This is a genomic window from Azospirillum doebereinerae (genome assembly GCF_003989665.1).
Lineage (GTDB): Bacteria > Pseudomonadota > Alphaproteobacteria > Azospirillales > Azospirillaceae > Azospirillum > Azospirillum doebereinerae.
In genome coordinates this window covers 168,388-224,848 of sequence record NZ_RZIJ01000008.1, presented here as the reverse complement: position 1 = coordinate 224,848, position 56,461 = coordinate 168,388, and the positions used below count along the sequence as shown (strand labels likewise).

Below are 56,461 nucleotides of genomic sequence, written 5' to 3'. Positions count from 1 at the left end.
AACGGCGGCTTCAGCCCGCCGCCTGCTGCGACACGCGGGGCGGCGGCGGGGGGGCGGCCTCGGTGATCTCTTCATGCGGGTCGCGCAGGACGTAGCCGCGCCCCCACACCGTCTCGATGTAGTTGTCGCCCTGGGTGGCGGCCGCCAGCTTCTTGCGCAGCTTGCAGACGAAGACGTCGATGATCTTCAGTTCCGGCTCGTCCATCCCGCCGTAGAGATGGTTCAGGAACATCTCCTTGGTCAGCGTCGTGCCCTTGCGCAGGCTCAGCAGCTCCAGGATGCCGTATTCCTTGCCGGTCAGGTGCAGCGGCTGGGTGTCGACCTCCACCGTGCGGGTGTCGAGGTTGACGGTCAGGCGGCCGGTGCGGATGACGCTGTCGGAATGGCCCTTGGACCGGCGGACGATCGCCTGGATGCGGGCGATCAGCTCGCGCTTGTCGAAGGGCTTGGTCAGGTAATCGTCGGCGCCGAAGCCGAGGCCCTTGATCTTGTTGTCCATCTCGGTCAGGCCGGAGAGGATCAGGATCGGCGTGGTGACGCGGGCGGCGCGCAGGCGGCGCAGCACCTCGTAACCGTCGATGTCCGGCAGCATCAGATCGAGGATGATGATGTCGTAATCGTAGAGCTTGCCGATCTCCAGCCCGTCTTCACCCAGGTCGGTAGAGTCGACGATGAACCCTTCCGTGTTCAGCATCAATTCGATGCTTTTGGCGACGGAGGAGTCGTCTTCAACCAGCAGAACCCTCATGGCGATATCCCGACGTTTGATGGCGCGCTTTCGCAACCGGAACCTCGGCGCGGTACCCGCTCCTTCATGAACGGTTCACCATCCGCCGTTTACACAAGTTAACAGACGATTCAGCTTAACGCCAGTGCGATGCGCTTCATCCAACGTTAATGCTTCCATCGGAAGATGCGAGAATGGTGGTTAACAAAGGTAACGCCCACCGCTCTACCTCCGAATTGCCGCCGTTTTTCGTCCCGCCTGCCTGGACATCGACCATGCCAGCCGACATTCCCCAACTGATCCGCGACATCGACGCCATTCCCGGCACCAGCCGGTTTGGGCGCGTGACCGCCGTACTCGGCCTGATGGTCGAGGTCGGCGGCATCGAGAAGGAGCTGTCCGTCGGCGGGCGCTGCATCGTCGAGACGCGCGACGGCCGCCCGGTTCCCTGCGAGGTGGTGGGCTTCCGCCAGAGCCGCGCGCTGCTGATGCCGTTCGGCGGGCTGGACGGGGTGGGGCTGGGCTGCCGCGCCCTGGTGGCGGGCGACCAGCCCAGCATCTTCCCGACCGACGCGTGGCTCGGCCGCGTGGTCAACGCGCTGGGCGAGCCGGTGGACGGCAAGGGACCGCTGCCCAAGGGGCCGCGCCCGACCCCGATCCGCAACGCGCCGCCCAACGCCCACGCCCGCGCGCGGGTGGGGGAGAAGCTGGATCTGGGCATCCGCGCCATCAACGCCTTCCTGACCTGCTGCCAGGGGCAGCGCATGGGCATCTTCGCCGGGTCGGGCGTCGGCAAATCCTCGGTCATGTCGATGCTGGCGCGGTTCTCCGGCGCCGAGATGGCGGTGATCGGGCTGATCGGCGAGCGCGGCCGCGAGTTGCAGGAGTTCATCACCGAGGATCTGGGCGAGGAGGGGCTGGCCCGCAGCATCGTGGTCTGCGCGACGTCGGACGAGGCGCCGCTGATGCGCCGGCAGGCCGCCTACATGACGCTGGCGGTGGCCGAGCATTTCCGCGACGAGGGCCGCAACGTGCTGTGCATGATGGACAGCGTGACCCGCTTCGCCATGGCCCAGCGCGAGATCGGCCTGTCGGCCGGCGAGCCGCCGACGACCAAGGGCTACCCGCCGACCGTCTTCGCCGAGTTGCCGCGACTGCTGGAGCGCGCCGGTCCGGGGCTGGCCGGATCGGGGTCGATCACCGGGCTGTTCACCGTGCTGGTCGAGGGCGACGACCACAACGAGCCGATCGCCGACGCGGTGCGCGGCATCCTGGACGGCCACATCGTGCTGGAGCGCCAGATCGGCGAACGTGGGCGCTACCCGGCCATCAACATCCTGCGCAGCGTGTCGCGCACCATGCCGGGCTGCAACTCGCGCAACGAGAACGAGCTGGTGGGGCACGCCCGCCGGCTGCTGTCCTCCTACGACAACATGGCCGAGATGATCCGGCTGGGCGCCTACCGCAAGGGGTCCGACCCGCAAGTCGACGAGGCCATCCATTACCAGCCGGCGCTGGAGGCGTTCTTGAAGCAGGGCAAGCGGGAGTCGACCGATCTGGCGACCAGCTACGCGCTGTTGGCTGAAATCTTCGGGGTGCAGTGGCCGCAATGAGTCTCAAGACCATCATCCGCCTGCAAAAGCTGCAACTCGACGAGAAGCGCCGGGTCCTGGCGGAGCTTCAGAACCTGGGCGACCGCCTAAAGGCCGAGATCGAACGCCTGAAGGAGGAGATCGCCCATGAACAGGCGACCGCGCGCGAGGATTTCGCCGTGTCCTTCACCTACGCCAGTTTCGCCCAGGCGGCGCTGGAGCGTGGGCGGCGGCTGGGGCAATCGCTGGCGCAGGTCGAGGCGCAGATCTCCGTGGCGACCGACCAGATGGCCGAGGCCTTCCAGGAGCTGAAGCGCTTCGAGCTGGCCGAGGAGGAACGGCTGAAGCGCGAACGCGAAAAGCAGAAGCGCAAGGACGCCATCATGCTGGACGAGACCGCGTTGGTCGGCTTCCGGCGGCGTCAGGCGGAAGAAGAGGCGGCCGGCGGCTAGGGCACGATCTGGCCCCCAATTCCAAACCGCGCGATGGAGGATTCAGGGAGAAAAGACCCAGACCCTTGGTTTCCGTCCCTCATCGGGGCGCAGATACCCATTGGACGCGGATGGCACAAGCGGTGTCGTCGCGGAGGATTGGGCGGTGCCCGGCTCGGCAAGCTTACCCAGTCCAATCAGGATCGCTTCCCGCTTCTCCTTGAACTCCGCTTGCGTGATATAGCCGGCGTCGCGAAGGCGCCCCAACGTATCGAGGCTGGTCTCGACATCATCTTTCTTTGTCGCTTCCGGCGTTGCCTTGCAGGATGACGCCGCTTTGTGCGCCGCATGCGCGCTTTTTAGGGCGTCATACATCATCCGAGACAATTGCCTTTTCTCCCTGACCCGGAAATCGATCGTCTTTCCGCTGGCAAAAAGCTTCACGCCATCTCTAATCAAATAAGAACAATATTCAATCGACGCGAAATCACTCATGGAAATTTTAACAAAAAACTCCCGCCTCAATCCAGTCGCATAAAACCGAATCCCTTTGCTCGTCAATATCAGAACGCAGGGAATTTCCTTCGCCTCCTCAGGAAAATTCCCATTGTTCACAATAAATCCATTGACGAATATGATGATTTTTTCGTCAGAATCGGCCTTGTTTTTCTTGAAGAAGACCGTATAGAGGTTTTTATCTTCTTTCACTTAACGGTCTCCAAGAAAAAGATCATTTTCAAGATTTGACCAAAGACGGCATCAAAGAAGCGTTATCGATACTGGACCGCAGGGGGCGATCCGCCGCCCATGAAATCCTTCGCGATCGGGTCGAGTGAGCCGATGGCACGATCCATTGGGAGGGCGGGCATGGAACCGCGCGTCACTGCATCTGGATTTCCATTCGACAAGTTCGCCTTTAACGTGCACGATCCCGCTGACGAGCGCAAGCTGGAAGGCTGGGAATGGAACTCCTGTCAATCGTCATGAGCGGTGCGCTGTGCGCGCTGATCGCCCGCAAGCGCGGGCGCAGAGCGTGGCTATGGTTTCTGCTGGGGCTGTTTCCGCCGATGCTGCTCGTTGTTCCGATGCTTCGCCGCATCAATCAAATCATCCCCGATCAGGCCGGTGCTTCACCGCGCACTTCCACCTCATCCCCTTACGACATGAAGCCGGCGCCGGGTTTGCCATCCCGCAGCCTGACCGACACGAGGCCTTGCCCGCGCTGCGCAGAAACCATCAAACGGGCGGCTCTGGTCTGCCGGTTTTGCAACGCCAATCTCGAAGCGGAAAGTCCGGGCCCGCACGGCGCCACGGTGGGCGACACCGTCATCCACCCCATCATGGGCACCGGCATCATCGCCAGGATCGAGGCCGACGGGGTGGCCCTCGTCCAGTTCGGCCGGGAGGAAAGCCGAATAGCGCTTCGGCACTTGAAACCAAAGGAAACCGCAGAGGCGAAGTCCGAAGACGCCCTGTCGTGAGGACAGCCGGTCTTCGGACCGGACGCCCCACCCCGCAAAGTTTCGCTTGGTCCATCCGCGCCGAGGTGGTTTAAAACGGGGCGTTTTTCCCGTCCGCAACCCGCCTCCGGTGGAGATCATGAGCGACACCGCCCCCCTGTTCGACCGCGTTGCCATCATCGGCATCGGCCTGATCGGTTCCTCCCTGGCGCGGGCCATCGCGGAGTATGGAATCGCGCGGGAGGTCGTCTGCGCCGACCGCAGCAAGGACGCCTGCGTCGTCGCCATGGAACTGGGCATCGTCGAGATGGCGACGACCGAGGTCGAGGTGGCGCTCGACGGCGCCGATCTGGTCGTGCTGGCGACCCCCGTCGGCAGCTTCGCCGAGGTGGGCGAGCGCATCGGCCCGCTGCTGGCCCCCGGCACCATCGTCACCGACGTCGGCTCGGTGAAGGAGGCGGTGCTGCGCGACGTCGGTCCCAACCTGCCCGACGGCGTGCATCTGGTTCCCGGCCACCCGGTGGCGGGCACCGAGCATTCCGGCCCGGCGGCCGGCTTCGCCAGCCTGTTCCAGGGCCGCTGGTGCATCCTGACCCCGCCGTCGGGCGCCGACGCGGCGGCGGTGGAGAAGGTCACGGAACTGTGGCGCCGTGTCGGATCGAACGTCGAGATCATGGACGCCGCCCACCACGACCGGGTGCTGGCCATCACCTCGCATCTGCCGCACCTGATCGCCTACACCATCGTCGGCACCGCCTCGGATCTGGAGGACGACACCAAGTCCGAGGTCATCAAATTTTCGGCCGGCGGTTTCCGCGACTTCACCCGCATCGCCGCCAGCGACCCGGTGATGTGGCGCGACGTGTTCCTCAACAACCGGGAAGCCGTTCTGGAGATCCTCCAGCGCTTCACCGAGGATCTGACCGCCTTGCAGCGCGCGATCCGCTGGGGCGAGGGGCAGCAGTTGCAGGACCAGTTCACCAAGACCCGCGCGATCCGCCGGGGCATCATCGACGCCAAGCAGGCCTGATCGCCCCTGCATCCCAAGCGCCGTCCAACAACGACTGCCCAAAACAAAAAGCCCCCCGCTCCGGAAGGAGCGGGGGGCTTTTCACATCACGAGACGAGATGTTACGGCAGTTCGACGCGCTGCGCTTCCGGACCCTTGGCGCCCTGGCGGATGGTGACACGCACCTGCTCGCCGTCGGACAGACCCTGGATGCCCGAACGCTCCAGTGCGCGGATGTGGACGAAGATGTCCTTGCCGCCGCTGGCCGGGGCGATGAAGCCGAAGCCCTTGGTCACGTTGAACCACTTGACCGTGCCGTCGACGGTCTCGCCGTCGCCCGAATCGGCCTCGTAGCCGCCACGACCGCCGCCGTAGCTGTTGCCGCCGCCGTAGCCGCCGTCGTTGCCCCAACCGCTGTCACGGTCGCGCGACGGACGGGCCGACGGACGGCTCGGGGCCGCCGTCGACAGGTCGACGGAGTGGATGGTGGCGACCTGCGGGCCCTTCGGGCCGCGCGACAGATCACACACGATGGTCGCGCCTTCGTCGAGGCTGTCGTGTCCGCAGAACTGCAGAACCGTGGAGTGGAGGAAGGCATCCGGCGAACCGTCTTCGGGCGTGACGAAGCCGAAGCCCTTGGTGGCGTTGAACCACTTGACGGTGGCGCGGATGTCGCGCTGGGTGATCTCGGGAGCGCGGAAGGAGTTGTTGTTGCGCTGCGGACGGTCGAACATCAGTGTAGTCTCATCTGTCGTGATAGGCCGCGATCCAAACGCCGGAACTCGGCACGCGCAAGATGATCCGTTCCCGACCACATTTCAATCGGGATCGCATCGAAGCGCGAGAAAGACTCGATAAAGTCTCGACCGCGCCCATTTTGCTGGGCGCGCCGGGAAACAAGACCGGTCCGGAACCGCATCGGGACAAGAAAAAACGGCCGAATCAGACCGAAGCCCCGTGGCATTTCTTGTACTTCTTGCCGCTGCCGCAGGGGCAGGGCTCGTTGCGGCCGGTCTTCGGGCCGCTGCGCGGGCGGGCGCCCAGCGTGCCGTCCACGTAGTACCAGCGGCCGTCCTGGTGGGCGAAGCGGCTGGTCTCGTGGTGGGTCATCGGCTTGCCGTTCATCGAAAAGCGGGCGACGAACTCGACCACGCCCTCGCTGTCGCCCGGCTGGCCGGCCTCGGTGCCACGGATCTCAAGCCCGGTCCAAGTGCTGTTCTTGGCCCAAGCCTCGACCTCCTCGCGGTTGAAGTCGTCGCGGGTGCTCGGCAGCAGGGTCTCGCGCAGGTAGTCGATGTCGCCGGTCGAGAAGGCCGAGTAGCGCGACCGCATCAACGCTTCGGCCGTCGGCGCCGGCAGGCCGGCCAGATAGGGGCCGCAACAGGCCTCCAGGGTCTTGCCGGACCGGCAGGGGCATTCGGCGGTGGCGGGCATGGTTTCGGCGGTCATGGCGGGTTCTCTAAAGCTATGGCGCGTTGCGGCGGCCGGTGCCGACGCGGGGCGCATCCATACCGCAGCCGCGAGGGGCTTCTCAAGGGAATGATCGGAAAAACCACGGTCCCCCGACTTCGCGGCCACCTTGCGGCCATCGCCCCGGCCGGATAATCCAAGCGGATCGTTCCCATCCGCAAAAGCCCCGCCATGCCCCGCAAAGCCGCCTCCGCCGCGCCGCGCCCGCCGCTGCCCCGGTACCGCCCCGATCTGTCCTTCGAGACCGCCTTCGGTCCCGGCCGCCGGGTCTGCGGCATCGACGAGGTCGGGCGCGGGCCGCTCGCCGGGCCGGTGGTCGCCGCCGCCGTGGTCCTGCCCCCCGAAGGGCTGCCGCCGGAGATCGCCGCGCTGATCGACGACAGCAAGGCCCTGGCGCGCCGCCTGCGCGAGGAGATCGAGCCGGCCATCCGCGCCCACGCGCTCGCCTTCGCCATCGCCGAAGCCTCGGCCCAGGAGATCGACGAGCTGAACATCCACAAGGCGACGCTGCTCGCCATGAAGCGCGCTTATCTCGCGCTGCCCGGCGCGGCGCCCGACGCGGCGTTGATCGACGGAAAGTTCGTCCCCGACCTCGGCTGCGAGGCCGTGGCCGTGGTCAAGGGCGACAGCCGCAGCCAATCCATCGCCGCCGCGTCTATTCTCGCCAAAGTGGCGCGCGACAGCGAGATGTTGCGGTTGTCGGCCACCCATCCACACTATGGCTGGGACCGCAACGCCGGCTACCCGACGCCCGAGCATCTGGCCGCGCTCGGCGTCCACGGCGTCACCCCCCACCACCGAGTCTCTTTTGCACCAGTTGCCCGGCAAAAGGCGCTAACCGGCTGACTCTCAAGATTCTTGGCGAAGAAAGCTGTTGACGGCGACTCGGGCAGGAATCATTGTCCGGCCGAGTCCCCGCTTCATTCGGTTGCCAACATGCTCCCTCACAATCGTATCCTCGTCGGCGACTGCATCGCTCTCATGAACGAACTGCCGCCCGAGTCGGTCGACCTCGTCTTCGCCGACCCTCCCTACAATCTCCAGTTGGGGGGCGAGCTGCTGCGGCCGAACCATTCCCGGGTCGCCGGGGTGGACGACGAGTGGGACAAGTTCGACGACTTCGAGACCTACGACCGCTTCACGCGCGACTGGATGGCGGCCGCCCGCCGCATCCTGAAGCCGGACGGGTCGCTGTGGGTGATCGGCAGCTACCACAACATCTTCCGGGTCGGCGCGACGCTCCAGAACCTCGGGTTCTGGATCCTGAACGACATCGTCTGGCGCAAGACCAACCCGATGCCGAACTTCCGCGGCACCCGCTTCGCCAACGCGCACGAGACGATGATCTGGGCGTCCAAGGACAAGGACGCGCGCTATCACTTCAACTACGACGCCATGAAGAACCTCAACGAGGATCTTCAGATGCGCAGCGACTGGGTGCTGCCGATCTGCACCGGCGGCGAGCGCCTGCGCGACCAGGACGGCAAGAAGACCCACCCGACGCAGAAGCCGGAATCGCTGCTGTACCGGGTCATCATGTCGTCGTCCAAGCCGGGCGACACGGTGCTCGACCCGTTCTTCGGCACCGGCACCACCGGCGCCGTGGCCAAGCGGCTGGGCCGCAAGTGGATCGGGCTGGAGCGCGACGACACCTACGTCAAGGCGGCCCAGGCCCGCATCGACGCGGTGGAGGAGGCGCCCGAAGGCGCCCTGCTCGACACGCCGCCCAAGCGCAGCGCGCCGCGCATCCCCTTCGGCTGGGTGGTGGAGCGCGGGCTGCTGCGCCCCGGCGCGACCCTGTTCGACCTGCGGCGCCGCGTCGCGGCCAAGGTGCGCGCCGACGGCACGCTGCTCGGGTCCGGCCCGCGCGGCGACCATCGCGGCTCGATCCATCAGGTCGGCGCCGCCATGGCGGGTCTGCCGGCGTGCAACGGCTGGACCTTCTGGCATTACGAGGACGGCGACGCCCTCCAGCCCATCGACGTGCTGCGCGAGCGGATCCGGGCCGAGGCCCCCTGAGCCGCGCCTGATGTGAGGACGGGCCGCCCATCGGGGCGGACCCTGGGTTGCGGCGACGGCGGCTTGGCAAGCGCGGCGCCGCCGTGTTAGGCGTTCGCGCATGAACAAGCTCTTCGCCACCGTCACCGCCCCGCTGCCGCGTTCGGCGCCGGCGGTGCTGTCCACCCGCTGTTTCGTCCGCGATCTGGTGATGGACGCGCTGATCGGCGTCTACGCGCACGAGCGCATCAAGCCGCAGCGCATCCGCCTGAACCTGGACCTCGACGTGATCGCCCCCGGTGTGACCGGCGAGGACATGGCGTCCGTCGTCAAGGGCGTGGTGACGGACGGCCATGTGACGCTGGTGGAGACGCTGGCGGAGCGCATCGCCGAACGCTGCCTTGCCGACGCGCGGGTGACGGCGGCGAAGGTCCGCGTCGAGAAGCTCGACGTGTTCCCCGACGCCGCCAGCGTCGGCGTGGAGATCGAACGCGCGCGGGCGTGAGGTTCTCCCCGCTTCATAGTCCTCTCCCCCCGAGGCTCCGGAATTCACACATCTCGCATCCGCAAAGGCGTCGCAACCTTTGGAAGCGGATAGCCCTTCTCCCCTTGCGGGAGAAGGGTTGGGATGAGGGGTATTCCGCCAAAGGCGGAAGCTTGCACCCCCTCACCCCAACCCCTCTCCCACGAGGGGAGAGGGGCTTCCTCAACACCAGGGTGCGTTCTTCATTGCCTGTGCGAGATGTGTGAATGCCGGAGCCCCCCGGGGAGAGGGTTGGGGGAGGGGGCGCGCACGGCGGCCGTTTGACGGTGATGAATGCCGAGCCGATTTTCTTTTTCCGGCCTGCCGGCCGTAACGCCCCCTCACCGGCCCTGCGGGCCATCCTCTCCCCGGGGGTGAGAGGGTTATGGAGAGGGCACGGCACCCTCAGCAGTCGAAGAACACCGTTTCGTCGTCGCCCTGGATGCGGATGTCGAAGCGGTAGACCGCGCCGCCCCGTTCGCTGCGGGTGGCGATCAGCGTCGAGCGCCGGTCCTCCGGCACCGCCGCCAGGACCGGATCCTGGGCGTTGGCGCTCTCCTCGTCGGAGAAATGCACGCGGGTGAAGGCGTGGCTCAGCATGCCGCGCGCGAAGACCGTCACCGCGATGTGCGGGGCCTGTCCGTCGCCCAGCGCGCCTGGCTTCACCGTGTCGAAATGATACTCGCCCGCGTCGTTGGTGGCGCAGCGGCCAAACCCCGCCGTTCCGGGCTGGTGGCGCCCCTCGGCGTCGGCCTGCCAGATCTCCACCACGCAGTCGCGGACGATGGCCCCGGCGCCGTCGTACACCACGCCCTCCAGGCGGATGCGCTCGCCCGGCGTGCCGACGCGGGTCAGGTCGTTGGTCGCCAGCGGCCGGCGGCCGTAGGTTTCCGGGGTCCAGGCGTAGGCGAAATAGGGGCCGACCGTCTGGGACGGGGTCTGCTTCAGCATGGCTCAGGCCTCCATCGGCGTGGAATGGCGTCCGCGCAGGACGATGTCGAACTCGTAGCCCAGCGCCCAGACCGGCTCGGTCACGTCGATCGAGAAACGGGACACCAGCAGGTCGCGCGACTGCTCGGGAACCCCGTTGAAGATCGGGTCGAGCGGCAGCAGCGGATCGCCGGGGAAATACATCTGGGTGACCAGACGGGTCAGGAAGGACGGCCCGAACAGCGAGAAATGGATGTGCGCCGGGCGCCACGCGTTGTGGTGGTTGCCCCAGGGATAGGCGCCGGGCTTGATCGAGGTGAAGCGGTAGCGCCCCTGCTCGTCGGTCATGCAACGCCCGGCCCCGAAGAAGTTCGGGTCGAGCGGCGCGTCGTGCTGGTCCCAGCGGTGGACGTAACGGCCGGTGGCGTTGGCCTGCCAGATCTCCAGCAGCGTGTTGGGGACCGGGCGGCCATCCTCGCCCAGCACGCGGCCGGTGACGATGATGCGCTCGCCGATCGGCTCGCCGTTGACGCGGCCGTTCTTCGTCAGGTCGGCGTCGAGCGGGTCGAGGCTGTCCTGCCCGAACACCGGGCCGGTGCGGACCGACAGGCTCTGCTTCATCGGGATCAGCGGCTTGCGCGGCGAGCGCAGCACCGTCGATTTGTAGCCCGGCGACAGGTAGGGCGGGTGCTGCGCCCAGTCGCGGGGGGTGAAATCGGCGTCCGGCGGGAGTGGGGTGTCCATGTCAGGCGTCTCCTGTGCGGGCAAGGTTTCCTCCGGGCGGCCTTGGTGCGGACCGCTCTCGTTCATTGGTCGGTGGCGTGGGCGGCCAGGACGCGGTCGATGAAATGCCCGGCCGATCCGGTGTAGTTCAGCGGGTCGAAGAGCCGGTCGAGGCCGTCGGCGCCCAGCGCCGCGACGATCTCCGAATCCTCCTCCAGAACGTCGCGCAAGGGGCGATGGTCGGCCGCAGCGCGGCGGCTGGCCTCGGCGACGCGGGAATGGGCGGCGAGCCGGCCCATGCGCTCGCCCAGCGCCATCGTCACCGCCTCGGCCAGGATCAGGCCGCGCGTCAGGTCCAGGTTGGCGCGCATGCGCCCGGCGTCCACCGTCAGCCCGGCGATCAGGCCCGACGCGTGGCGCGCGGCCCCGGCGACGATGCGGGCAAGGTCGGGCAGGGCCTGCCATTCGGCGTGCCAGCCGCCGAGGCCCCGCTCATGCTCCTGCACCTGCGCGGCGAGCAGCCCGCCGACCAGCGCCGGGGCGCGGATCGCGGCCGAGAGCAAAACGGCGCAGGACACCGGGTTGCGCTTGTGCGGCATGGTGGAGGACCCGCCCCGGCCGGGACCGGACGGCTCGAAGGCCTCGGCGACCTCCATCTGCATCATCAGCGACACGTCGCGCCCGATGGTCCCCAGCGTGCCGGCAAGGATGCCCAGCGCCGACGCCAGTTCGGTGATCCGGTCGCGGCTGGTGTGCCAGGGCAGGGCGGGGAGGGGGAGGCCCAGTTCGCGGGCGAGCGCCCCGGCCACCGCCGGCCCGGCCCCGCCCAGCGCCGCCAGCGTTCCGGCGGCTCCGCCGAACTGGAGCGCCAGCCGCCCGCGCGCCGCCGCCAGCCGTTCCCGGTCGCGGCCCAGCGCGTCGAGCCAGACGGCGGCCTTCAGACCGAAGGTGGTCGGCAGCGCGTGCTGCAACCACGTCCGCGCCACCATCGGCGTGGAGCGGTGCCGGTCGGCGAGGTCGGCCAGCGCGGCGGACAGCGTCTTCACGTCCGCGTCCAGCCCGTCGATGAAGCCGCGCAGTTGCAGCATCAGGCCGCTGTCCATGGCGTCCTGGCTGGTGGCGCCCCAATGGACGAAGCGCGCGGCCTCGGGGTCCGTTTCCTTGACGCGGGCGGTCAGGTGCTTGACCAGCGGAATGGCGGTGTTGCCGGCCAGCGCCGCCTCCGCCCCCAGCGCGTCCGTGTCGTAGAGCGCCGCGTCGCAAGCCGCCGCGATGGCGGAGACCGCGCTGTCCGGAATGACGCCGGTGGCGGCCTCGGCGCGGGCCAGCGCCGCCTCGAAATCCAGCATCCCCTGCAGGCGCGCGGCCGGGGAGAAGGCTTGCGACGCCTCGGCGGTGGTGAACAGCGGATCGAGAAGCGGGTCGGTCATGGCGGCCTCAGCCCTTCGCCTCTTCGGCGTCCATCTCGTCGTAGACGCTGCGCGCCAGCGCGATGGCGTGGTTGGCGGTGGGAACCCCGGCGTAGACGGCGGTTTGAAGCAGGATTTCCTTCACCTCGTCGCGGGTCACGCCGGTGTTGCGGGTGGCGCGGATGTGCAGCTTGAACTCGCCGTCCTTGCCCAGCGCCGCCAGCATGGCGATGGTCAGCATGCTGCGCGTCCGTGTGTCCAGCCCCGGCCGGGTCCAGACCGATCCCCAGGCCTGCTTGGTGATGTATTCCTGGAAATCGGCGTCGAACGGCGTGGCGCGGGCCAGCGAGCGGTCGACATGGGCGTCGCCCAGCACCGTGCGGCGCACCGCCATGCCCCGGTCGTACAGATCCTTGTCGAGCATGCCCTTCGGGGTTTCGTCGTTCATCGCGGCTTGCTCCTTCTCAATCGCGCGGCAGGGCGCCGAGGAAATCCTCGATCAGCGCGGCCAGTTCGTCCGGGCGCTCCACGCAGGGGATGTGGGCGGCGTCGGGCAGCAGGGCGAAACGGGCGCCGGGGATGCCCGCGGCCAGTTCCTCCGCCAGGGCCGGCGGGGTCGCCAGATCGCGCTCGCCGACCACCACAAGCGTCGGCGCCGCGATGCGCGCGTTGTCGGCGCGCAGATCGGCGTCGCGGATCGCCATCGCGCAGCCGACATAGCCGTCCTCGGTCGTCCGCCCGAGCATGGCGACGTAGCCGCGAATCTGGTCCGGCCGTTCGGCGCGGAAGCCCTCGGTGAACCAGCGCGCCATCACGCCCTCGGCGATGCTCGCCATGCCGCGCGCGCGGATCGCCGCGATGCGCTCCGCCCACACCGAGGGCGGGCCGATCAGCCCGGCCGTGTCGCACAGGACGAGGCCGCGCACGCGCTCCGGTGCCTTCACGGCCAGCCGCTGCGCCATCATGCCCCCGATGGACAGCCCGCAGACATGCGCCCGCGCGATGCCCAGCGCGTCGAGCAGCGCCGCCGCGTCGTCGGCGAGCGTGTCCATCGTGTAGCCGGCCGCCTCCGTCACCGTCGTGACCTGGGTCAGCCCGTGCCCGCGCATGTCGTAGCGCAGCAGGCGGTAACGCCGGGACAGCGCCGGAACCATCGCGTCCCAGATGTGGAAACTGGTGCCGATGGAGTTGGCGAGCAGCAGGACCGGCGCGTCGGCCGGGCCGGTCAGGTCGTAATGGACCGTGATGCCGCCGGCGTCGATGAAGGGCATGGTGTCTCCCGATGTTCTTGTGGTTGCGGCGGCCCCCTCCCTGACCCTCCCCCGCTTTCAGCGGGAGAGGGAACTCCGCCGCTTCGCAGAAGGCACCCTCTCCCGCGCAAGCGGGGGAGGGCTGGGGAGGGGGCACACGCTTGTTCCGAGCCTACACCCGCTCGATCATCACCGCGATGCCTTGGCCGACGCCGATGCACATGGTGCAGAGCGCGCTGCGCCCGCCCGTCCGCTCCAACTGGTGGAGCGCCGTCGTCACCAGACGCGCGCCGCTCATGCCCAGCGGATGGCCGAGCGCGATGGCGCCGCCGTTCGGGTTGACGTGCTCCGCGTCGTCCGGCAACCCCAGCTCGCGCATCACCGCCAAGCCCTGCGCGGCGAAGGCCTCGTTCAGTTCGACCACGTCGACCGACCCGATGGTCCGGCCCAGCCTTTCCAGCAGCTTGCGCGTCGCCGGCACCGGGCCGATGCCCATGACGCGCGGCGGCACGCCGGCCGTGGCGCCGGCCAGGAGGCGGGCGCGCGGCGTCAGGCCGTGGCGCTTCACCGCCGCCTCCGACGCGATCAGCACCGCGCAGGCGCCGTCGTTGAGACCGGACGCGTTGCCGGCCGTCACCGTGCCGCCGGGGCGCACCACCGGCTTCAGCGCGGCCAGCGCCTCCAGCGTGGTGGCGCGGGGGTGCTCGTCGGTGGCGACCACCGTCTCGCCCTTGCGGCCCTTGATCGTCACCGGGACGATCTCCTGCGCCAGCCAGCCCTCGGCGATGGCGCGGGCGGCGCGCTGCTGGCTGCGCAGGGCGAAGGCGTCCTGGTCGGCGCGGGCGATCTTCCAGTCGGCGGCGACGTTCTCGCCGGTCTCCGGCATGGAATCGGTGCCGTAGAGCGCCTTCAGCGCCGGGTTGACGAAACGCCAGCCGAGCGTCGTGTCGTGCATCTCGGCGGCGCGCGAGAAGGCGCTGTCCGCCTTGCCCATGACGAAGGGAGCGCGGCTCATGCTTTCGACGCCGCCGGCGATCATCAGTTCGGCGTCGCCGGCCTTGATGGCGCGCGCCGCCGTGGCGATGGCGTCCATGCCCGAGCCGCAGAGCCGGTTCATCGTCGTGCCCGGCACCGCGTCGGGCAGACCGGCCAGCAGGGTGGACATGCGGGCGACGTTGCGGTTGTCCTCGCCGGCCTGGTTGGCGCAGCCGAGGATCACGTCGTCGACGGCGGCCCAGTCGACCCCGGCGTTGCGCGCCATCAGCGCCCGCAGCGGCACGGCGCCGAGGTCGTCGGCGCGCACCGAGGACAGGGCGCCGGCGTAGCGGCCGATGGGGGTGCGGATGGCGTCGCAGAGGTAGGCGTCACGCATGGCTCAACCCTCCCCGCCGCTGGAATCCTGGCCGTGCGCCTTGGCGGTGCGGGCCTGAAGGTCGCGCAGGGCCGTAAGGGCTTCGGCGTCCGGAATCGCGGTGGTCTTGAGATCGGGGGAAACCTTCAGATCCCAGCCGGTGGCTTCCCTGACCTGCTCCACCGTCACGCCGGGGTGGACGCTGGTCAGGGTCAACTCGCGGGTCACCGGATCGGGCGTCAGGATGCCGAGGTCGGTGATGACCGCCGTCGGACCGCCGCCGGTGATCCCGGCCTTCTCGCGCGCGTCGCCGCCGTCGAGGAAGCCGGCCGAGGTGACGAAGGGCAGGCGGTCCACGAAGGCCTTGCGGCTCTGCTTGAGCACGATGAAGACCTCCTTGGCCTGCGCCGCGATCTCCGGCGCGCCCCCGGCGCCGGGCAGCCGCACCTTGGGGTCGTCGTAGGGGCCGATGACCGTGGTGTTGATGTTGGCGAAGCGGTCCACCTGCGCGGCGCCCAGGAAGCCGACGTCGATCCGCCCGCCCTGGAGCCAGTAGCGGAAGATCTCCGGCGTGCTGACCACGGTGTCGGCGGTCAGCGCCAGATCGCCGTCGCCGATGGACAGCGGCAGCACGGTCGGCTTGGCGCCGATCGGGCCGGATTCGTAGATCAGCACCACGTCGGGCGCGTGGGTCAGCCGGGCGAGGTTGGCCGCCGTGGAGGGCAGGCCGATGCCGACGAAGCACACCGTGCCGTTCTTCAGCAGGCGGCTGGCCGCCACGGTCATGATCTCGGTCGCCGAGAAATCCAGTTCCGCCATCACGCACCCTCCTGCCTTGCCGTTCCGGGGCCCGAGGTTTCGGCGAGGACCCGCCGGAACTCCGCGAAATCCCCGGTGTCGAGCACGTGCCGTTTCATCCAGGCGAGGAAGCCGTCGCGCGAGCGGGCGACCGGATCCCAGTCCTTGTAGAAGCGGTTGTCGCGCTCCGAGTAGCCCTGCGCGTAGGACGGGTAGGCGCCGCCGGGGACGTGGCAGACGGCCGACAGCGCCCAGCTCGGCAGGACGCAGGCGTTGGGCGGCGCCTCCAGGTCGTCGACGATCTCCTCGACCGTGACGATGGAGCGCTGGGCGGCCAGCACCGCCTCCTTCTGGACGCCCAGGATGCCCCACAGCAGCACGTTGCCGCGCCGGTCGGCCTTCTGGGCGTGGATCACCGTCACGTCGGGGCGGACCGAGGGGATGGCGGCCAGCTTCTCCCCCGTGAAGGGGCATTCGACGAAGCGGATGTTCGGGTTGACCTTGGGCAGGTCGGAGCCGGTGTAGCCGCGCAGCAGCGCGAAGGGCAGGTTGGAGGCGCCGGCCACATAGGCGTTGGCCATGCCGGCGTGGCTGTGCTCCTCGATCTCCAGCCGGTGCGGCCACTCCCGCTCGACCGCATCGCGGAAGCGGTGGAGCGAGCCGACGCCGGGGTTGCCGCCCCAGGAGAAGATCAGCTTGCGGGCGCAGCCCATGCCGATCAACTGGTCGTAGACCAGATCGGGCGTCATGCGGACCAAGGTCAGATCCTTGCGGGCCTGGCGCACGATCTCGTGCCCGGCGGCGTGCGGAATGAGGTGGGTGAAACCTTCGAGGGCAACCGTGTCGCCGTCGCGCACGAGGCTGGACACCGCCTCGCGCAAGGGCGTGATAAGGGCCATACGACCTCCCGATATGTGCGAAGACCGCACATTGCCATTCATTTACGCACAGATTGAGCGTCAGCCCAACAAAGTGTCAAGGGCGAAAGTCATCAAAATTGGGCGATTAACGCCCATATTGCGGCGCACAATTAGAGAACCCGGAAGCCTCTGTCGTTGCTCCATAATTTTTCCACGTTAATTCAATTGTTTAAAAGAAAACCGTTGTTTGTGCGTTTATCGCCCTATAATTCTAATATCGCACTTGACGGTTCGTTTGCCCCTCAGTACGCTTTGCGGAACACTGGAAACGACCGGCGGCGTCCGGCGCGTCTCACGGACAAGAACTGGGAGGAACAATGACGAAGCATCTTCGCACAGCTTTGCTCTGCACGGCGTTCGGATTGGCATCCGGATGGGGGGCGGGGGCCGGTGGCGCGCAGGCGGCGACGATCAAGGTGGGGGTGATCGCGCCCTTCTCCGGTCCCTTCGCCATGGTCGGCAAGACCTTCAAGGAGGCCATCGCCGTCTACCAGGCCGAACACGGCACCACCGTCGGCGCCGACACCGTCGAGTTCGTCTTCAAGGACCTCGACCAGGCCAACCCGGCGCAGAGCAAGGCGCTCGCCCAGGAGCTGATCGTCAAGGAGAAGGTCGGCTACCTCGCCGGCTTCTTCTTCACCCCCGACGCGCTCGCCGTGGCGCCGCTGATCGACGAGGCCAACATCCCGGCGGTGATCTTCAACGCCGCCACCTCCGCCATCACCGAGAAGTCGCCGCGCTACGTCCGCACCTCCTTCACGCTGTGGCAGAACACCGTGCCGCTGGCCGAGCACATGGCCAAGCAGGGCATCAAGAAAGTCGTCACCGCCGTCAGCGACTACGGTCCCGGCATCGACGGCGAGACCGCCTTCAAGGCGACCTTCGAAAAGGCCGGCGGCAGCGTGGTCGACACCATCCGCATGCCGCTGAAGTCCAACGATTTCGCGCCCTTCATGCAGCGCATCAAGGACAGCGGCGCCGAGGCGATCTACGCCTTCCTGCCCGCCGGCCCGACCACGCTGGCCTTCGCCAAGGCCTTCGCCGACAACGGGCTCAAGGACAAGGGCATCAGGTTCTTCGGCCCCGGCGACATCACCCAGGAGCCGGACCTGCCGGCGCTGGGCGACGCGGCGCTCGGCATCACCACGACCTTCAACTACAGCCAGTCGCACGATTCGGCCAAGAACAAGGCGTTCCTGGCCAAGCACAAGGAGCTGTTCGGGTCGAGCGACACCGTCACCTTCACCTCGGTCGGCGCCTATGACGGGGCGCACGTCATCTACACGATGATCCAGAAGACCGGCGGCAAGTCCGACGGCGCCAAGGCGGTGGACGCGGTGAAGGGGATGAGCTGGGAAAGCCCGCGCGGTCCCCTGACCATCAACCCCGACAGCCGGCACGTGACCCAGACCATCTACCTGCGCGTGGTCGAGAAGGTGGACGGCAAGCTCCAGAACGTGGAAAAGGCCGCCTTCGCCGACCAGCCGGATTACGGCTACAAGGTCGGCAAGTAACACTCCCTCTCCCGCCCCGGGAGAGGGAAGGGGCCCGCGAAGCGGGAAGGGTGAGGGGCTACGGGAACATGGATAAGCACCACGCCCGATAGCCCCTCCCCCTCCTTATGCTTCGCATGGGTCCCCTCCCTCTCCCGGGGCGGGAGAGGGATGAAACAGCACCAGCGAAAGAGACACAGGACAGCCATGGAAACCTTGTTCGGCATCGCGGTGGACGGCGTGGCCTACGGGATGATCCTGTTCATCATCTCGGTCGGGCTGTCGGTCACGCTGGGGCTGATGCGGGTGGTCAACCTCGCCCACGGCGCCTTCGCCATGGTCGGGGGCTACGTCGCCTCCTACGCCGCGCAGTCGCTCGGGCTGCCCTATCCGGCGGCGCTGGTCGTCGCGGTGGCGCTCACCGTGCTCGCCACGTTGCCGCTGGAAAAGCTGCTCTACCGCCGCATCTACGGCCACGCCAACGAACTGGGGCAGGTGCTGCTGACCATCGGGCTGACCTTCGTCATCGTCGCCACCGTCAACTACCTGTTCGGCCCGACCCTCAAACGCATCCCGCTGCCCGACCTGCTGCTCGGCACCGTGTCGCTGGGGCCGAAGGCGATCCCCACCCACCGCGCCTTCGTCATCGGCATGGGCGCCGTCACCCTGCTGGGGCTGTGGTGGCTGCTGGAGCGCACCGATTTCGGCATCCGCCTGCGCGCCGCCGTCGACGATCCCGCCATGGCCGCCGCGCTGGGCATCCGCACCGAGCGGCTCTACATGGCGACCTTCGCGCTGGGCACCGGGCTGGCCGCGCTGGGCGGCGTGCTGGGCGCGGAACTGCTGCCGCTGGAGCCCTACTACGCCATCCGCTACATCGTGCTGTTCCTGGCCGTCGTGGCCGTCGGCGGGGCCGGCAGCATCTTCGGATCGGCCGCCGCCGCGCTCGCGCTCGGCATCACCGACACCGCCGGCAAGTACCTGATCCCCAATTTCGGCGAGTTCTTCTTCTACGCCGCCCTCATCCTCATCCTGTTCCGCTGGCCCCACGGCTTCTTCAAGGGGAGGACGGCATGATGAGCGCCACCCCATCCGCCGCCACATCCGACCGGACCGACGCCGCCCGCATGACCGCATCCTCCCCCCCGCTCGCCGCTCCGCTCAAGACTCCGCGCGACCTCGGCTGGATCGGTGTGCCGGTGGTCGCCGTCGCCGGGCTCGCCGCCTTCTGGCTGTTCCCCAGCGACCTCGGCCTGCTGACCCGCATCCTGGCCGCCGCGCTCTACGTGCTGTCGCTCGACCTCGTGCTCGGCTATTGCGGCATCGCCACGCTGGGGCAGGCCGCCATGTTCGGCACCGGCGCTTACGTCGCCGGCATCGCGGCGGTGAACTGGGTCGCCGACCCGCTGGCGCTGCTCGCCATCGGCGGCGTGGCCGGCGGGCTGATCGCGCTTGCGACCGGGGCGCTGATCCTGCACGCGCGTGGATTGACCCTGCTGATGCTGACCGTCGCCGTCACGCAGATCGTCCAGGAGGTCGCCAACAAGGCGCGCGACTGGACCGGCGGCAGCGACGGGCTGTCGGGCATCGACCCCAACCCGGTGTTCGGGGCGTTCCGTTTCGATATGGTCGGGCGCACCTCCTACCTGTTCGCGCTCGCGGTGCTGGTGGTGGCGCTGCTGGTGGCGCGGCGGATCGTGCGCTCGCCCTTCGGGCTGGCCTGCCGGGGCGTCAAGGAGGACCCGCTGCGCGTCTCGGCCCTCGGCGGCTCGCCCAAGGCCTATCTGGTGGCGATGTACGCGGTAGCCGGGGTGTTCGCCGGGGTGGCCGGGGCGCTGACCGCCGTGACCAGCGGCATCGTCGGGCTGGACAGCGCCAGCTTCTCGTGGTCGGCGGAGGCGCTGGTCATGCTGGTGCTGGGCGGCACCGGGCGGCTCTACGGCGCGGTGATCGGCACGGTCGCCTTCATGGCCGTCCACCACATCCTGGCCGCCACCGACCCGTTCCACTGGATGCTGTTCATCGGCCTGTTCCTGATGGGGGTCGTGCTGTTCCTGCCCGGCGGCATCCTGTCGGGCTTCGAGCGGCTGGCCGGGCTGCTGCGCCGCAAGGGAGACAAGGCATGAGCGCGCTGCTGGAGGTCGAGGGTCTGAGCAAGAACTTCGGCGGGCTGCAGGTGTCCTCCGACATCACGATGAGCCTGCATCCGGGCGACCGCTGCGCGCTGATCGGGCCGAACGGGGCGGGCAAGACGACCTTCGTCAACCTCGTCACCGGGGTGATCCCGCCGACCGCCGGGACGATCCGGCTGGCCGGCCAGGACGTGACCAAGCTGTCCTCGGCCGAACGGGTGCGGCGCGGGCTGATCCGCAGTTTCCAGGTGGCCCGCCTGTTCAAGTCGATGACGGTGCGCGAGCATCTGGAACTGGCCGTCCTGCAACGCGACGCCAAGACCTTCCGCCTGTTCGCCTCGGTCTCCGGAACGCCGGGGCTGGCCGACGAGGTGGCGGGCCTGCTCGACACCATGGGGTTGGGGGCGGTGGCGGCGACGCCGGTGGGCTCGCTGGCCTACGGGCAGCAGCGTCTGCTGGAGATCGCGCTCGCCCTCGCGATGAAGCCCAAGGTGCTGATCCTCGACGAGCCGGCGGCCGGTGTGCCGCATTCCGAAAGCCAGCGCATCCTCGATGCCATCGACCGGCTGCCCAAGGATCTGGCGGTGCTGATGATCGAGCACGACATGGATCTGGTGTTCCGCTTCGCCCGCACCATCGTGGTGCTGGCGCAGGGCCGGTTGCTGTGCAGCGGCACCGCTAAGGAGATCGTGGCCGACCCGCGCGTGCGCGAGGTCTATCTGGGGAGCCGGGCGCATGCGCACTGACGAGGTCGGAACCACGGGGAAGGGGTTGCTGCGGGTCGAGGGGCTGACCGCCGGCCACGGCAAGACGCTGATCCTGGAGGGCGTGTCCTTCACCGTGCCGGCGGGCGGGCGTCTGGCCCTGCTCGGCCGCAACGGGGTGGGCAAGACCACCACGCTGGCGACTCTGGTCGGGCAGACGACGCGCCACGCCGGGACGATCGCGCTGGACGGGGTGGAACTGGGAAGCCTCGCCTCGTCGGCACGGGCGGCGGCCGGGCTCGGCTACGTGCCGCAGACGCGCGACGTGTTCAAGTCGCTGACGGTGGAGGAGAACCTCGTCACCGGCTTGAAGGGCCGCCCGCGTTCGGCGTTGGAAGAGGCCTACGCGCTGTTCCCGCGCCTGGGCGAGCGGCGGCGCAACGGCGGCGGCGAGTTGTCGGGCGGCGAGCAGCAAATGCTGTCGGTGGCCCGCGCCCTGCTGGGCAAGCCGACCGCGCTGCTGCTGGACGAGCCGCTGGAAGGGCTGGCCCCGGTGATCTGCGACCAGTTGATGGAGGCGCTGTCGCGGCTGGACATGACGGTGGTGCTGGTCGAGCAGCAGGTCGACCGGGCGCTCGACTTCGCCGACAGCGTGGTCTTCCTCGACCGTGGCCGCGTCGTCCACGCCGGCCCCGCCCATCAGGCCAAGAACGACGCCGCCCTGCTGGAACGCCACCTCGGCGTCGCCCTCGCCGCGTAATGGGCCGCGTAATGGGGAGGGGTCAGATTCCCACCTCGATGGCGGCGTTGACGACGTAGATCAGTTCGTTGCGGTCGTCCTTGTCGGCCAGGAAGATGCCGCTCGGCGCCAGCATGCCGCCCGAGTCGACGGTGATCGACACGTCGCCGTAGGGGAAGACGGCGCGGACGGCCTCCTGGTCCAGCTTCTCCGCATCGGCCGGCACCGCAAGGTGGACACGCACCCGCATCTTGCTGGTGTCGCCGTTCACCAGCGCCCGCATCCCCGGCATGGAGTTGCGCTCGATGGCGTTGCGCACGGCGCGCACCGCCGCCTTGGTGACGTCCTGCCCGTGCAGGTCCACACCCATGCCGAGTTCGACGAACATCACCTGTTTCATGGCCGCGCTCATGGCCGTTCCTTCCATCCACGCCGTTGGTCCGGGCAGAGTGCCCGAGGCGCCCACGCCGCGACAGGCCGATTCCGCGCTTTTCCACCGTCCGGAAAGAGCGTGGAGGCCAATGTGCATCAATGGTCGCGGACCATCGCCTCACGAACGTCCTCGGCGGGACCGGACTGGTGAGGATGGAAATCCACCGCCGGTCCACCTTCCGCTTCAGATGACCAGGTTCTGGTCGCTCTTCTCTTGGCTGATCCCAGTCTTGAGCGCCTGGGTAAGCGCGCTCAGTGCAGCGTCCTCCGCTTTGTTCGTGTTCGACAGAGCGCTGTCCGACGCCTTCTCGTTTCCCTTGTCCAGCGCGGCTTGCAACATCGACGCTGCCGCCCTGGCGTTGCCGGGATCGATGGGAGCCGCTGGTTTCGAAACGGCTGCGGTCGCAGCAGGCGGCGGATTCGTTGTCGCCGGACTGGCGGCCGGTTGAGAGGATGTGGTCGCCGTGGTCGCCGTGGTGGGAGCCGGCTCCGCCGGTTGGGTGCCGCGACCGATGCCCGGAATGTCGAGTTCCGATGCGTATTGCTCAAGCGCATCCCGGTAGTTGACGGGGGAGAAGCCGAGGCTGGACAGTTTTTGTGCGGCGGCGCTTCCCTTGGCGTCGTCGAGGGACAGCAGGCCGTCCTCGGATTGCCCGAAGGACAGCTTCGAGAACATCGCCATGTTTTTTGAAAGACCGGTGTTCACCAACCCCGTCTGAATGGCATCGGTCTCTCCACCGAGGGCCTTTTTCTGCTCGGCGTTGATGCCGGCGCTGATTCCGCGCACGTCCGGCATCAGCGCGTTCATCTCTTCCGCCGAAATCTCCTTGCCCTCGTAGCGTCTCGTGACGTCGCTTACCCGCTGGTTGAGATCGTCCAGTGCCTTGGTCTTCTTCAGGAACGCGTTGTCGAGCGCCGTCTGCGCCGCCGCGCCGGCACGATCCTGGTCATCCTGCGGTCGCTCGCGCGAAAAGCGTCCGAAGGCGGCGCTCGTCGCCAGCGACCGCAGGCCGAGCGCCACGTCGTCCGCCGTCATGCTGCCATTCGCGACGAACCCGCCCAACATGTCCCGTGCCTTGGAATCGAGATGCTTGAAGACGTCCGCGGCGGCACCGGTCAAGGCTTGACCGAGTTTGCTGACCGAAACGACGTCTCCCTTCGCGCCGGTTGCGGTGGCAGCCATGTCCGCCCCATTCTTTCCCGTCGAGACCGCTTTCCATTGGGAAACCGTCGCAGTCGACGCAAAAGAGCCGATCGTATTGTTTGCCATGGCCAAAAAACCTCCTTCGAAAATAGAGAACAAGATCAAGAGTGGGTTAATAAATAGGATCGACGAGTGGATAATTTTAAATTAAATTACCAACAACACAAATCATAAAAAATAATTAGATAGCTAACTATATTTCTGAAGCAGCAATACACGAGTATGTCACGGATCCTTCAAGGCATATCGGCTCTTTTATTGATCGAAACTTCAGATCTGTCTATTTTTAAACGTTCCCAACCGATCCTGTCGCCATCCCATTGGGACACAAACCGGAGGCCGTTACCATGATCAACGCGACCGCATTCGGAAGCACGTCGTCGTCGGTGCAGTGGAAGGCCGTCACAACCTCGTCGTCCGGCAGCGCAGCATCGCTCTTCAAGCCGTCGGGCGGTTCGACCGACAGCGTGGCGGTCAGCAAGCTCGGACACGCGTTGAGCGGTGTCGCCGCCGACGCGTTCAAGCATCTCGATCCCAAGGCGCGCGGTACGCTCGAAAACCTCGTGAACTCCGGCCAGATCAGCGCGGACGACGCGGTGCTTGGTTTGCGGTCCCTGGCGACGAAGGCCACCTTCGGCCGCTACACCCGTGAACGCCCCCAGGACGACCAGGACAAGCAGATGCAGAGCGCCAAGGAAAGCGCTTGGAACAATCTGCAGACATCCGGCGACCGCATGGGGGCGGCGCGGGCGGAGTTCGGCAAGACCTTCGCCGATCTGCAAGCGTCGCAGGAGCGCGGCGAGATCTCCATGGAGGAGGTTCAGGCCAAGCTTGCGCCCGCTCAGAAGAAGCTGGACGAGACGCTGACATCGATCCGTGCGTCGAGCGGGGAAGCGGAGGGCGACAACTCGGTTCTTTTCAACGCCGACGGCTTCACCAAGAACGCAAAGGGCTTCGACGCGGCGATGGCGGGTCGGGCGACGGAGGACGGCCTCACCGCTCTCTATTCGGAAAAAGGCAACGCGGCGGAGCAGAAGCTGGCGTCGCTTGGTTTCAACGCGCGTGTTTTCGGCAGCGCGTTCAAGGATTTCGCGGCCACGGTCGACATCCCCGGCATCGGCCGGGCGGCCGGAGCGGCGGCTCCGACGGTGGAGACCGATGCTCCGGCGGCCAAGACTTCCGCCACAGCCGCGAAGCCCACGGAAACGGTCCTGACGGCGGCGGCCTCCGCCACGCCGGCACCGGACTCCGCATCCGCATCCGCCAAGACGTCCGCCACGGCCGCGACGCCCGCCACCGATCCGGGCAACGCCCAGCAGGCGGCGGCCATGCTGGCGGCGGCGCTGGAGGGTGGCGGAACGAAGGCCACGGGCATCCTTGGCGCCCTGTCTGGCAAGGACGACGACGCGTCCGACACCGTGTCGATTTCCCTGGTCCAGTCCCTGAAGACCGGCACCGCCCAAAACAAGAGCGATACGGCGCAATTGGCGTGACGGCATAGGGTAGGACCGGCGCGGAGGGGCCGCCGCCGGATCAGTCCATCGGCAGCCCCACATAGTTCTCGGCCAGCGCGGTCATCGCCGCCCGCGACGAGACCACGTAATCCAGGTCGGCCAGATGGACGCGCTGCTCGAACGGCGTTTCGGCCGGGTTCCGGTGCAGCATGGTGGTCATGTACCAGGAGAAGCGCTCGGCCTTCCAGATGCGGCGCAGGCACACGGCGCTGTACGCCTCCAGCCCATCGGTCCGCCCGGACTTGTAGAAGGCGTCCAGCGCCCGCGACAGCACCAGCACGTCGGCGACGGCGAGGTTCAACCCCTTGGCCCCCGTCGGCGGCACGATGTGCGCGGCGTCGCCGGCCAGGAACAGGCGGCCGTGCCGCATCGGCTCGCAGACGAAGCTGCGCATGGCGATGATGCCCTTCTGGAAGATCCGCCCCTCGGTGAGCGTCCAGCCGTCGCGGTCCTCCAGCCGGGCGTGCAACTCCGACCAGATGCGGTCGTCGGACCAGTTGGCGATGTCGTCCTTCGGGTCGCACTGAATGTAGAGCCGCTGCACCTCGGGCGAGCGGGTGCTGAGCAGGGCGAAGCCGCGCTCGTGGTTGGCATAGATCAGCTCGGGGTGCGAGGGCGGCGCCTCGGTCAGGATGCCGAGCCAGCCGAAGGGATAGACGACCTGGAACTCGTTGCGGACCGCCTTGGGAATCGCTTGGCGGCTCGGCCCGTGGAAGCCGTCGCAGCCGGCGATCCAGTCGCAGCGCAGCGCCTCCAGCGGCCCGTCCGGCGAGCGGCGGAAGGCGATGCTCGGCCGGTCGCTTTCCACGCCGTGCAACTGCACGTCGGACACGCCGAAAAGGATCTCCCCACCGTCCTCCAGCAGCGCCGCGACCAGATCGCGGATCACCTCGTGCTGGGCGTAGACGGTCACCCGCTTGCCGCCGGTCAGCCCGGCCATGTCGATGTGGTGGCTCTCGCCGTTGAAGCGCAGGGTGATGCCGGAATGGAAATGCCCCTCCCGCATCATCCGGTCGCCGAGGCCCATCTGGTTCATCAGGTCGACGACCCACTGCTCCAGCACCCCGGCCCGGATGGTGTCCTCGATCTCGGCGCGGCTGCGGCTTTCCAGAACGACGCAGTCGATGCCCTGGCGGCGCAGCAGATGCGCCAGGAACAGCCCGGCCGGGCCGGCACCGACGATGCCGACCTGGGTCCGGTTGGAGGTCTGGGTGCTGGTGGATGCCGCCATGTCTCTCGTCTCCTCACGCATGGATTTCATGGATGCGCGCCGTTTCCCGGATGGTTCGGCACGTCAATCGTCAGGATTCCATCCTAACCGCCCCCCCCACCCGGCCGGACATAGACGAACCGGCAGAAATCTTGTACTTTCCATCATTCCCCGGCCGAACCATCCGTCATGACCGCAAACGGCGAACCGATCCCGCGCTACTGGCTTTACGGCGAACCGCACGCCGTGCCGGAGCTGCGTTTCGTCCACATCGAGACCATCCCGGAGCGCATGCGCTTGCACAATTGGGAGGTCCAGCCCCACCGCCACGACGGGTTGAGCCACACGCTGCTGGTGACCGAAGGGGGAGGGCGGCTGACGGTGGACGCCACCGACTGGGTGTTCCGCGCGCCCGCCCTGATCGCGGTTCCCGCGCAGGTGGTGCACGGCTTCCGCTTCGATCCCGGCACCGACGGGCAGGTGCTGACCTTGTCGGAAGGCTTTCTCGGCGGCGTGCTGGCCGCGATCCATGAGGCGGAACTGCGCGCCGCGCTCGCGCTGCCCTTCGCCCGCGACCTCGACCCCGCCGCGCCGGACCGGCCGGCGCTGGAGCGCGCCTTCGCCGCCATCGCAGAGGAATTCCGCGCCCATCATCTCGGCCGCGCCAGCGCCATCGCGGCGCATGTGACGCTGATGCTGGTGACGGCGGCACGGCTGATCGCGGCGGAGACCATCGCGGCGGCCGGCGGGGCGGGGCGGGGGCGGTCGCCCGACGTGCGGCTGCTCGCCCGGCTGCGTCCCCTCATCGACGAGCGTTTCCGCGAGCATTGGCCGGTCGAGCGCTACGCCGGCGCGCTGGGCGTCACGGCGGGGCGTCTGAACGCCGCCTGCCGGCGGGTCACCGGCCGCTCCACCCTGCAACTGGTCCACGCCCGCGTGATGCTGGAGGCCAAGCGGTCGCTGACCTACACGGGGCTCGGCATGGCGGAGATCGGCTACGCCCTGGGCTTCGAGGATCCGGCCTATTTCTCGCGGTTCTTTGCCAAGCGGGACGGCCGGTCGCCCCACGCGTTCCGGCGGGCGCATCTCGCCGACGACGGGTCCGCGCCGCCGCCGGGGGGCAGCCTTGACGGCAACGGGCTTGACCCGGATGGGGCGTCGTCACCACAGTAGCGTTTCGTGATGGTTTGGCTGGGAAAGACGCAACGGATGGACACCCTCGGCCTTGCGGTGCGCGACCCGTCGCCGGTCGGACAGGATTTGTGGCGGACCCTCTGCGCCGACGCGACCCGCGTCGCGGCGGAGGAAAAGACCCTGCGCGTCTTCCTGAACGAATCCGTGCTGTCCCACGACTGTTTCGGCTCGGCCCTGGCGGCGCTGCTGGTGCGCAAGCTGACCGACCGGGTGATGCCGGCCGACCGTTTGGCGGTGACCGTCGAGGCCGCCATGGAGGCCGACCCCGGCATCGTGCAGTCCGCCGCCGCCGACCTCGCCGCCATTCTCGCGCGCGACCCGGCGGCCGACAGCTGCCTGACCCCGTTCCTGTACTTCAAGGGCTACCACGCGCTGCAATGGCACCGCGTGGCCCATTGGCTGTGGGGGCAGGGGCGCCACAACCTTGCGCATTTCCTGCAAAGCCGGGTGTCGGAGACCTTCGCGGTCGACATCCACCCGGCGGTTCCGGTCGGGCGCGGGGTGTTCATCGACCACGGCACCGGGGTGGTGATCGGCGAGACGGCGGTGATCGGCAACGACGTGTCGATTCTCCAGAACGTGACGCTGGGCGGCACCGGCAAGGAGCACGGCGACCGCCACCCCAAGGTCCGCGACGGCGTGCTGCTGGCGGCCGGGGCGAAGGTTCTGGGCAACATCGTGGTCGGCGCCCACGCCAAGGTCGGCGCCGGCAGCGTCGTGCTGAAGGACGTTCCCGGCTGCGCGACCGTGGCCGGCATCCCGGCGCGGATCGTCGGCTGGTGCCGCGACGAGGTGGCGCCAGCCCTCAGCATGGACCAGAGCCTGCAACAGGGCGACTACAGCATTTGAGGCTGAGGCGTGGGCCGCGCGGAGCCGGAGCCGGAGCGGGGGTCGCCGGAGTCCGGCATGGACGCCGTCAGCCCCCTGCCGCGAGGAGCGCATAAAAACACATAATCAACATTATGGAAAATATGCTGCATCCGCGCACGGATGGTTGAAACTTGAACAGGAATAGGCATTCTGTGGGGGTTGGTCTGATCGTTTTCCACGCAGACCGGATCTTGCTGTTTCTTTGATCACAGCCCGCCACCGATCCCGTCCACGCCTGCCTTAGGAAACCATCGCCCATGTCAGCCATCGTGCTCACCCAGGAAGAACCCGAGAAGGACCTTCCGCTGCGCGACGACATCCGTCTTCTCGGCCGAATCCTGGGCGATACCGTGCGCAGCCAGGAAGGCGAAGCGGTCTTCGACATCGTCGAGCGCATCCGCCAGACCTCGATCCGCTTCCACCGCGACGAGGACCAGGGCGCGCGGCGCGAGCTGGAAGGCATCCTCAACAGCCTGTCGCCGCCGCAGACGGCGCGCGTCGTCCGCGCCTACAGTTTCTTCTCGCACCTGTCGAACATCGCCGAGGACCAGCACCACATCCGCCGCACCCGCGCCCACGCGCTGGCCGGATCGGCGCCGCGCGACGGCACCATGGCGCACGCGCTCGACGAGGCCCGCAAGGCCGGCGTCACCACCCAGCAGCTCCAGGCCTTCTTCGAGACCGCGCTGGTCAGCCCGGTGCTCACCGCCCACCCGACCGAGGTGCAGCGCAAGAGCATCCTGACCGTGCAGATGGACCTCGCCCGCCTGCTGGCCGAGCGCGAGCGCGGCCCCATGACCGAGGAGGAGGAGCAGGCGAATCTCGAAGGGCTGCAACGCTCGGTCCTGACGCTGTGGCAGACCTCGATCCTGCGCTGGACCAAGCTGGCGGTGACCGACGAGGTCGCCAACGGGCTGACCTTCTACGACTACACCTTCCTGCGCGAGATGCCGCGCTTCTACGGGGCGCTGGAGGACCAGCTCCGCAAGATGGACCCGAGCTGGGCCACGACGGAGCTGCCGTCCTTCCTGCGCATGGGCAGCTGGATCGGCGGCGACCGCGACGGCAACCCCTTCGTCGTCGCGCCGGTGCTGCAACAGGCCCTGCGCATGCAGAGCACGCGGGCGCTGCGCTTCTACCTCGACGAGTTGCACAGCCTGGGCGCCGAGCTGTCGCTCAGCACCCGCGTCATAGCCGTGTCGGAGCCGCTGCGCCAACTGGCCGAGCGGTCGCCCGACACCTCGCCGCACCGCAACCTGGAGCCCTACCGCCGCGCCATCTCCGGCATCTACGCCCGGCTGGCGGCGACCGCGCGGCTGCTGGACGGGCATGAGGCGGAGCGCCACGCGCTGGGCGACGCCCCGCCCTACGCCACCCCGGCGGAGCTGCGGGCCGATCTCGACATCCTCGACCGCTCGCTGACCGTCAACGGCTCGGCGGCGCTGGCGAAGGGACGCCTGCGCAGCCTGCGCCGGGCGGTGGCGCTGTTCGGCTTCCACCTCGCCAGCCTCGACCTGCGCCAGAACTCCGACGTGCACGAGCGCACGGTGGCGGAACTGCTGGCCTTCGCCGACCCGGACATCCGCTACACCGAGCTGTCGGAGGACGAGCGGATCGAGCGGCTGCTGACCGAATTGCAGACCAACCGCCCGCTGGCCTCGAACTACGCCGATTACTCGGACGAGACCAAGTCGGAACTGGCGATCCTGCGCACCGCCGCCGAGAACCGCGCGCGGCTGGGCAACGACGCCGTGGTGAACTGCGTCATCTCCAAAACCGACGGCGTGTCGGACATCCTGGAGGTCGCGGTCCTGCTGAAGGAGGCCGGGCTGCTGCGCCCGAAGGACGGCGCGCTCGACCTCAACATTGCGCCGCTGTTCGAGACCATCGGCGATCTGCGCAACAGCGCCGCCACCATGGACCGCCTGCTGTCCCTGCCCGTCTACCGCCGCTTCATCGAAAGCCGCGGCGGTTTGCAGGAGGTCATGCTGGGCTATTCCGACAGCAACAAGGACGGCGGCTTCCTCACCTCCGGCTGGGAGCTGTACAAGGCCGAGATCGCGCTGGTCGAGGTCTTCGCCAGGCACAAGGTGCGGCTGCGGCTGTTCCACGGCCGGGGCGGCTCGGTCGGCCGGGGCGGCGGACCCAGCTACCAGGCGATCCTGGCCCAGCCGGCGGGCGCCGTGCAGGGCGCCATCCGCATCACCGAGCAGGGCGAGGTCATCGCCGGCAAATACTCCAACGCCGAGGTCGGCCGCCGCAACCTGGAGACCCTGGCCGCCGCGACGCTGGAAGCCACCCTGCTCCACCCCGAGGCCGCCGCGCCCTGCGAGGAGGTCTTCCTGGCGACGATGGAGGAGCTGTCGGCCCACGCCTTCAGCGCCTATCGCGGGCTGGTCTACGAGACCGAGGGTTTCGAGAAGTATTTCTGGGAATCGACGGTGATCGGCGAGATCGCCAACCTGAACATCGGCAGCCGTCCGGCGTCGCGCAAGAAATCGACCAGCATCGAGGATCTGCGCGCGATCCCCTGGGTGTTCAGCTGGGCGCAGTGCCGCCTGATGCTGCCGGGCTGGTACGGTTTCGGCTCCGCCGTCAAGGCGTGGCTGGCCGACCATCCCGACGACGGGATGGAGCGGCTGCGGACGATGCACCGCGACTGGGGCTTCTTCCGCACGCTGCTGTCCAACATGGACATGGTGCTGGCGAAGTCGAACATCGCCATCGCCTCGCGCTACGCCGAGCTGGTGTCCGACGTGGCGCTGCGCGAGGCGATCTTCACCCGCATCCGGGCGGAATGGCAGGACAGCATCGACGCGCTGCTGGCGATCAGCGGGCAGACCGCGCTGCTGGAAAGCAACCCGCTCCTGGCGCGCTCGATCCGCAACCGCTTCCCCTATCTGGACCCGCTCAACCACGTCCAGGTCGAGCTGCTGAAGCGTCACCGCAGCAGCGACAGCGGCGAGCAGATCGCGCGCGGCATCCACCTGACCATCAACGGCATCGCCGCCGGCCTGCGCAACAGCGGCTGACCGGAGAGTCTTTGCCGCCCTGCGAAGCCCGCCCCTCGTCCGGGGGGCGGGCTTTTTTCATAGGGCGGAAAGTCCAAAACCGGTACTGTTCACATCGGGATTGTTTGGATCAAGATCGTTCCAATTTCCGTTGATCGCCGGCAGGACCTCTGATAGACCGGCGCCTTCACAGGGAGAAATTGGTATGACCACTCAGTCTCAGCAGCAGCGCATGGCCCAGCCGGAGACCGGACGCGCGGGCGACACGGGCACGGCCTCGACCCAGGGCGGCGCGTCGGACGGTTTCGTGGGCGCGGCCTGCGGAGCCGGTGCTGGTGCCGCGATGATCTGGCAGCCGGTGACGGTGAAGGGCGGCGCCGTGCCGGATCGGCGCTGAGGGACGTTTCCAGCACTACGGAAAAGGGCGCCTGCGGCTTTCCGTAGCGTGGCTGCCCAACCATGCACCGCTTGGGGTCCGAGTGGCAGCCGCAATGGCCGCGGTTCGCCACGGGCCACCGGCTCGGGCAGGGGGCCGAGGATGCTCTTGGTCTTCCGTCAGAAAGCTAACGGGCATAATCGCTTCGCAGCCCCCCTAAAACCTGTTGCATTGCACAAACCGTTGCTACAATTGCCTCAATCTTCGCGATCAGATTGCCTTTTTTTGTGACGGCATCAACAAATGCAGCTTTCGGACCTCGGCCAACGCATATGTATTCTAGGACCATCCAATAGCGGAAAATCTACGCTTGCGGAGGCGATTGCGCGAAAGCGTGATTTACAGATCGTTCACCTTGATCAGCTTTACCACGTACCCAATACGGATTGGAAGCCGCGCCCGATAGATGAGTTCGTTGCTCTTCACGATGCCGCTATTGCCGGCGATTGTTGGGTTATGGAGGGAAATTATTCAAAGTGCATGCCGCAGCGCTTCCTGCGTGCGACGGGCCTGATCCTGTTGGACATATCCACGCCAGCTAGCTTGTTGCGGTACTTTCGCAGAACATGGTTTGAATGCGAAAGACGTGGCGCATTGGAAGGCGGTCATGATAGCGTTAAATGGAACATGATTTACCATATTTCCGTGACAACCCAAAAAAATCGAAAGCGGTATTCAATTATGTTTGATCAGATTGACCTGCCAAAGGTGCGTTTATCTTCAATCAATACAATAAACAAATGCTATGAACAGTGGGGACTGAAAAGATAAAAGGCATATCGAGCTTATGCTCATGCCGCGTTCTCATGTCGTGAACAATCTGCGCACTTTCGTGCAGTGCCCCCCTTGAGGGAGAGGTGCTCTTTAGGTCTGTAGGGTGTGTCTTATTCGCAAATGCGCGTTCTGCGCACGCCGCGGCCCCAGAGAGAGAGCGAACGGAGTCGGCCCCCGAAACCCGCATTTTCCCGAAAATCCTCCATAAGAGGAAAATTTACCTATAACTTGGCGCTCCCGTTCCTGCCGGCCCCGGAGCCCCGCCATGCCCCTCGACGCACCCGCCACCCCCGCCGCCGCCCTCCCCCGCTGGGCGGAGGAGCCGCCGGTCCCACCGGAGGGCTCCCTGGTTCCCGGCTCGCGCTTCGCCGAGGAGCAGTGGGTGATGGCCGCCGGCATGCTGGCGCGCGGCTCCTCCTTCCTGCACGTCGCGCGCGCCCTGGGGTGTAGCCGCACCACGCTGTGGCGGGCCTATTACGGCTCGCAGGCCCTGCGCGTCCGGGTCTGGTGGGAGCGTCAGGCGCTGAACCGCGAGGCCGAGCTGCGCCTGTCCTCGCTGCGCGATCTGGTGGCGCAGCAGGTGGAGCGGCTGGTGTCGGCGGGCGATCCGGCGACGGTGCGCTGGGCCGCCGACCGCCTCGGCCTGTTCGCCGCACCGGACGCCGGCCTCCATGCCCAACCCGGCCCCGACGCCGGGCACCCGCCGCCGGAGCCCACCGCCCAACCCGCCGAGGCCGTCATCGCCCCGCCGTCCGCACCCCCGCCGTCCATGCCCCCGCCGTCCATGCCCCCGCTGACCGCCTTCGACGACGACGACGCAGTTCCCGGCGCCTTCCGTGAACAGACCCGGCCTAACCCCGCCATCGTTGCCGCCATCCTGGCGCAGCCGGAAGCGGACGGTCCCAAGGGCGTCTACCCCTGGACCCTCAACCCCGACGACGCCTACCCCAGCCTCGGCTCGGCGGAGGAGCGGCGTGGCAAGGGGCCTTGCGGACGGCGCGCCCCATGACCCGCCGGGCGGGGGAACGGAACACGGAACGGGACGGGAAAGCGTTCCATGGTGTTTCAAACGTTCCATTTCCCAACGTCCCCGGTGCGGCCCGTTCGGAAGCAGGGCAGTCGGCCATGGGATTCAAGGGTCTTCGAAGGGGTCTTCGAGGGGGTCTTCCGTCATCCCCGCCAAGCGCCCCCGTCGTTCACGGCTCCCGGCTCTGCGGGAGGCCATGCACGCTGGTGGTGGACAAAGGATGCCGCCGCCTCGCGCATGCGAAATATGTGCACGCCGCGGCGCTCAGCGGGGGAAAGGGCCGGATTGGGGGCAATCCGAGCCCGGTCTCCCCTACCCCGTCACGCGCGCCAGCACGTCCGACAGGCTGTGCTCGTTGTAAGGCTTGCGCAGCAGCAGCGCCCCCGGCACGCGCTCCCCGCCCGCCACGCGGTCGTGGCCGGTGGCGAACACCACCCGCAGGCCAACCGCCCGCTCCACGGCGGCGACCGCCAGATCGGAGCCGGAGCCGTCGGGCAGGCTCACGTCGGTCAGCAGCACGTCGAAGCGCCCATCACCCAACGCCTCCAGCGCCGACTCCGCGTCACCGACATCCACCACGCTGTGGCCAAGCTCGCCCAGCATGTCGGCCGTCGCCAGACGGATCAGCTCGTCGTCCTCGACCAGCAGGATCCGCAGGCCGGTCGGCGCCTCGTCGGCCGTTTCCGGCAGCGGGGGAACCACCGCCAAGGGCTGGTTGCGCTGACGCTGATTGCGCAGGACATGCTGCACCTTGCGGGCAAGCGCTTCCCGTGTGTAGGGCTTGCTCAACAACTCCACCCCGGCGTCGAGCCGGCCACCATGGACGATGGCGTTCTCGGTGTAGCCCGAGGTGAACAGCACCGCCAGATTGGGCAGCCGTTCCCGCGCCTTGCGCGCCAGATCGGGGCTGCGCAGCGGTCCCGGCATCACCACGTCGGTGAACAGCAGGTCGATGGCGACGCCGCTCTCGACGATGGCGAGCCCGCTCTGGGCGTCCTTGGCCTTCAGCACGCGGTAGCCGAGGTCGGACAGCAGCTCGATCACCGTGGCGCGCACGTCGGCGTCGTCCTCGACCACCAGCACCGTCTCGGCGCCACCGGTCACCGGGCCGCCGTCCACCTCGGCGGTGACGTCCTCCTCCTGCCGGACGCGGGGCAGGTAAACGCGGATGGTCGTGCCCTGCCCTACCTCGCTGTACAGCTTGATGTGGCCGCCCGACTGCTTGACGAAGCCGTAGATCATGCTGAGCCCGAGCCCGGTGCCCTGCCCTTCCGGCTTGGTGCTGAAGAACGGCTCGAAGACCCGCTCCATCACCTCCGGCGTCATGCCGCAGCCGGTGTCGGTCACCGCCAGCATGACGTATTGGCCGGCGGTCACCTCCTCGTGCCGGGCGGCGTAGGCGTCGTCGAGGAAGGCGTTGCCCGCCTCGATGGTCAGCCGGCCGCGCCCGTCCATGGCGTCGCGCGCGTTGATGGCGAGGTTCAGCAAGGCGTTCTCGACCTGGGTCGGGTCGACCAGCGTGTTCCACAGGCCGCCGGCGATGACCGTCTCGATCTCCACCTCCTCGCCCAGCGCGCGGCGCAGCATGTCGTCGAGCGCGCGGACCAGACGGCCGAGGTTGATCGCCTTGGGCTCCAGCGGCTGGCGGCGGGCGAAGGCCAGCAGGTAGGAGGCCAGCTTCGCCCCGCGCGTGACGCCGCTCAGGGCGTTGCGCAGACGGTGCTCGGCGCGCGGGTTGTCGGCGATGTCCTTGGCGAGAAGCTGAAGGTTGCCGCTGACCACTTGGAGCAGGTTGTTGAAGTCGTGGGCGATGCCGCCGGTCAGCCGGCCGATGGCCTCCATCTTCTGGGCTTGGCGGAGCTGGATTTCGGCCTTCTCGCGCTCGGCGATGGCGACGCCGACGCGCATCTCCAGGCTTTCGTTCACTTGGCGGAGGTGGTCCTCCGCCTCGCGCCTGGCGCGGGCGAGCGCCAGCGCGCCGTCCACCCGCGCGATCAGCTCGCGCGCCGAGAAGGGCTTGACCAGGTAATCGTCGGCGCCGGCCGACAGCCCCTCGACGCTCGCCTCCTCGCCCGCGCGGGCGGAGACCAGGATCACCGGCAGGTCGCGCAAGGACGCGCTCTCGCGGATCGCCTTCAGCAGGCCGAAGCCGTCCAGGCGCGGCATCATCACGTCCGACAGGATCAGGTCGGGGCGCCGTTCGTGGATCGCCTCCAGCGCCGCCATGCCGTCGCCGACCACCTCCACCGTGTGGCGGGTGCCCAGCAGGCGGCGCATGTAGTCGCGCATGTCGGTGTTGTCGTCGACGATCAGCACCCGCGCCGCGTCGGTCGAGGCCGGCAGATCGGCGACGTCCGCCGCGACCGGCCCGCCCCGCGCCTCCTCGGGCAGCCAGCGCAGCGCCTCCTCGACGAAGGCGTTGGCGCCCGTGGCGGTGGAGACGCGCGCGCGTTCCGCCCGCAGCCGGTCGGCCGGCAGATGGGCGTTGCCGAGCGGCAGCGTGACGCTGAAGGCGCTGCCCTGGCCATGCACGCTGTCCACCGCGATGGTGCCGCCGTGCAGCTTGACCAGTTCGTTGACCAAGGCCAGACCGATGCCGGTGCCCTCATGGGTGCGGCCGTGCTGCCCCTCGATGCGGTGGAAGCGCTCGAACACGCGCGGCAGCTCGGCTTCCGGGATGCCGACGCCGCTGTCGCGCACCGTGAAGGTCACCGCCGGTCCATCGTTCGACAGCGTCACCCGGATCCCGCCCTCCAGCGTGTATTTGAAGGCGTTGGAGATCAGGTTGAGGACGATCTTCTCCCACAGGTCGCGGTCCACCCAGACCGGCTCCGCCAGCGGCGGGCAATCGACCGTCAAAGCCAGCCCGGCCCGTTCGCAGGCGGAACGGAAGTTGCTGGCCAGCTCGGCGGTGAAATCCGCCAGATCCAGCGGCTCGAAGGAGGCTTGGACGCGGCCCGCCTCGACCCGGCTGAAATCCAGCAGCGCGTTGACCAGACGCAGCAGCCGCAGGCTGTTGCGGTGCGCAACCTCCAGCAAGGCGCGTTCGCGGTCGCCGATCACCTCGACGGGGCGCGACAGCACCTCCTCGATGGGGCTCATCATCAAGGTCAGCGGGGTGCGGAACTCGTGGCTGACGTTGGAGAAGAAGGTGGTCTTGGCGCGGTCGATGGCGGCCAGCGCCTCGGCCCGGCGGCTCGCCTCCTCATAGGCCTGGGCGTTGGCGATGGCCGAGGCGATCTGTCCGGCGACCAGCTCCAGGAAGCCGCTGTAGTCGCCCGCGTAGGGACGGTACGGGTTGATGCCGGCGACCAGCACGCCGGCCGGCCGGCTCTGGCCCTGCCGGGCGATGGGAACCGCCACCGCCTCCCGTGGCGTCTTGTCCCAGGCGCCGACCGGAAGATGGGGAAAGCGCGAATCGAGGTCGCCGATCATCACCGGCTCCCCCCGCTCCAGCACCTCGGCGACCGGCCAGATCCCGTTGCCGTCCAGCGCGATGGTCTCCGGCGCCGCGTCGTGTCCATCGGCGAAGCCGGTGCAGCCGACCAGCCGAGCCTGCTCGCCCGTCTCGTCGAACAGGTAGATCAGGGAAAAGGGCAGGTCGCGGTCGGTGACCCCGGCCAACCGGCTGAAGGTCGCGAACACCTCGTCCAGCTCGGTGATCCCGGCGAGGCCGGCGGCCAGCTCGCGCAGCGCCAGCATGCGGCGGTCGCCGATCACCCGCTCGGTCTCTTCGGTCACGATGCACAGCATGCCGGCGACCGCGCCGTCGTCGCCCCGCACCGGGCCGTAGGAGAAGGTGTGGTACGTCTCTTCCGGGAAGCCGCTGCGCTCCAGGAAGAGCAGCAGCGCCTCGTCCCAGGTCGCCTCGCCGGTCTCCAGCACCCGGTGGATGCGCGGGCCGATGACGTCCCAGATCTCCGCCCAGACCACCGGGGCCGGCTGGCCCAGCGCGCGGTCCTGCTTGATGCCCAGCGTCGGCCGGTAGACCTCGTTGCACAGGAAGGTCAGCTCCGGCCCCCAGGCCATCCACATCGCGTAGCGCGAGGGCAGCATGATCCGCATGACGATCTTCAGGCTCTGCGGCCACTCCTCCGGCGCGCCGAGCGGCGTCGTGGTCCAATCGAAGGCGCGGATCATCGCCCCCATCCGGCCGCCGCCGCTCAACGCGTCCTCGGTCTGTCGCAGGGAACCGAGGGTCTGGGTGTCGTCCTGATCACGCATGCTGAAGGGGTCGTCCTTGCGACAAGAATCCTTGGCCGACCGGATATTTTTGGTCGTGGGCAAAACGCAGTGTCTTTAGCAGGCCCGGCAGGGTCAATGCCACGGTGGTCATAGGCGCAAAGGTGAAGCGTCCATCACGTTTCCGCAACCCAAACGCCCGGCTGAAGGCCGGGCGTCGCGGAACGGAGGGTTGGAAACGCGCGATGAACAGGCTTGCAGGGCTCAGCCCGCGCGCATCCGGTTGACCAGCGTGTCCACCTGCGAGCCGAGCGAGCGCACCTCGTCCGCCACCGTCGAGGAGGCCGTCAGCACCCGGTTCGCCGACTGCCCCGATTCGGCCGCGGCGTGCGCGACGGAATCGATGCTGTGGCGGACGTGCTGGGTGCCGTCGGCGGCCTCGCCCACGTTGCGGGCGATCTCGCGGGTCGCGGCGCTCTGCTGCTCCACCGCCGCCGCGATGGTCGCGGCGATCTCGTTGATGTCGCGGATGGTGCCGGCGATGGAACGGATCGCCTCCACCGCCTCGCGCGTCACCGCCTGCATCGCCGTGATCTGGCCCGAGATCTCCTCCGTCGCCTTGCCGGTCTGGTTGGCGAGGTTCTTCACCTCGCTCGCCACCACCGCGAAACCCTTGCCCATCTCGCCGGCCCGCGCCGCCTCGATGGTCGCGTTCAACGCCAGCAGATTGGTCTGGCTGGCGATGTCGTTGATCAACTGCACGACCTCGCCGATCTTGTTGGCGGTGGTCGACAGCCCCTCCACCGTGCGGTCGGTGCGCTCGGCGTCCTCGGCCGCCTTGCGGGCGATCCGGCTGGAGGCGGTCACTTGGCTGCCGATCTCCTGGATCGAGGCCGACAGCTCCTCCGTCGCGGCGGCCACCGCCTTGACACTGCCCTCGGCCTGCTGCGAGGTGCTGGCGGCGGTCGCCGCCTCTCCCGTCGTGGTCTCGGCGTTGCGGGTCATGCGCTGCGCCATGTCCTGCATCTCGCCGGCCGCGCGGGAAACGCGCTCCAGCACCGAGCGGACGCTGGTCTCGAAGCTCTCGGCCATCTCGACCATGGCGCGGCGGCGTTCCTGGGCTGCCCGTCCCCGCTCGGCCTCGGCCCGCGCGTTGGCCTCGTTGGCGCGGTTGGCCGTGTCCCGGAAGACGATCAACGCCTGGGCCATGTCGCCGATCTCGTCGGAACCGGCCTGCGGGATGCGGGCGTCGAGGTTGCCCCCGGCGATGGCCCGCATGGCGTCCGACAACTGGCTGATGCGGGCGACGATGCTGCGGCCGACCACGAACCATGCCAGCGCGGCGGCGACGATCAGGCTGGCGGCGGCGAACAGGATCATCATCATGCGGCCGTTGCCGATGGCGGCGGTGGCCCCGGCGGCGGCGCCGTCGGCCTCCCCCTTCATCGCCGAAATCTGGCGGTCCACCGTTTCGGTGAAGCGCTGGGCCAGCGCGCGGTTCTCGGCCAGAACGCCGTTGCTGCCCTCGATCGCCGTCAGTTCCGCCCGGCGCAGGTCGAACACGCCGCGCTCACCCTTGCCGAAACCGGCCAGCACCTCGGCGGCCTTGGCCAGCTTGGGCAGGCCGTCGTCGCCGGCCTTCTTCAACTGGGAGATCCGGTCATCCAACTCCTTGGCGGCGGCGGCGTAACGCACCTCCAGCGTCTTCAGCCGCTGGGCGTCCGCGGCCTGCGCCGCCTCGCTCAGGATGCCGTTGACGGCGTTGCCATGGGTGGACAGTTCCAGATAGGTGCGGAAGCGGACCAGCCCCTCGCCCAGCAGATCCTGCGTGGAATCGCGCGTCTGGGCGCGGATGTTGACGCTGGACAGCTTGATCTCGGCCTTGAGCCGCAGCAGCGGCGATTCCATCCGGTCGAGCAGCGCCAACTGTTGCTTTTGCGCCTCGGCCAGACGGTCGAGGATGCGGGCGGTCAGCGCGTCGCGCCCGGCCTCCGGGGTTTCGAGCAGCTTGCGGCGCAGGTCGAAGATCCCATCCGCCCCGTCGCCCAGCCCGAAGAACGCGTCGAGCGCTTCGGTGGTCTCCGCGTTCAGCCGGTCGCCGACCTGGGCGGTGGCGGTGACCAGACGGGCGGCGGCCTCCAGATAGGATTGCTGGTGCTGGGTGACCGAGAAGGCGGTGACGGCGCCGCCGGCCCGGCTCATCGCCTCCGACGCGACGGAAATGTCGCCGCGCAGTTCGAACAGGCTGATGAGCGAGCGCACGGCGTCGCTCAGCCCGTTCATGTCACGCTCGGTGTTGGCGTCCAGTTCCTCGCCCTTGGTGCGCAGCGTGGCGCCCGCCCTCTCGGTCAGCGGCGCCAGGGCGGCGGCGAAGGCCTCGTAGCTCCTGGACAACTCGCCCAGCGTCTCCTCCCGCTTCGCGCGCAGGCCCAAGCGGCGGTCGACGGCGGCATTCTCCGCCTCCAGCGTGGCGATCAGCGCCGTTGTCTTGGCGCGCAAGTCGGGCAGGACGGGATCGGACGGGCGGCGGGCCTCCAACTCGTCGACCAGGCCGACCAGAGCCTTGCCGCGCCCCATGATCTGGCCGAACAGCCGCTCGCGCGCGCCCTGGTTCTCGGCCGCGTCCAGCGTCGGGGCGGCGGCGGCGATGCCGCCGCTCTCGCCCGACAAGCGCTTGGCGAGTTCCATCTCCGGCAGGCTGGTACCGACGATCCGGGTCAACGGCGCTTCCACCGCCGAGAACGAGGTCAGGCCGACCCCGCTGGCCGCGACCGTCATGCCGGCCATGCCGGCGAACGCCATCAGGAGCTTGGCGCGCACACCGAAGCGGTGGCCCTGGACGGGCGTGGACTGGATGTCGATGGTCATCGTGCTCTGTTCCTCCCGGCGTCGATCCAAGATCCGGACTTGCCGTCCGTTGTGTCGTTTTTGGCGTTTCCCCGGCCACAGGGCGGCGCCCGCTATCAGCCGCCCCACCCATTGATGGTCATGCCAATCATACGCCAGTGTGGTTGACACTTCCTTACGGGAACACCCCTAATTTCGCTGCCCAACCGATATTTTGCATGATGCTGGCGATGCTTTGTTCCGCTGGATGAAAACCCTCCATTATGACCTATGGCTATTGTCGAATGTAATAAACGGGCTGCCAAATGGGCGGGATATGCTAGCATGCCGCAATGAAAATCTGTTTTTAGGGAATTTCATGCCCATCCTTCATCCGAAGGTTGTTCGCCCAGGCGCCGCCGGCCATGCCTCGGCCTCGACAGGCACCATCACGCGCGTGTCCGAAACCGCTGGGCGTTGACCGCATGCACCCCCTTCTGCAAAGCCAGTTCGAACGCATGTTCGGCCTCCGCAAGCGGGCCGACGTCCAGGTGCTGCTCGGCGAGTTGGCGACCCTGGCGGATCAGGAAGGGCTGAGCCCCACGGCCTCGCGCTTCCTGGCGGAGGCGAGCCTCCTGTTCGACCGGATCGCGGAGGCCTGCGAACAGCAGGCCCCCCGGATGGAGGCGATCGCCGAGGCCAATTCCGCGGCGCAGCGCAAGCTGGACCGGCTGAAATTCGCGCTGGACCAGCACGCCATCGTCAGCATCACCGACGCGCGCGGCCGGATCACCCACGCCAACGACAAGTTCTGCCGGATCAGCGGCTACAGCCGCGAAGAGCTGATGGGGAACGATCACCGGATCGTCAACTCCAGCCACCACCCCTCCGCCTTTTTCAAGGAGATGTGGCGCACCATCGCCAGCGGGCAGGTCTGGCACGGCGAGATCTGCAACCGCACCAAGTCCGGCCTGCCCTATTGGGTGTCGGCGACCATCGTGCCCCAACTGGGCAGCGACGGGCGCCCCCTGCAATACGTCGCCATCCGCACCGACATCACCCTGCGCAAGCGGATGGAGGCGGCGCTGGAGGAAAGCCGCCGCTTCCTCCAGGGCATCACCGAAAGCATGGGCGAGGGCGTCTTCTCGCTCGACCGGGACGGCTACTGCACCTTCCTGAACCCGGAGGCCGAACGGCTGCTCGGCTGGTCGCAGGAGGATCTGGGCGGCATCCTCTTCCACGACGCCGTCCACCACACGAACGGCGCCGGCCAACCCGTGGCGAAGTCGGATTGCCCGGTCCTGCATTCCATAGCGCAGGGCAAGACCTACCGGTCGGAGAGCGACCACTTCATCCGCCGGGACGGCACCATGTTCCCGATCTCCATCACCTCGGTGCCGCTGCGCGAGGACGGACGGATCGTCGGGTCGGTCGCCATCTTCCAGGACATCACCGAGCGCCAGCGCATGCTGACGGCCCTGCGGGAGAGCGAGGAGCGGCTGGCCATCGCGCTCGACGCCTCCAACATCGGGCTGTGGGACTGGAACCCGGTCACCGACCACGCCTACTACTCCGACCATTGGCTCGGCATGCTGGGCTGCGATCGGGCCGAGGTCGAAGGAACCGGCGCCTCTTGGCTCTCGCGCCTGCACCCCGACGACCGCGCCGAGACGTTGGCCCGGCTGGACGAGCATGTCCGGGGCGAATCCCCGGTCTACGAGATCGAGTACCGAATGCGGCACGCCTCGGGGCGCTGGGTGTGGCTGCTGACCGCTGGCAAGGTGACCGAGCGCAACGCCGATGGCGTGCCGACCCGCATCACCGGCATCCACAAGGACGTGACCGACCGCAAGCGCACCGAGGCGGAACTCGCCCGCGCCAAGGAGGAGGCCGACCGCGCCAACCGGCTGAAGAGCGACTTCCTGGCCAACATGAGCCACGAGATCCGCACGCCGATGAACGCGGTGATCGGCCTCAGCCACCTGATGGCGAAGACGGAGCTGGCGCCCCGCCAGCGCGACTATCTCGACAAGATCCAGGCCTCGTCGCGCAATCTGCTGGGCATCATCAACGACATTCTGGACTTCTCGAAGGTCGAGGCCGGCAAGCTGACCATCGAGGCGATCCCCTTCCGCATCGGGACGGTGTTGCAGGAGGTCGCGGCGGTCGTCCAGCCCCGGATCCGCGAGAAGGGCCTGGAGCTGATCGTCGACCTGCACGAGGGCGTGCCCGACACCCTGGTCGGCGACCCGCTGCGGCTGGGGCAGGTCATTTTGAACCTCGTCGCCAACGCGGTGAAGTTCACCGAACACGGCGAGGTCGTGGTGGTGGTGGACGGCGCCCGCATCGCCGGCTCTCCCGACGCCTACCGGCTGGAGGTCGCGGTCTGCGACACCGGCATCGGCATGAGCGCCGAGCAGGCCGCCTCCCTGTTCCAGCCCTTCACCCAGGCCGACACCTCGACCACGCGGCGCTTCGGCGGTACCGGGCTGGGGCTGGCGATCTGCCGGCAATTGACCGAGCTGATGGGCGGCGGCGTGTCGCTGGACAGCACGCCCGGCGTCGGCAGCAGCTTCCGCTTCACCGTCGAATGCCGCGTCGGCGCCACCGGCACCACCGACAACCGCCTGCCGGGCGACCTGATGGGCCGCCGCGTGCTGGTGGTGGACGACAGCGACGCCGTGCGCTCGATCCTGGCGGACATGCTGGGGCGCTTCGGCCTGACCGTGGAGACGGCGGGCGGCGGCTGGACGGCGCTGGAGCGGCTGGAGCGCGGGCAGGCCGGGGCCGAGCCGCCGGTGGATTTGCTGGTGCTCGACTGGCGCATGCCCGACCTCGACGGGATCGAGACCCTGCGCCGGCTGTGGGCGACCCCTGGCGCGCATCCCCCGACCATCATGACCACCGCCTACGGCGCCGAGGGCGTCCACGCGGCGCTGGAGGACCGGACCGTCTCCGTGCTGGAAAAGCCGGTGACGCCGTCCGCCATGTTCGACGCCGTGATGATGGCGCTGGGCCATACCGCCCCCGCCCCGGCCGATCTGCTGCGCCGGACGCCGCGCGACGCGGCCGAGGCCACCGACTTGTCGGCGCTGGTCGGCCGCACCGTGCTGCTGGTCGAGGACAACGCCATCAACCAGCAGGTCGCCTGCGGTCTGCTGGAACTGGTCGGGATCGAGGCCATCGTCGTCAGCAGCGGCGAGGAAGCGTTGCAAAGTCTGCGCGAGGTCAAGTTCGACCTCGTGCTGATGGACGTGCAGATGCCCGGCCTGGACGGCTACGAGACCACCCGGCGGATCCGCCGCCAGTTGGAGCGGGTCGCCATGCCGATCGTCGCGATGACCGCCCACACCATGGCCGGCGACCGCGAGCATTGCCTGGAATCGGGCATGAACGACCACGTCTCCAAGCCGATCGACCCGGAGGCGCTCTACGCCACGCTCGCCCGCTGGCTGAAGCCGTCGCGCTCGCTGGGGATGGCGCCGAGCGCCGCCGCGTCGGCGCCCGTCCCGGCGCGGGCCGGGGCGTCGCCCCCCGCCGTGCCCGATCGGCTGCCCGGCCTCGACCTGACGGTCGCGCGGCGCAACGTCAACGGCAATCTGGCGCTGCTGCGCCGCATCCTGACCGACTTCGCCGGCTCCCACGCCGACGAGGCGGTCAAGCTGGCCGACGCCGTCCACGCGGAGCGCTGGCGCGACGCGTTGCGCCTCGCCCACACGCTGAAGGGCACCGCCGCCACCATCGGCGCGCTCGACCTGTCGGCGCTGGCCGCCCAGATCGAACAGGCCGCCCTTGGAGAGGAGCCCGCCGTGCCGGGCGAGCTGCTGGCCCGCTTGGCCCTCGCGCTCGGCGTGGTGGTGGGCGGGATCGGCACGCTCGGCCGTCCGCAACCGGTGGAGGCCGTGTCGACGGCCTTCACGGCCGAACGGATCGAGGAGGCGCTGGCCCTGGCGGACCGGCTGCACGGCCTGCTGGCCGCCGGGGATCCCGAGGCGGGCGAGCTGGCCGAGACGCTGGCCGCGACGCTGGCCGGTTCACCGGCCGCCGGTGCGGCCGGGGCGATGGCCCGCCACGCAGGGAATTTCGATTTCGACGACGCGGCGGCGGCGCTGGCCGACGCGCGCGGCTGCCTGGACGCCTGGAGGGAGACACAGTCATGACCGGCACCCGCGCCCCCGGAGACAAGCCGCGCGTCCTGGTCGTCGATGACGAGCCGATCAACCTGAAGCTGCTGGCCGACCTGCTGCGCGACAGCTACGGGCTGAGCGTCGCCAAGGACGGGCCGCAGGCGCTCGCCCGGCTGGCCGCCGACCCGCCGCCGGATCTGGTGCTGCTCGACGTGATGATGCCGGGCATGGACGGGATGGAGGTCTGCCGCCGGATCAAGGACGACCCGCGCACCGCCGACATCCCCGTCATCTTCATCACCGCCATGGGCCAGCCCCACGACGAGGCGCGCGGCTTCGCCGCCGGGGCGGTCGACTACATCACTAAGCCGATCTCGCCGCCGGTGGTCCTGGCCCGCCTGCGCACCCACATCGCGCTGCGCGACGCCCGCCACGCGCTGTCGGACGAGAACCGCACCCTCGAACGCCGCATCGCCGAGCGGACCCGCGACCTGCAGCGGGTGCAGGACGTGACCATCCGGGCGCTGGCCTCGCTGGCCGAAACCCGCGACAACGAGACCGGCAATCATATCCGCCGGACCCAGCATTACGTCCGCGCGCTGGCCCTGCACCTGCGCCGGGATCCCCGATTCGCGTCGCAGTTGGACGAGGAGACGATCGACCTTCTGTACAAGTCGGCGCCGCTGCATGACATCGGCAAGGTCGGCATCCCCGACGCCATCCTGCTGAAGCCCGGCAAGTTGGACGACGACGAATTCGCGATCATGAAGACCCACGCGCAACTGGGCCATGACGCGATCTTCGTTGCCGACGAGGGCGACCACGAGGAGATCGCCTTCCTGCGCATCGCTCGCGAGATCGCCCACGGCCACCACGAGAAATGGGACGGCAGCGGCTACCCGCGCGGGCTGTCGGGGGAGGCGATTCCGCTGTCGGCCCGGCTGATGGCACTGGCCGACGTGTACGACGCGCTGATCTCCAAGCGCATCTACAAGCCGGCCTTCCCGCACGCCAAGGCGGCATCGATCATCCGGGAAGGGCGTGGCAACCATTTCGACCCGGCGGTGGTGGACGCCTTCGACGCGCTGGAAGCCGAATTCCAGGACATCTCCGTGCGGTACAAGGACGAGGACTGAGTCGCCCCGTTGCCCGATGGAGGTCCCGAAGCCAAGCCCGATCTTGGGCTGGCATCGGGATCTTCCCATAGGGTGGTTCTTCTTTTGTCATGTCAGACAAAATCACAGATCCTTGCGATCAGGCGGAGGAAATGACCATTCCGCCCTGCCCATGCTCCCGCCCCAACATCGGGATCTTTAGGCCGCGCGCCCAAGAACCGTCACCCCACGAAGACGGGAATCCAGATTTTTTTCTTTGATTCTCCTTGGAAACACTAGCTCCCGCCTTCATGGGGAGGAGGTGTGGAGAACGCGTCGTTCACAGCCGTTGGCACGAGAACAGCTCCGCAACGAATTCAAAGATCATCCGCCTTACAAGCATAATATGTTTGACATCACACAAGCTCGCCGTTACTGCTGTGGGTGTCGATGGTCACAGGCGCTTCCCGACCGTCGGCTGGTCAGACGCTGGAGCCGCCGCCTCCGGGTTTCATGGTCCCACCCGGTGCTCTCCCCCTAGCGCGCGGCTCGGTCCACTCGGGCGCCCCTTCCCAAGCGAAGGTGGCGCCCGATTTTTTTGGTGTTTGGGGAATGCGATGCTCACCTCAAATTGAGTGAATGCGCGACTTCGTGGAACGCCTCTCTATGTCCACATCTGACCCGAACCGGACACTCGTCCAAAACCAAAATGCGTCGAGAGCAAATCAACTCGCCTATGGACTGCCGAAGCTCCGGCAGATGAGGGGGTGGGTTTCTGGCATCGGTCAACACCTCCCGAGCAAGCCGGGTGGGGGCCACTCAACTGAAGAAACTCCCGTTCAGGCCGGCGAGCTGGAGCTCAACTCTACGACGACGCGCAGGAACAGGCTGATGTCAAGCGGTTTGGCGAGATAGTGCAGGAAGCCTGCCTCCAACCCCCGGCGGACGACGCTGGGGGTGACGTTGGCAGACAGGGCGATGACCGGGATGCGGCTGGTTCTGGGGTCGGCCTTGAGCAGGCCCAGCGCCTCGATGCCGTTCATGCCGGGCAGGTTGATGTCGAGCACGATGACGTCGGGCTGGGTCGTCACCGCCATCTCGATGCCGATCTCCGCGGTGGGTGCCGAGGCCAGGGTGAAGTTGGGCAACTCGGCCATCAACTCGCGCATGAGCTGGAGGTTCGCCGGATTGTCCTCCACATAGAGCAGCCTGCGGGGGACGCCGGCCGCAACGACCCGCAGCACATCGCGCGTATCGTCCTCGACCGCATCCGGCGGGGCGGCCAAGGGATCATGGCTGGCGGGCACCTCCACCCAGAAGGTGGTGCCGCGCCCCACCTCGGTCTCGAAACCGATGCGGCCGTCCATGGCTTCAACCATGCGCTTGGTGATGGTCAGGCCAACGCCGGTGCCCTCGATTTCGGTGGTTTCGGCGCCCAAGCGGTTGAACGGCTGGAAGAGCTGGGAGTGTTTCTCAGGCGGGATGCCCGGGCCGTCATCGCTGACCACGAAGCGCACCGAGCCCCCGTTACCCGCCTCCGCGGCCAAGTAAACCGTGCCGCCGTCGCGATTGTACTTCAACGCGTTGGAGGTCAGATTGAGCAGCGCTTGCTTCAAGCGCATGTAGTCGGCCCGCACCCGATCGGCCAGGTTGTCGGCCACCTTCCAGTCCTGGACCGCCGTGTTGCGGCGTGTGGGGAAGGCGCGGGTCAGTTCCAGCACCTCGGTCATCAGCGCCTTGGTTTCAATGGGTTCGACCGACAGCGTCTGCACGCCGCTCTCGATGCGGGCGAGGTCGAGCACCTCGTTGATCAGGCTGAGCAGGTGGTTGCCGCCTTTCATGATCTGCTGAACGCGAAAGCGTTGCTTGTCGTCGAGCGGCGTTGAAAAGGCACTGTCCAGGATCTGAGCGAAACCCAGGATGGCGTTCAGGGGCGTGCGCAGTTCGTGACTCATGGACGACAGGAAGTCGGACTTGGCCCGATTGGCGCTTTCAGCGGTCTCCTTGGCGATGCGCAATTCGTCTTGATGGCGCTCCAGCTTGGCCAGGGCGTCGCGCAACGACCGGGTGCGTTCGAGCACCCGCTCCTCCAGCTCGTCGTGGGCGCGCTGAAGCTCTTCCTCGGCGCGCTTGCGCTCGGCCACCTCGGCCGCCAGGGTGGTGTTGGTGTGGGCCAGCTCCTCGCCCTGCAAGCGCAGTTCCTCGTTGGCGATGCCCATGCTGGCGATCATGTTGGTGACGAGGGTGAAAAAGCCCATCATCAGCCGGACCCGGTCTTCTGAAAAAACCGGAACCCGCTTCAGGGCGGCAAGATAGTCCTCTTCAGGGAAGCCGAATTGGCGGGCCTGGGCCCGAAAGGCATCGGCGTCGGGCTGGTCGAAGAAGAACTGCCCTGTGAAGAAGTTGCCGACATGCTGGCCCCCGACGACGATCGGCATGGCGGCGTCGACCAAGCCGTTGCGGCATTTGTAGACCTTGTAGGGCTGGCCCCGGTCGAGGCTGGCCGCCAACTCGGTGTCGCTTTCGTGGCAGCGGGACACGGTGCCCGGATGGACGCGGTGGAAACGTGTGCAGACATCCTGCCAACCGGTGGCGACGAGGATGTTTCCCTCGAGATCGAGGACGGCGGTCACGGCGCCGGTCAGGGCGGTGAATTCCTCGCAAAGCCTTTGCAGGTGGGCGACCGGTAGGAGTTCCGACAATTTCACGGCATCCGCTCCGGCTTAGAGGGCAAGCAAAGAGGCCCAGCATTCACACCGTAGCAAGGTAACACTTTCGGCCGATACGTCCCAGATAGTCGGAGCAAGGTAAAACCCTAAGTGCTCGAGGAACTGGCCGACTATGAGTGTGGCTGGGATCGGACCGGGTTGAGGTGTCTTGACGGGACATTGTGTGATGGGCTGTAACGTCTCCAGTGGGGCGCCATCCGCACAAGTAGCGCAAAAGCCCGCTTGTGGCGCTTAACGGACAATCACTTAACCCTGCCCGCCCTTGGCTTCCCAATAGGCCCGCAGCCGTTCGCGGCTGCCGGTCAGGTGCAGGCGCATCGCGGCTCTGGCGGCGTCGCCGTCCTGGCGGAGGATGGCGTCGAACAGGCCCCAATGCTCGTCGTTGATGCGGCGCAGATAGGCCTCGCGCGGCTCCGAGGCGAGGCGGAAGGTCTGCACATGGGTGCGCGGGATCAGCACCGATCCCAGATACTGGAACAGCTCCAGCATGTAGCGGTTGCCGGTCGCCTCGGCGATGGCGCGGTGGAAGTCGAGGTCGTGGGACACCGCGTCCTCCCCCGCCTCGACCGCCGCCGCGATCCGTTCCAGCGCGTCGCGCATCGCGGCGAGGTGGGTGTCCTTGCGGCGCTGGGCGGCGAGCGCCGCCGCCTCCGTCTCGATGCCGATGCGCAGTTCCAGCACCGACATCACCTCGTAGACGACGCCGAGATCGGCCTCGTCGATGCGGAAGGGCGGGGCTGCCGTGGGCGCCTGAACGAAGGCCCCGACCCCCTGCCGCGTCGCCACCAGCCCACCGGCCTTCAAGGTCGCGACCGCCTCGCGCACCACGGTGCGGCTGACGCCGAAGGATTCGATCAGCTCGTGTTCGCTGGGCAGCTTGGCGCCCGGCGGGAACTCCCCACCCTCGATCCGCGCCCGCAGCGCCGTCACCAGTTGGGAGGTCAAGGTCTCCCGCCGCTGCAAGCTCATGCTTTGCTTTCCCTCCACAGAGAGTCGGCCACGCCGCCCTCTTTCCCCTTCGATATCACTCGTCATGTCAAGTTACAAGAGAGATGGCGGAACAAGCGGACAGTCCGCCTTATGGAAGGACTCACTTGTATGACGACACGATGTCGTGTAAGGCTTGGACCAGCCGAGCCCCGGCACGCCGCCGATCCCTGTCCGGTCGCGGACGCTGCGCAAAACCAAGGGGGCCGGACAGGTCCGTCCGACCCACGGGCCGCTTTCACTGGGAGAGCGTCATGGCACACCACGCCTATGGGGACCTTGGCTTGTTCATCGACGGCGACTGGCTGGCGCCGTCCGACGCGGCCCTTGCGCCGGTTGCGAACCCCGCCACCGGGGAGATTCTGGCGCATCTGCCGCTCGCAGGATTCGCCGATCTCGACGCCGCGCTGGAGTCAGCCCGCCAGGGCTTCCGGACATGGCGCAAGGTTCCGGCCTATGACCGCGCCAAGTTGCTGCGCCGCGCCGCCGATCTGATCCGCGAGCGCCTGGACCGCATCGCACTGGTCCTGACGCTGGAGCAGGGCAAGCCGCTGGCCGAGGCGCGGGCGGAGGTCAACGGCGCCGCCGACATGTTCGACTGGTTCGCCGACGAGGGCCGCCGCGCCTGCGGCCGCGTCATCCCGGCCCGCCAGCGCGGCGGCCGGCTGACCGCCCTGCGCGAGCCGGTCGGCCCCATCGCCGCCTTCACGCCCTGGAATTTCCCGGCCATCACCCCGGCCCGCAAGATCGCCGCCGCGCTGGCGGCCGGCTGCTCCTGCATCCTGAAACCGGCCGAGGAAACCCCGGCGACCGCGCTGGAGCTGGCCCGCGCGCTGGACGATTCCGGCCTGCCGCTGGGCGTGCTGAACGTGGTGTTCGGCGACCCGGCCGAGGTGGCGGAACGGCTGATCCGCTCGCCGGTCATCCGCAAGATCTCCTTCACCGGCTCCGCCGCCGTCGGCGCCCGCATCGCCGGTCTGGCGGCGGAAGGCGTGAAGCCGGTCATCATGGAGCTGGGCGGCCACGCTCCGGTGATCGTCTGCGAGGACGTCGACGCCGATGCCGTCGCCGCCCTGTCGGTGGCGGCCAAGTTCCGCAACGCCGGGCAGATCTGCATCTCCCCCACCCGCTTCCTGGTTCATGACACGCTGTTCGACCGCTTCACCACCCGCTTCGCCGAGGCCGCCCGCGCGCTGACCGTCGGGGACGGGCGCGACCCGGCGGTGCAGGTCGGGCCGCTGTCCAACCGGCGGCGCGTCGACGCCATGGAGCGCCTGATCGGCGACGCCCGCGACCGGGGCGCCCGCTGTCTCGCCGGAGGGCGCCGTATCGACGGCCCCGGCCTGTTCTTCCAGCCGACCGTCCTGGCCGACGTGCCCCTCGACGCCGACGCCATGTCGGTCGAACCCTTCGGCCCCCTGGCCCTGGTCAACCGCTTCTCCACGCTGGACGAGGCGCTGCGGGAGGCCAACCGGCTGCCGCAGGGGCTCGCCGCCTACGCCTTCACCCGTTCCTCCCGTCGGGCCGCCGATCTGTCGGACGGGCTGGAAAGCGGGCTGGTCGGGCTGAACAGCTACGGGATCGCCTTCGCGGAGGCGCCCTTCGGCGGGGTGAAGGAAAGCGGCTACGGCAGCGAGGGCGGCGCGGAAGGGCTGGACGCCTATCTCGTCAACAAGACCGTCGCCGAGCTTCCCATGGAGTGAGCCGGCGCTCCACCCCCGAAAGGTCCCCCTTCCCCATGGAGCCGCAAGCCCTCAAGGCCGCGCTGTCGTCCGGCCTGTTGTCGTTTCCCGTGACCGATTTCACCGCCGACGGCGCCTTCGACGCCGCCGGCTACGCCCGTCGCCTGGAGTGGCTGGCGCCCTACGGGGCGAGCGCGCTGTTCGCCGCCGGGGGAACCGGCGAGTTCTTCTCCCTGGAGCCCGACGAGTACGGCGCGGTCGTCGGCACGGCGGTCGAGGCGAGCGGCGGACAGGTTCCCATCATCGCCGGCACCGGCTACGGCACGCGGCTGGCGATCCAACTGGCGCGCCGGGCGGAATCGCTGGGCGCCGCCGGGCTGCTGGTGCTGCCGCATTACCTGACCGAGGCCGACGAGGAGGGCGTCGCCCGCCACGTCGCGGCAATCTGCGGATCGGTCGGCATCGGGGTGATCGTCTACAACCGGGGGGTCTGCCGGCTTGGGCCGGACTCGCTGGCGCGTCTGGCCGAGCGCTGCCCGAACCTGATCGGATTCAAGGACGGGATCGGCGATCTGGAACTGATGCTGCGGGTCCGCCGCCGCATGGGCGACCGGTTCTGCTACCTCGGCGGCCTGCCGACGGCGGAGTTCTTCGCCAGCGCCTACAACGCCATCGGCGTGCCGGTCTATTCGTCGGCGGTGTTCAACTTCATCCCGCGCACCGCGCTGGACTTCTACCGCGCGGTGATCGCGGGCGACGACGCGACGGTCAACCGCTTGATGGACGACTTCTTCATCCCCTACGCGGCGATCCGCAAGCGGCGGGCCGGCTACGCGGTCAGCATCGTGAAGGCCGGCGCCCGTCTGGTCGGCCGCGACGCCGGCCCGGTGCGCACCCCGCTGATCGACTGCGGCGAAGAGGAATGCGCGGCGCTGGGCGCGCTGATCGAGGCGCTGGGCCCGCAGTAGAAAGGTTTGATGGCGCAAACAAGCCCCTCTCCCCTCAAGGGGGGAGAAGGGCTCCACCTCGTCACGCCGAGCGGACCTGGTTCAGGAAGCGCTCGATCTGTTGCAGCAGGTGCGAGGTCTCGTTCGACACCTGCCCGGCCACCGACAGGACCGCCTGCGCCGACTGACCGGTCTGGCCGGCGGCGTTGCGCACCATGCCGATGTTCTCCGACGCCTGCGCCGTGCCGCCCGCCGCCTGTTGGACGTTGCGGGCGATCTCCGCCGTGGCGGCGCCCTGCTCCTCCACCGCCGCGGCGATGCCGGTGGCGATGTCGTTCAGGCGGGCGATGGTGGCGCCGATGGTGCGGATCGCCTCCACCGCGTCGCCGGTCGCCGACTGCATGGCGCCGATCTGGCTGGCGATCTGGTCGGTGGCCTTCGCCGTCTGGCTCGCCAGCTGCTTGACCTCGCTGGCGACGACGGCGAAGCCCTTGCCGGCCTCCCCGGCGCGGGCCGCCTCGATGGTCGCGTTGAGCGCCAGCAAATTGGTCTGCCCGGCGATGTCGGTGATGAGATCCAGCACCGCGCCGATCCGCGCCGCCGCCCCGTTCAACTCGCGCATGGTCGCGTCGGTGCGCTCGGCGTCGCGCGCCGCTTGGCCCGCGATGGTCGCCGATTCGGTGACCTGACGCGAGATCTCGGTGATCGACAGCGACAGCTCATGCGCCGCCGAGGCCGCGCTGTCGACGTTGCTCGACGCTTGCTCCGCCGCCGCCGCCGCGCTGCCGGCCTGACGCGAGGTGTCCTGCGCCGTCTCCACCATGGTCGAGGCGGTCTGGTGCATCTGGGTCGCGGCGGCGGACACGGTCTCCACCACCATCTTCACGCCGCTCTCGAACTGGTCGGCGATGGTCAGCATCGCCTGACGCCGCTCGCCGGCCGCCTTGACGCGGTCGCTCTCGGCCTGGGCGCGGGTGATCTCGACCTCGCGCGCGGTGTCGCGGAACACGCGCAGCGCGGCCCCCATCTCGGCGATCTCGTCGCGCCCGTCGAGCGCGATGTCGGCGTCGAGGTCGCCCGACGCGATGCGCCGCATGCCGCTTTTCAGCGTCATTAGGCGCTGCACCACGCTGCGCCCGACGTAGAGCCAGACGACCAGGATCGACACGACGATGCTGACCACGCTGACGGCGATCTGGGTCAGGCGGCTGTTGTCCAGCATGCGCCCGGTGGCGCCGCTGGCGGCGGCGATGCCGGTCTCCTGCTCCTGCACCATCCCGGCGATGCCGGCGGCCAGGGTTTCGGCCAACGCGTGGTTGCCCTCCACCAGCGCGCGCGAGCGGTTGAGGATCTCGAGTTCCTTGCCGCGCGCCTCGATCAGCCCGTCCTTGCCCAGCGCCGTCGCCCGCAGCACCCCGGCCTGCGCGGTGGCGACCTCGGCCAGCTTTTCGGGAAGCTGCGCGGCAGCGTCCTCCAGATTGGCGAGGACGAGGCCGAGCCGGGTCTCGATGATGACCAGCCGCTGCTCCTCGCTCGTGCCCGACGCCTCCAGCAGCATGTTGCGGGCGTTGCCGGACTCCTCGATCACCGAGGCGAGCGGCTTGGCGCGCTTGGCCACGTCGATCAGGGTGGCGGCGGCGCGGCGCAGGTCGTCCGGGCTGGAGGAGGGGGCGGCCAGGGTGTCGCGCGCCTGCTCCTCCTCGCTGGCGATCACGGTGCGCCAGGGGGCCATGAATTTCTGGATCTGGCCGTCGGCGCCCAGCATCCGGGGCAGCAGCTCGCCCCGCAGGCTCGCCTGCGCCACGCGGTCGGCAGCGGCCGCGTCGAGCTGGGCAAGGTTGCCGAGCAGCGCCTTCGACGCCTCCTCGATGGCGCCGAGCCGGTCGCCGCCGGCCCCGGCGGCGCGCAGCCGGTCGAGCCGGACGGCGAACTCCTCCTTGGCTTGGCGGATGCGGGCGGACACCGTCTCGCGCTCCTTGGGATCGGCGACCGAGGACAGGGCCGGGGCGAGCGCCACCAGACGCTCGGCTTGCTGGGCAACGCCCATGCCCTCCTTCATGGCGGGCACGGCCTGCCCGACGATGACGTCGATGGTGCTGCGCACGTTGCCGTAGCCGGCCAGCGCCACCGCCGCCGCGATCAGGGTGCCCGACAGCACGACGCCGATGGCGATCATAAGCTTGCCGCGCAGACCGGAATACCAGCGCCCGGCGGCCTCGGGAGCGCCGCTGCCAGTCGCGATGTATGACATCTCTTCCTCCCCCAAACCGGCCTTGAGCCGGAGCACGGACCGCGACGGCCCTTTGCGGATCTCATCGCACCAAGTCATCTTACCACTTGACCACTTAGGCGCAACATGGCTAGAGTGATCATCAGCAATGCCAACGATACGGATGCACCAAAGAACAGAGTGTGCGCTGCGCCGGCCATGGGCCAAAGAACGGCCAGGGTCCCGGAACAGACACTTTTCCGACAGCGCCATCAAAGCCGACAAAAGACTAAGAAAGAAATAAGGAGGATCCACAATCCGACTGAAGACACACCGTGAACCGACAGGGAATTTCGGTCCGGTTGTCTGACAGAACGGCCGTACGGCGGCGCACGGATTGTCGGGATCCTCTTATGGTTGAATCTTTTAGGCATCCACAGAGGCTCGCGCCGGCCTTCCCGGCCCGCCGTTCCGACGCTTCGCAAGACCGAAAGCCGCTCGCGCGGCCATGGCCCAGCCTTGGCGCGCGCCAATAACAATGGAGGAGACGTTGATGACCGGGTTGTTTCGTTCCCTGACCGTCGCGGCGGCGGCCCTGACCTTCGGCGCCACGATCGCGCTGACGGCGCCGGCGGCGCTGGCCCGCGACTTCCGCTCCGCCGACATCCACCCGGCCGACTACCCGACCGTCGAGGCGGTCAAGCAGATGGGCAAGGCGCTGTCCGAGCAGACCAACGGCAAGCTCGGCATCCGCGTCTTCGCCTCGGGCGCGCTCGGCACCGAGAAGGACACCATCGAGCAGTTGCGGCTCGGCGGTCTGGACATGATGCGCATCAACGTCGGCGCGCTGAACAGCGTGGTGCCGGAGACCATCGTCACCGTCCTGCCCTTCATCTTCCGCGACACCAAGCACATGCGCACGGTGCTGGACGGCCCGGTCGGCGACGACATCCTGAAGTCGATGGAAAACCAGGGCCTGATCGGGCTGGCCTTCTACGACAGCGGCGCGCGCTCCTTCTACACGGTGAAGAAGCCGATCACCTCGCTGGCCGACTTCAAGGGCCTCAAGATCCGGGTGCAGCCGTCCGAGCTGTTCGTCGGCATGATGACCGCGCTGGGCGCCAACGCCACCCCGATGCCCTACGGCGAGGTCTACACCGCGCTGAAGACCGGTATCGTCGACGGCGCCGAGAACAACTGGCCCAGCTACGAATCCTCGCGCCACTTCGAGGCGGCGAAATACTACAGCCTGACCGAGCATTCGCTGGCCCCCGAGGTCGTCGTCTTCTCCAAGGTCGTGTGGGACAAGCTGTCGAAGGACGACCAGGCGCTGATCCGCAAGGCCGCCAAGGACTCGGTGCCCTTCATGCGCAAGCTGTGGGACGAGCGCGAGATCAAGTCGCGCAAGATGGTCGAGGACGGCGGCGCGCAGATCACGCAGATCGCCAACAAGCAGGAACTGATCGACGCGATGAAGCCGGTCTACGCCAAGTTCGCCGACACGCCGGCCCTGCAAAGCCTCGTCACGCGCATCCAGGACACGAAGTAACCGCGCACCGGCGGGCCGTCCAACGGCGGCCCGTCGGTTTCAGCGCCAAGGGTTCCATGAGGAGCGACCATGATTCAGGACTGCCTTGTGGAAGACGGCGTCCGGGCGCAGCCCCGGCGGCTTCTGACACGGCTCAACATAGGATTGGCGCGGGTCAGCACGGTGATCGCGGTCGTCGGATTGCTGTGCATCGTCGGAATCGTCTTCTACGAGGTCGTCGGGCGCTACGTATTCAACCGGACGCCGACCTGGGCGGAAAGCCTGGCGCTGGTGCTGGTGCTTTACGTCACGATGCTGGGCGCCGCCGTGGCGGTGCGCGACGCCGGCCACATCGGCATGGATTCCATCCTCGTCCTGCTGCCGGCGCACGTGCAGCACTGGTTCGAGATCCTGATCCATCTGCTGGTCGCCGGCTTCGGCGTCGCCATGGCCTGCAACGGCTGGATCCTGGGGATGTCGGTCGCCAACTTCCTGATCCCCAACCTTGGGCTGCCAGAAATCCTGCGCTACATCCCGCTGGCGCTGTCCGGCGCGATGATCGTGCTGTTCTCGGTCGAGCACACGCTCGCCCTCCTGCGTCATGAAGAGGTCGAGCCGACATGGAACTGACCGTCCTAGCCGTATCCTTTTTCGGGCTGCTGATCCTCGGCGTGCCGGTCGCCTTCGCCATCGGCCTGTCGGCGCTGTTCACCATCATGTACGAGGGGCTGCCCTACGCCGTCATCTTCCAGCAGATGACCTCGGGCATGAACATCTTCTCCTTCCTCGCCATCCCCTTCTTCGTCTTCTCGGGCGAGC

The 56,461-nt window shown here is 68.2% G+C and carries 46 protein-coding genes (1 of these 46 cut by a window edge); 26 read left to right on the top strand and 20 right to left on the bottom strand.

Going from position 1 to position 56,461, the window contains the following annotated elements; all coding sequences use genetic code 11:
- Nucleotides 1-10: 10 nt before the first annotated feature.
- Entirely contained in the window at nucleotides 11-748 is a 738-nt protein-coding gene (ctrA, locus tag EJ913_RS12695) for a response regulator transcription factor CtrA (RefSeq protein WP_126998323.1), read from the bottom strand.
- A 254-nt stretch (nucleotides 749-1,002) separates the two neighbouring features.
- On the opposite strand from ctrA, the gene fliI reads away from it, so the two are divergent.
- Nucleotides 1,003-2,340: a flagellar protein export ATPase FliI gene (gene fliI, locus EJ913_RS12690; protein WP_126998321.1), complete on the top strand. Its 1,338-nt coding sequence runs from the start codon at nucleotides 1,003-1,005 to the stop codon at nucleotides 2,338-2,340.
- On the top strand, nucleotides 2,337-2,771 hold the full coding sequence (locus tag EJ913_RS12685) for a flagellar export protein FliJ (protein WP_126998319.1): 435 nt from the start codon (nucleotides 2,337-2,339) through the stop codon (nucleotides 2,769-2,771). Before fliI ends, EJ913_RS12685 begins: the two co-directional genes overlap by 4 nt.
- Before the next feature lie 42 nt (nucleotides 2,772-2,813).
- On the opposite strand, the gene EJ913_RS12680 is transcribed toward EJ913_RS12685, so the two are convergent.
- Nucleotides 2,814-3,458, bottom strand: coding sequence for an SHOCT domain-containing protein (locus tag EJ913_RS12680; RefSeq protein WP_126998317.1), 645 nt, complete (start codon nucleotides 3,456-3,458; stop codon nucleotides 2,814-2,816).
- Nucleotides 3,459-3,712: 254 nt separating this feature from the next.
- Between EJ913_RS12680 and EJ913_RS12675 the strand changes: the two genes are divergently transcribed.
- Together EJ913_RS12675 and EJ913_RS12670 are read left to right on the top strand one after the other, a co-directional pair.
- Complete coding sequence (locus tag EJ913_RS12675; RefSeq protein WP_126998315.1) at nucleotides 3,713-4,231, top strand: hypothetical protein; 519 nt, start codon at nucleotides 3,713-3,715, stop codon at nucleotides 4,229-4,231.
- Nucleotides 4,232-4,349: 118 nt separating this feature from the next.
- Nucleotides 4,350-5,240 (top strand): prephenate/arogenate dehydrogenase family protein, encoded by an 891-nt coding sequence (locus EJ913_RS12670; RefSeq protein WP_126998313.1) that lies wholly within the window; start codon nucleotides 4,350-4,352, stop codon nucleotides 5,238-5,240.
- 101 nt (nucleotides 5,241-5,341) lie between these two features.
- On the opposite strand, the gene EJ913_RS32995 is transcribed toward EJ913_RS12670, so the two are convergent.
- Nucleotides 5,342-5,953 (bottom strand): cold-shock protein, encoded by a 612-nt coding sequence (locus tag EJ913_RS32995; RefSeq protein ID WP_126998311.1) that lies wholly within the window; start codon nucleotides 5,951-5,953, stop codon nucleotides 5,342-5,344.
- 208 nt (nucleotides 5,954-6,161) lie between these two features.
- Nucleotides 6,162-6,668, bottom strand: coding sequence for a YchJ family protein (locus EJ913_RS12660; RefSeq protein ID WP_211098941.1), 507 nt, complete (start codon nucleotides 6,666-6,668; stop codon nucleotides 6,162-6,164).
- A 192-nt stretch (nucleotides 6,669-6,860) separates the two neighbouring features.
- Between EJ913_RS12660 and EJ913_RS12655 the strand changes: the two genes are divergently transcribed.
- The 3 genes from EJ913_RS12655 (at nucleotide 6,861) to EJ913_RS12645 (ending at nucleotide 9,192) form a co-directional block, all read left to right on the top strand.
- The gene (locus EJ913_RS12655; RefSeq protein WP_126998309.1) at nucleotides 6,861-7,535 is read left to right on the top strand and encodes a ribonuclease HII; all 675 of its coding nucleotides are present in this window, start codon (nucleotides 6,861-6,863) and stop codon (nucleotides 7,533-7,535) included.
- Between the two features lie 90 nt (nucleotides 7,536-7,625).
- Nucleotides 7,626-8,708, top strand: a complete 1,083-nt coding sequence (locus tag EJ913_RS12650) for a site-specific DNA-methyltransferase (protein ID WP_126998307.1) — start codon at nucleotides 7,626-7,628, stop codon at nucleotides 8,706-8,708.
- 100 nt (nucleotides 8,709-8,808) lie between these two features.
- Complete coding sequence (locus tag EJ913_RS12645) at nucleotides 8,809-9,192, top strand: dihydroneopterin aldolase (RefSeq protein WP_126998305.1); 384 nt, start codon at nucleotides 8,809-8,811, stop codon at nucleotides 9,190-9,192.
- 423 nt (nucleotides 9,193-9,615) lie between these two features.
- On the opposite strand, the gene pcaG is transcribed toward EJ913_RS12645, so the two are convergent.
- The 8 genes from pcaG to EJ913_RS12600 all read right to left on the bottom strand — a co-directional run bounded on the left by pcaG (nucleotide 9,616) and on the right by EJ913_RS12600 (nucleotide 16,570).
- Nucleotides 9,616-10,161: a protocatechuate 3,4-dioxygenase subunit alpha gene (pcaG, locus tag EJ913_RS12635; protein ID WP_126998303.1), complete on the bottom strand. Its 546-nt coding sequence runs from the start codon at nucleotides 10,159-10,161 to the stop codon at nucleotides 9,616-9,618.
- 3 nt (nucleotides 10,162-10,164) lie between these two features.
- Nucleotides 10,165-10,884, bottom strand: coding sequence for a protocatechuate 3,4-dioxygenase subunit beta (gene pcaH, locus EJ913_RS12630; protein WP_126998301.1), 720 nt, complete (start codon nucleotides 10,882-10,884; stop codon nucleotides 10,165-10,167).
- A gap of 62 nt (nucleotides 10,885-10,946) precedes the next feature.
- The gene (locus tag EJ913_RS12625; RefSeq protein WP_126998299.1) at nucleotides 10,947-12,293 is read right to left on the bottom strand and encodes a 3-carboxy-cis,cis-muconate cycloisomerase; all 1,347 of its coding nucleotides are present in this window, start codon (nucleotides 12,291-12,293) and stop codon (nucleotides 10,947-10,949) included.
- Between the two features lie 7 nt (nucleotides 12,294-12,300).
- Complete coding sequence (gene pcaC / locus EJ913_RS12620) at nucleotides 12,301-12,720, bottom strand: 4-carboxymuconolactone decarboxylase (protein ID WP_425321111.1); 420 nt, start codon at nucleotides 12,718-12,720, stop codon at nucleotides 12,301-12,303.
- Nucleotides 12,721-12,736: 16 nt separating this feature from the next.
- Entirely contained in the window at nucleotides 12,737-13,543 is an 807-nt protein-coding gene (gene pcaD, locus EJ913_RS12615; protein ID WP_126998297.1) for a 3-oxoadipate enol-lactonase, read from the bottom strand.
- Between the two features lie 151 nt (nucleotides 13,544-13,694).
- On the bottom strand, nucleotides 13,695-14,894 hold the full coding sequence (pcaF, locus tag EJ913_RS12610; protein ID WP_126998295.1) for a 3-oxoadipyl-CoA thiolase: 1,200 nt from the start codon (nucleotides 14,892-14,894) through the stop codon (nucleotides 13,695-13,697).
- A 3-nt stretch (nucleotides 14,895-14,897) separates the two neighbouring features.
- Complete coding sequence (locus tag EJ913_RS12605; protein ID WP_126998293.1) at nucleotides 14,898-15,692, bottom strand: CoA-transferase subunit beta; 795 nt, start codon at nucleotides 15,690-15,692, stop codon at nucleotides 14,898-14,900.
- Nucleotides 15,692-16,570: a CoA transferase subunit A gene (locus EJ913_RS12600; protein ID WP_126998291.1), complete on the bottom strand. Its 879-nt coding sequence runs from the start codon at nucleotides 16,568-16,570 to the stop codon at nucleotides 15,692-15,694. Before EJ913_RS12600 ends, EJ913_RS12605 begins: the two co-directional genes overlap by 1 nt.
- 338 nt (nucleotides 16,571-16,908) lie before the next feature.
- Between EJ913_RS12600 and EJ913_RS12595 the strand changes: the two genes are divergently transcribed.
- The 5 genes from EJ913_RS12595 to EJ913_RS12575 all read left to right on the top strand — a co-directional run bounded on the left by EJ913_RS12595 (nucleotide 16,909) and on the right by EJ913_RS12575 (nucleotide 21,680).
- Nucleotides 16,909-18,105 carry an ABC transporter substrate-binding protein gene (locus EJ913_RS12595; protein WP_126998289.1) on the top strand — a complete coding sequence of 399 codons (1,197 nt, stop codon included), beginning with the start codon at nucleotides 16,909-16,911 and terminating at the stop codon, nucleotides 18,103-18,105.
- 186 nt (nucleotides 18,106-18,291) lie between these two features.
- Complete coding sequence (locus EJ913_RS12590; RefSeq protein ID WP_126998287.1) at nucleotides 18,292-19,161, top strand: branched-chain amino acid ABC transporter permease; 870 nt, start codon at nucleotides 18,292-18,294, stop codon at nucleotides 19,159-19,161.
- Entirely contained in the window at nucleotides 19,158-20,210 is a 1,053-nt protein-coding gene (locus EJ913_RS12585) for a branched-chain amino acid ABC transporter permease (protein WP_244939341.1), read from the top strand. The genes EJ913_RS12590 and EJ913_RS12585 overlap by 4 nt, the downstream gene beginning before the upstream one ends.
- Complete coding sequence (locus EJ913_RS12580) at nucleotides 20,207-20,962, top strand: ABC transporter ATP-binding protein (RefSeq protein WP_126998285.1); 756 nt, start codon at nucleotides 20,207-20,209, stop codon at nucleotides 20,960-20,962. Before EJ913_RS12585 ends, EJ913_RS12580 begins: the two co-directional genes overlap by 4 nt.
- Complete coding sequence (locus tag EJ913_RS12575; RefSeq protein WP_126998283.1) at nucleotides 20,952-21,680, top strand: ABC transporter ATP-binding protein; 729 nt, start codon at nucleotides 20,952-20,954, stop codon at nucleotides 21,678-21,680. Before EJ913_RS12580 ends, EJ913_RS12575 begins: the two co-directional genes overlap by 11 nt.
- Before the next feature lie 22 nt (nucleotides 21,681-21,702).
- Here the strand turns inward: EJ913_RS12575 and EJ913_RS12570 are convergent, their stop codons facing one another.
- Together EJ913_RS12570 and EJ913_RS12565 are read right to left on the bottom strand one after the other, a co-directional pair.
- Nucleotides 21,703-22,071 carry a Lin0512 family protein gene (locus EJ913_RS12570; protein WP_244939340.1) on the bottom strand — a complete coding sequence of 123 codons (369 nt, stop codon included), beginning with the start codon at nucleotides 22,069-22,071 and terminating at the stop codon, nucleotides 21,703-21,705.
- 204 nt (nucleotides 22,072-22,275) lie between these two features.
- Entirely contained in the window at nucleotides 22,276-23,361 is a 1,086-nt protein-coding gene (locus EJ913_RS12565; protein WP_126998281.1) for a hypothetical protein, read from the bottom strand.
- Nucleotides 23,362-23,642: 281 nt separating this feature from the next.
- Here EJ913_RS12565 and EJ913_RS12560 point away from each other — a divergent pair, with 281 nt between their 5' ends.
- The gene (locus EJ913_RS12560) at nucleotides 23,643-24,788 is read left to right on the top strand and encodes a hypothetical protein (RefSeq protein WP_126998279.1); all 1,146 of its coding nucleotides are present in this window, start codon (nucleotides 23,643-23,645) and stop codon (nucleotides 24,786-24,788) included.
- Between the two features lie 40 nt (nucleotides 24,789-24,828).
- Here the strand turns inward: EJ913_RS12560 and EJ913_RS12555 are convergent, their stop codons facing one another.
- Nucleotides 24,829-26,040, bottom strand: coding sequence for a 4-hydroxybenzoate 3-monooxygenase (locus tag EJ913_RS12555; RefSeq protein WP_126998277.1), 1,212 nt, complete (start codon nucleotides 26,038-26,040; stop codon nucleotides 24,829-24,831).
- Nucleotides 26,041-26,208: 168 nt separating this feature from the next.
- Between EJ913_RS12555 and EJ913_RS12550 the strand changes: the two genes are divergently transcribed.
- The 6 genes from EJ913_RS12550 to EJ913_RS12525 all read left to right on the top strand — a co-directional run bounded on the left by EJ913_RS12550 (nucleotide 26,209) and on the right by EJ913_RS12525 (nucleotide 33,313).
- Complete coding sequence (locus EJ913_RS12550) at nucleotides 26,209-27,192, top strand: helix-turn-helix domain-containing protein (RefSeq protein WP_126998275.1); 984 nt, start codon at nucleotides 26,209-26,211, stop codon at nucleotides 27,190-27,192.
- Nucleotides 27,193-27,228: 36 nt separating this feature from the next.
- Complete coding sequence (gene cysE, locus EJ913_RS12545; protein ID WP_126998273.1) at nucleotides 27,229-28,062, top strand: serine O-acetyltransferase; 834 nt, start codon at nucleotides 27,229-27,231, stop codon at nucleotides 28,060-28,062.
- Between the two features lie 278 nt (nucleotides 28,063-28,340).
- Entirely contained in the window at nucleotides 28,341-31,115 is a 2,775-nt protein-coding gene (ppc, locus tag EJ913_RS12540) for a phosphoenolpyruvate carboxylase (protein WP_126998271.1), read from the top strand.
- Nucleotides 31,116-31,299: 184 nt separating this feature from the next.
- Nucleotides 31,300-31,491, top strand: a complete 192-nt coding sequence (locus tag EJ913_RS12535; RefSeq protein WP_126998269.1) for a hypothetical protein — start codon at nucleotides 31,300-31,302, stop codon at nucleotides 31,489-31,491.
- A 282-nt stretch (nucleotides 31,492-31,773) separates the two neighbouring features.
- Complete coding sequence (locus tag EJ913_RS12530; protein WP_126998267.1) at nucleotides 31,774-32,301, top strand: P-loop NTPase family protein; 528 nt, start codon at nucleotides 31,774-31,776, stop codon at nucleotides 32,299-32,301.
- Nucleotides 32,302-32,569: 268 nt separating this feature from the next.
- Entirely contained in the window at nucleotides 32,570-33,313 is a 744-nt protein-coding gene (locus EJ913_RS12525) for a hypothetical protein (RefSeq protein ID WP_126998265.1), read from the top strand.
- Between the two features lie 330 nt (nucleotides 33,314-33,643).
- Here the strand turns inward: EJ913_RS12525 and EJ913_RS12520 are convergent, their stop codons facing one another.
- Both EJ913_RS12520 and EJ913_RS12515 read right to left on the bottom strand, forming a co-directional pair.
- The gene (locus EJ913_RS12520) at nucleotides 33,644-37,555 is read right to left on the bottom strand and encodes a response regulator (RefSeq protein WP_126998263.1); all 3,912 of its coding nucleotides are present in this window, start codon (nucleotides 37,553-37,555) and stop codon (nucleotides 33,644-33,646) included.
- Nucleotides 37,556-37,777: 222 nt separating this feature from the next.
- Nucleotides 37,778-40,381: a methyl-accepting chemotaxis protein gene (locus tag EJ913_RS12515; protein WP_126998261.1), complete on the bottom strand. Its 2,604-nt coding sequence runs from the start codon at nucleotides 40,379-40,381 to the stop codon at nucleotides 37,778-37,780.
- A 443-nt stretch (nucleotides 40,382-40,824) separates the two neighbouring features.
- Between EJ913_RS12515 and EJ913_RS12510 the strand changes: the two genes are divergently transcribed.
- Together EJ913_RS12510 and EJ913_RS12505 are read left to right on the top strand one after the other, a co-directional pair.
- A complete protein-coding gene (locus EJ913_RS12510) occupies nucleotides 40,825-44,499 on the top strand; it encodes a PAS domain S-box protein (RefSeq protein WP_126998259.1) in 3,675 nt (1,224 codons plus the stop codon).
- On the top strand, nucleotides 44,496-45,602 hold the full coding sequence (locus tag EJ913_RS12505) for an HD-GYP domain-containing protein (protein ID WP_126998257.1): 1,107 nt from the start codon (nucleotides 44,496-44,498) through the stop codon (nucleotides 45,600-45,602). Before EJ913_RS12510 ends, EJ913_RS12505 begins: the two co-directional genes overlap by 4 nt.
- A 797-nt stretch (nucleotides 45,603-46,399) precedes the next feature.
- On the opposite strand, the gene EJ913_RS12500 is transcribed toward EJ913_RS12505, so the two are convergent.
- Nucleotides 46,400-48,268, bottom strand: coding sequence for a PocR ligand-binding domain-containing protein (locus tag EJ913_RS12500; protein ID WP_126998255.1), 1,869 nt, complete (start codon nucleotides 48,266-48,268; stop codon nucleotides 46,400-46,402).
- Between the two features lie 267 nt (nucleotides 48,269-48,535).
- A complete protein-coding gene (locus EJ913_RS12495; RefSeq protein ID WP_126998253.1) occupies nucleotides 48,536-49,258 on the bottom strand; it encodes a FadR/GntR family transcriptional regulator in 723 nt (240 codons plus the stop codon).
- A 272-nt stretch (nucleotides 49,259-49,530) separates the two neighbouring features.
- Between EJ913_RS12495 and EJ913_RS12490 the strand changes: the two genes are divergently transcribed.
- Together EJ913_RS12490 and kdgD are read left to right on the top strand one after the other, a co-directional pair.
- On the top strand, nucleotides 49,531-50,979 hold the full coding sequence (locus EJ913_RS12490; protein ID WP_126998251.1) for an NAD-dependent succinate-semialdehyde dehydrogenase: 1,449 nt from the start codon (nucleotides 49,531-49,533) through the stop codon (nucleotides 50,977-50,979).
- Nucleotides 50,980-51,014: 35 nt separating this feature from the next.
- Nucleotides 51,015-51,926, top strand: coding sequence for a 5-dehydro-4-deoxyglucarate dehydratase (gene kdgD, locus EJ913_RS12485; protein ID WP_126998249.1), 912 nt, complete (start codon nucleotides 51,015-51,017; stop codon nucleotides 51,924-51,926).
- 61 nt (nucleotides 51,927-51,987) lie between these two features.
- On the opposite strand, the gene EJ913_RS12480 is transcribed toward kdgD, so the two are convergent.
- A complete protein-coding gene (locus EJ913_RS12480) occupies nucleotides 51,988-54,156 on the bottom strand; it encodes a methyl-accepting chemotaxis protein (protein ID WP_126998247.1) in 2,169 nt (722 codons plus the stop codon).
- 511 nt (nucleotides 54,157-54,667) lie between these two features.
- On the opposite strand from EJ913_RS12480, the gene EJ913_RS12475 reads away from it, so the two are divergent.
- The 3 genes from EJ913_RS12475 to EJ913_RS12465 form a co-directional block, all read left to right on the top strand.
- Nucleotides 54,668-55,663, top strand: a complete 996-nt coding sequence (locus EJ913_RS12475) for a TRAP transporter substrate-binding protein (protein ID WP_126998245.1) — start codon at nucleotides 54,668-54,670, stop codon at nucleotides 55,661-55,663.
- Nucleotides 55,664-55,732: 69 nt separating this feature from the next.
- A complete protein-coding gene (locus EJ913_RS12470; RefSeq protein WP_126998243.1) occupies nucleotides 55,733-56,272 on the top strand; it encodes a TRAP transporter small permease in 540 nt (179 codons plus the stop codon).
- Nucleotides 56,263-56,461: the 5' end (the start) of a TRAP transporter large permease gene (locus EJ913_RS12465; protein ID WP_126998241.1), read on the top strand. It continues 1,085 nt past the right edge of the window; only the first 199 of its 1,284 coding nucleotides appear in the window; the start codon lies at nucleotides 56,263-56,265; its stop codon lies beyond the right edge, outside the window. Before EJ913_RS12470 ends, EJ913_RS12465 begins: the two co-directional genes overlap by 10 nt.

Coding starts and splice junctions, on each gene's coding strand:
- ctrA (WP_126998323.1), bottom strand. CDS start 748: ATGAGGGTTCTGCTGGTTGAAGACGACTCCTCCGTCGCCAAAAGCATC.
- fliI (WP_126998321.1), top strand. CDS start 1,003: ATGCCAGCCGACATTCCCCAACTGATCCGCGACATCGACGCCATTCCC.
- EJ913_RS12685 (WP_126998319.1), top strand. CDS start 2,337: ATGAGTCTCAAGACCATCATCCGCCTGCAAAAGCTGCAACTCGACGAG.
- EJ913_RS12675 (WP_126998315.1), top strand. CDS start 3,713: ATGGAACTCCTGTCAATCGTCATGAGCGGTGCGCTGTGCGCGCTGATC.
- EJ913_RS12670 (WP_126998313.1), top strand. CDS start 4,350: ATGAGCGACACCGCCCCCCTGTTCGACCGCGTTGCCATCATCGGCATC.
- EJ913_RS32995 (WP_126998311.1), bottom strand. CDS start 5,953: ATGTTCGACCGTCCGCAGCGCAACAACAACTCCTTCCGCGCTCCCGAG.
- EJ913_RS12660 (WP_211098941.1), bottom strand. CDS start 6,668: ATGACCGCCGAAACCATGCCCGCCACCGCCGAATGCCCCTGCCGGTCC.
- EJ913_RS12655 (WP_126998309.1), top strand. CDS start 6,861: ATGCCCCGCAAAGCCGCCTCCGCCGCGCCGCGCCCGCCGCTGCCCCGG.
- EJ913_RS12650 (WP_126998307.1), top strand. CDS start 7,626: ATGCTCCCTCACAATCGTATCCTCGTCGGCGACTGCATCGCTCTCATG.
- EJ913_RS12645 (WP_126998305.1), top strand. CDS start 8,809: ATGAACAAGCTCTTCGCCACCGTCACCGCCCCGCTGCCGCGTTCGGCG.
- pcaG (WP_126998303.1), bottom strand. CDS start 10,161: ATGCTGAAGCAGACCCCGTCCCAGACGGTCGGCCCCTATTTCGCCTAC.
- pcaH (WP_126998301.1), bottom strand. CDS start 10,884: ATGGACACCCCACTCCCGCCGGACGCCGATTTCACCCCCCGCGACTGG.
- EJ913_RS12625 (WP_126998299.1), bottom strand. CDS start 12,293: ATGACCGACCCGCTTCTCGATCCGCTGTTCACCACCGCCGAGGCGTCG.
- pcaC (WP_425321111.1), bottom strand. CDS start 12,720: ATGAACGACGAAACCCCGAAGGGCATGCTCGACAAGGATCTGTACGAC.
- pcaD (WP_126998297.1), bottom strand. CDS start 13,543: ATGCCCTTCATCGACGCCGGCGGCATCACGGTCCATTACGACCTGACC.
- pcaF (WP_126998295.1), bottom strand. CDS start 14,894: ATGCGTGACGCCTACCTCTGCGACGCCATCCGCACCCCCATCGGCCGC.
- EJ913_RS12605 (WP_126998293.1), bottom strand. CDS start 15,692: ATGGCGGAACTGGATTTCTCGGCGACCGAGATCATGACCGTGGCGGCC.
- EJ913_RS12600 (WP_126998291.1), bottom strand. CDS start 16,570: ATGGCCCTTATCACGCCCTTGCGCGAGGCGGTGTCCAGCCTCGTGCGC.
- EJ913_RS12595 (WP_126998289.1), top strand. CDS start 16,909: ATGACGAAGCATCTTCGCACAGCTTTGCTCTGCACGGCGTTCGGATTG.
- EJ913_RS12590 (WP_126998287.1), top strand. CDS start 18,292: ATGGAAACCTTGTTCGGCATCGCGGTGGACGGCGTGGCCTACGGGATG.
- EJ913_RS12585 (WP_244939341.1), top strand. CDS start 19,158: ATGATGAGCGCCACCCCATCCGCCGCCACATCCGACCGGACCGACGCC.
- EJ913_RS12580 (WP_126998285.1), top strand. CDS start 20,207: ATGAGCGCGCTGCTGGAGGTCGAGGGTCTGAGCAAGAACTTCGGCGGG.
- EJ913_RS12575 (WP_126998283.1), top strand. CDS start 20,952: ATGCGCACTGACGAGGTCGGAACCACGGGGAAGGGGTTGCTGCGGGTC.
- EJ913_RS12570 (WP_244939340.1), bottom strand. CDS start 22,071: ATGAGCGCGGCCATGAAACAGGTGATGTTCGTCGAACTCGGCATGGGT.
- EJ913_RS12565 (WP_126998281.1), bottom strand. CDS start 23,361: ATGGCAAACAATACGATCGGCTCTTTTGCGTCGACTGCGACGGTTTCC.
- EJ913_RS12560 (WP_126998279.1), top strand. CDS start 23,643: ATGATCAACGCGACCGCATTCGGAAGCACGTCGTCGTCGGTGCAGTGG.
- EJ913_RS12555 (WP_126998277.1), bottom strand. CDS start 26,040: ATGGCGGCATCCACCAGCACCCAGACCTCCAACCGGACCCAGGTCGGC.
- EJ913_RS12550 (WP_126998275.1), top strand. CDS start 26,209: ATGACCGCAAACGGCGAACCGATCCCGCGCTACTGGCTTTACGGCGAA.
- cysE (WP_126998273.1), top strand. CDS start 27,229: ATGGACACCCTCGGCCTTGCGGTGCGCGACCCGTCGCCGGTCGGACAG.
- ppc (WP_126998271.1), top strand. CDS start 28,341: ATGTCAGCCATCGTGCTCACCCAGGAAGAACCCGAGAAGGACCTTCCG.
- EJ913_RS12535 (WP_126998269.1), top strand. CDS start 31,300: ATGACCACTCAGTCTCAGCAGCAGCGCATGGCCCAGCCGGAGACCGGA.
- EJ913_RS12530 (WP_126998267.1), top strand. CDS start 31,774: ATGCAGCTTTCGGACCTCGGCCAACGCATATGTATTCTAGGACCATCC.
- EJ913_RS12525 (WP_126998265.1), top strand. CDS start 32,570: ATGCCCCTCGACGCACCCGCCACCCCCGCCGCCGCCCTCCCCCGCTGG.
- EJ913_RS12520 (WP_126998263.1), bottom strand. CDS start 37,555: ATGCGTGATCAGGACGACACCCAGACCCTCGGTTCCCTGCGACAGACC.
- EJ913_RS12515 (WP_126998261.1), bottom strand. CDS start 40,381: ATGACCATCGACATCCAGTCCACGCCCGTCCAGGGCCACCGCTTCGGT.
- EJ913_RS12510 (WP_126998259.1), top strand. CDS start 40,825: ATGCACCCCCTTCTGCAAAGCCAGTTCGAACGCATGTTCGGCCTCCGC.
- EJ913_RS12505 (WP_126998257.1), top strand. CDS start 44,496: ATGACCGGCACCCGCGCCCCCGGAGACAAGCCGCGCGTCCTGGTCGTC.
- EJ913_RS12495 (WP_126998253.1), bottom strand. CDS start 49,258: ATGAGCTTGCAGCGGCGGGAGACCTTGACCTCCCAACTGGTGACGGCG.
- EJ913_RS12490 (WP_126998251.1), top strand. CDS start 49,531: ATGGCACACCACGCCTATGGGGACCTTGGCTTGTTCATCGACGGCGAC.
- kdgD (WP_126998249.1), top strand. CDS start 51,015: ATGGAGCCGCAAGCCCTCAAGGCCGCGCTGTCGTCCGGCCTGTTGTCG.
- EJ913_RS12480 (WP_126998247.1), bottom strand. CDS start 54,156: ATGTCATACATCGCGACTGGCAGCGGCGCTCCCGAGGCCGCCGGGCGC.
- EJ913_RS12475 (WP_126998245.1), top strand. CDS start 54,668: ATGACCGGGTTGTTTCGTTCCCTGACCGTCGCGGCGGCGGCCCTGACC.
- EJ913_RS12470 (WP_126998243.1), top strand. CDS start 55,733: ATGATTCAGGACTGCCTTGTGGAAGACGGCGTCCGGGCGCAGCCCCGG.